The 56,163-nt window shown below is 66.8% G+C and carries 52 protein-coding genes and 1 other RNA gene (2 of these 53 running past the window's edge); 31 read left to right on the top strand and 22 right to left on the bottom strand.

Annotated features, from left to right (window positions below):
* Positions 1-234 carry the final stretch of a gamma-glutamyltransferase gene (gene ggt, locus AB839_RS01000; protein ID WP_061477961.1) on the top strand. Its footprint begins 1,497 nt before the window's first position, so only the last 234 of its 1,731 coding nucleotides appear in the window; its start codon lies off the left edge, out of view; it ends in the stop codon at positions 232-234.
* A gap of 117 nt (positions 235-351) precedes the next feature.
* Positions 352-1,239, top strand: a complete 888-nt coding sequence (locus AB839_RS00995; protein ID WP_061477960.1) for an MBL fold metallo-hydrolase — start codon at positions 352-354, stop codon at positions 1,237-1,239.
* A 41-nt stretch (positions 1,240-1,280) separates the two neighbouring features.
* On the opposite strand, the gene AB839_RS00990 is transcribed toward AB839_RS00995, so the two are convergent.
* Positions 1,281-1,574: a PsiF family protein gene (locus tag AB839_RS00990; protein WP_061477959.1), complete on the bottom strand. Its 294-nt coding sequence runs from the start codon at positions 1,572-1,574 to the stop codon at positions 1,281-1,283.
* 185 nt (positions 1,575-1,759) lie between these two features.
* A complete protein-coding gene (gene upp / locus AB839_RS00985) occupies positions 1,760-2,392 on the bottom strand; it encodes a uracil phosphoribosyltransferase (RefSeq protein WP_005416149.1) in 633 nt (210 codons plus the stop codon).
* Positions 2,393-2,561: 169 nt separating this feature from the next.
* Between upp and AB839_RS00980 the strand changes: the two genes are divergently transcribed.
* The 6 genes from AB839_RS00980 (at position 2,562) to AB839_RS00955 (ending at position 10,567) form a co-directional block, all read left to right on the top strand.
* Positions 2,562-5,123 carry a TonB-dependent receptor gene (locus AB839_RS00980; RefSeq protein ID WP_061477958.1) on the top strand — a complete coding sequence of 854 codons (2,562 nt, stop codon included), beginning with the start codon at positions 2,562-2,564 and terminating at the stop codon, positions 5,121-5,123.
* On the top strand, positions 5,123-6,238 hold the full coding sequence (locus AB839_RS00975) for a phytase (RefSeq protein WP_061477957.1): 1,116 nt from the start codon (positions 5,123-5,125) through the stop codon (positions 6,236-6,238). Before AB839_RS00980 ends, AB839_RS00975 begins: the two co-directional genes overlap by 1 nt.
* A gap of 14 nt (positions 6,239-6,252) precedes the next feature.
* On the top strand, positions 6,253-7,602 hold the full coding sequence (locus AB839_RS00970) for a metallophosphoesterase family protein (protein WP_241776731.1): 1,350 nt from the start codon (positions 6,253-6,255) through the stop codon (positions 7,600-7,602).
* 10 nt (positions 7,603-7,612) lie between these two features.
* Positions 7,613-8,227, top strand: coding sequence for an inorganic diphosphatase (locus AB839_RS00965; protein WP_061477955.1), 615 nt, complete (start codon positions 7,613-7,615; stop codon positions 8,225-8,227).
* 89 nt (positions 8,228-8,316) lie between these two features.
* On the top strand, positions 8,317-9,732 hold the full coding sequence (locus AB839_RS00960; protein WP_061477954.1) for a deoxyribodipyrimidine photo-lyase: 1,416 nt from the start codon (positions 8,317-8,319) through the stop codon (positions 9,730-9,732).
* Positions 9,733-9,871: 139 nt separating this feature from the next.
* Positions 9,872-10,567: an OmpA family lipoprotein gene (locus tag AB839_RS00955; protein ID WP_005416156.1), complete on the top strand. Its 696-nt coding sequence runs from the start codon at positions 9,872-9,874 to the stop codon at positions 10,565-10,567.
* 121 nt (positions 10,568-10,688) lie between these two features.
* On the opposite strand, the gene AB839_RS00950 is transcribed toward AB839_RS00955, so the two are convergent.
* Positions 10,689-11,720, bottom strand: a complete 1,032-nt coding sequence (locus AB839_RS00950) for a LysR family transcriptional regulator (RefSeq protein ID WP_061477953.1) — start codon at positions 11,718-11,720, stop codon at positions 10,689-10,691.
* 147 nt (positions 11,721-11,867) lie between these two features.
* Here AB839_RS00950 and AB839_RS00945 point away from each other — a divergent pair, with 147 nt between their 5' ends.
* The 6 genes from AB839_RS00945 (at position 11,868) to AB839_RS00920 (ending at position 19,691) form a co-directional block, all read left to right on the top strand.
* Positions 11,868-12,095, top strand: a complete 228-nt coding sequence (locus tag AB839_RS00945) for a hypothetical protein (RefSeq protein ID WP_049414419.1) — start codon at positions 11,868-11,870, stop codon at positions 12,093-12,095.
* Positions 12,092-12,862, top strand: coding sequence for an SDR family NAD(P)-dependent oxidoreductase (locus AB839_RS00940; protein WP_061477952.1), 771 nt, complete (start codon positions 12,092-12,094; stop codon positions 12,860-12,862). The genes AB839_RS00945 and AB839_RS00940 overlap by 4 nt, the downstream gene beginning before the upstream one ends.
* A 91-nt stretch (positions 12,863-12,953) precedes the next feature.
* A complete protein-coding gene (locus tag AB839_RS00935) occupies positions 12,954-14,177 on the top strand; it encodes an efflux RND transporter periplasmic adaptor subunit (protein WP_049414417.1) in 1,224 nt (407 codons plus the stop codon).
* 127 nt (positions 14,178-14,304) lie between these two features.
* Positions 14,305-17,475, top strand: a complete 3,171-nt coding sequence (locus AB839_RS00930) for a multidrug efflux RND transporter permease subunit (protein ID WP_061477951.1) — start codon at positions 14,305-14,307, stop codon at positions 17,473-17,475.
* 63 nt (positions 17,476-17,538) lie between these two features.
* Positions 17,539-18,276 (top strand): SDR family oxidoreductase, encoded by a 738-nt coding sequence (locus tag AB839_RS00925; RefSeq protein WP_049470334.1) that lies wholly within the window; start codon positions 17,539-17,541, stop codon positions 18,274-18,276.
* Complete coding sequence (locus AB839_RS00920) at positions 18,270-19,691, top strand: efflux transporter outer membrane subunit (protein WP_061477950.1); 1,422 nt, start codon at positions 18,270-18,272, stop codon at positions 19,689-19,691. The genes AB839_RS00925 and AB839_RS00920 overlap by 7 nt, the downstream gene beginning before the upstream one ends.
* Before the next feature lie 43 nt (positions 19,692-19,734).
* Here AB839_RS00920 and AB839_RS00915 read toward each other — a convergent pair whose 3' ends face one another.
* The gene (locus AB839_RS00915; protein ID WP_061477949.1) at positions 19,735-20,112 is read right to left on the bottom strand and encodes a VOC family protein; all 378 of its coding nucleotides are present in this window, start codon (positions 20,110-20,112) and stop codon (positions 19,735-19,737) included.
* Positions 20,113-20,254: 142 nt separating this feature from the next.
* Here AB839_RS00915 and AB839_RS00910 point away from each other — a divergent pair, with 142 nt between their 5' ends.
* Complete coding sequence (locus AB839_RS00910) at positions 20,255-20,518, top strand: hypothetical protein (RefSeq protein ID WP_032959134.1); 264 nt, start codon at positions 20,255-20,257, stop codon at positions 20,516-20,518.
* A gap of 19 nt (positions 20,519-20,537) precedes the next feature.
* Here AB839_RS00910 and AB839_RS00905 read toward each other — a convergent pair whose 3' ends face one another.
* The 3 genes from AB839_RS00905 to hchA all read right to left on the bottom strand — a co-directional run bounded on the left by AB839_RS00905 (position 20,538) and on the right by hchA (position 23,217).
* Positions 20,538-21,395 (bottom strand): endonuclease/exonuclease/phosphatase family protein, encoded by an 858-nt coding sequence (locus AB839_RS00905; RefSeq protein ID WP_061477948.1) that lies wholly within the window; start codon positions 21,393-21,395, stop codon positions 20,538-20,540.
* A gap of 240 nt (positions 21,396-21,635) precedes the next feature.
* Entirely contained in the window at positions 21,636-22,340 is a 705-nt protein-coding gene (locus AB839_RS00900; protein ID WP_061477947.1) for a PA1136 family autoinducer-binding transcriptional regulator, read from the bottom strand.
* Positions 22,341-22,344: 4 nt separating this feature from the next.
* Complete coding sequence (hchA, locus tag AB839_RS00895) at positions 22,345-23,217, bottom strand: glyoxalase III HchA (protein ID WP_061477946.1); 873 nt, start codon at positions 23,215-23,217, stop codon at positions 22,345-22,347.
* A gap of 379 nt (positions 23,218-23,596) precedes the next feature.
* Here hchA and AB839_RS00890 point away from each other — a divergent pair, with 379 nt between their 5' ends.
* Positions 23,597-24,820: a cytochrome P450 gene (locus tag AB839_RS00890; RefSeq protein WP_241776729.1), complete on the top strand. Its 1,224-nt coding sequence runs from the start codon at positions 23,597-23,599 to the stop codon at positions 24,818-24,820.
* 17 nt (positions 24,821-24,837) lie between these two features.
* On the opposite strand, the gene AB839_RS00885 is transcribed toward AB839_RS00890, so the two are convergent.
* Entirely contained in the window at positions 24,838-26,859 is a 2,022-nt protein-coding gene (locus AB839_RS00885; protein WP_061477944.1) for an alpha/beta fold hydrolase, read from the bottom strand.
* 146 nt (positions 26,860-27,005) lie between these two features.
* On the opposite strand from AB839_RS00885, the gene AB839_RS00880 reads away from it, so the two are divergent.
* Positions 27,006-27,467 carry an isoprenylcysteine carboxylmethyltransferase family protein gene (locus AB839_RS00880; RefSeq protein ID WP_061477972.1) on the top strand — a complete coding sequence of 154 codons (462 nt, stop codon included), beginning with the start codon at positions 27,006-27,008 and terminating at the stop codon, positions 27,465-27,467.
* Between the two features lie 14 nt (positions 27,468-27,481).
* On the opposite strand, the gene AB839_RS00875 is transcribed toward AB839_RS00880, so the two are convergent.
* Together AB839_RS00875 and ssrA are read right to left on the bottom strand one after the other, a co-directional pair.
* On the bottom strand, positions 27,482-27,964 hold the full coding sequence (locus AB839_RS00875) for a hypothetical protein (RefSeq protein WP_061477943.1): 483 nt from the start codon (positions 27,962-27,964) through the stop codon (positions 27,482-27,484).
* A gap of 158 nt (positions 27,965-28,122) precedes the next feature.
* Positions 28,123-28,476: a transfer-messenger RNA gene (ssrA, locus tag AB839_RS00870) on the bottom strand.
* Between the two features lie 220 nt (positions 28,477-28,696).
* Between ssrA and AB839_RS00865 the strand changes: the two genes are divergently transcribed.
* A complete protein-coding gene (locus tag AB839_RS00865; protein WP_061477942.1) occupies positions 28,697-29,269 on the top strand; it encodes a hypothetical protein in 573 nt (190 codons plus the stop codon).
* A 75-nt stretch (positions 29,270-29,344) separates the two neighbouring features.
* On the opposite strand, the gene smpB is transcribed toward AB839_RS00865, so the two are convergent.
* Positions 29,345-29,848: an SsrA-binding protein SmpB gene (smpB, locus tag AB839_RS00860; protein ID WP_005416174.1), complete on the bottom strand. Its 504-nt coding sequence runs from the start codon at positions 29,846-29,848 to the stop codon at positions 29,345-29,347.
* A 57-nt stretch (positions 29,849-29,905) separates the two neighbouring features.
* Between smpB and AB839_RS00855 the strand changes: the two genes are divergently transcribed.
* Positions 29,906-30,331: a type II toxin-antitoxin system RatA family toxin gene (locus AB839_RS00855; protein ID WP_061477941.1), complete on the top strand. Its 426-nt coding sequence runs from the start codon at positions 29,906-29,908 to the stop codon at positions 30,329-30,331.
* Positions 30,332-30,334: 3 nt separating this feature from the next.
* Positions 30,335-30,592 (top strand): RnfH family protein, encoded by a 258-nt coding sequence (locus tag AB839_RS00850; protein WP_061477940.1) that lies wholly within the window; start codon positions 30,335-30,337, stop codon positions 30,590-30,592.
* Between the two features lie 34 nt (positions 30,593-30,626).
* Here AB839_RS00850 and bamE read toward each other — a convergent pair whose 3' ends face one another.
* Positions 30,627-31,019 (bottom strand): outer membrane protein assembly factor BamE, encoded by a 393-nt coding sequence (bamE, locus tag AB839_RS00845; protein ID WP_005409234.1) that lies wholly within the window; start codon positions 31,017-31,019, stop codon positions 30,627-30,629.
* Between the two features lie 103 nt (positions 31,020-31,122).
* On the opposite strand from bamE, the gene fur reads away from it, so the two are divergent.
* On the top strand, positions 31,123-31,530 hold the full coding sequence (gene fur, locus AB839_RS00840; protein ID WP_005409235.1) for a ferric iron uptake transcriptional regulator: 408 nt from the start codon (positions 31,123-31,125) through the stop codon (positions 31,528-31,530).
* Positions 31,531-31,589: 59 nt separating this feature from the next.
* Here fur and AB839_RS00835 read toward each other — a convergent pair whose 3' ends face one another.
* Complete coding sequence (locus AB839_RS00835; RefSeq protein ID WP_061477939.1) at positions 31,590-32,834, bottom strand: SGNH/GDSL hydrolase family protein; 1,245 nt, start codon at positions 32,832-32,834, stop codon at positions 31,590-31,592.
* 97 nt (positions 32,835-32,931) lie between these two features.
* Between AB839_RS00835 and AB839_RS00830 the strand changes: the two genes are divergently transcribed.
* Positions 32,932-33,849: a LysR family transcriptional regulator gene (locus AB839_RS00830; RefSeq protein WP_061477938.1), complete on the top strand. Its 918-nt coding sequence runs from the start codon at positions 32,932-32,934 to the stop codon at positions 33,847-33,849.
* A gap of 122 nt (positions 33,850-33,971) precedes the next feature.
* Here AB839_RS00830 and recN read toward each other — a convergent pair whose 3' ends face one another.
* Positions 33,972-35,633, bottom strand: a complete 1,662-nt coding sequence (gene recN, locus AB839_RS00825) for a DNA repair protein RecN (RefSeq protein ID WP_061477937.1) — start codon at positions 35,631-35,633, stop codon at positions 33,972-33,974.
* Between the two features lie 115 nt (positions 35,634-35,748).
* On the opposite strand from recN, the gene hrcA reads away from it, so the two are divergent.
* From hrcA to dnaJ, 4 genes are all read left to right on the top strand, one after another.
* Complete coding sequence (gene hrcA / locus AB839_RS00820) at positions 35,749-36,813, top strand: heat-inducible transcriptional repressor HrcA (RefSeq protein ID WP_005416180.1); 1,065 nt, start codon at positions 35,749-35,751, stop codon at positions 36,811-36,813.
* Positions 36,814-36,876: 63 nt separating this feature from the next.
* Entirely contained in the window at positions 36,877-37,392 is a 516-nt protein-coding gene (gene grpE, locus AB839_RS00815) for a nucleotide exchange factor GrpE (protein WP_061477936.1), read from the top strand.
* A 181-nt stretch (positions 37,393-37,573) separates the two neighbouring features.
* Positions 37,574-39,496 (top strand): molecular chaperone DnaK, encoded by a 1,923-nt coding sequence (gene dnaK / locus AB839_RS00810; protein WP_005416183.1) that lies wholly within the window; start codon positions 37,574-37,576, stop codon positions 39,494-39,496.
* Between the two features lie 154 nt (positions 39,497-39,650).
* Positions 39,651-40,775 carry a molecular chaperone DnaJ gene (gene dnaJ / locus AB839_RS00805; RefSeq protein WP_061477935.1) on the top strand — a complete coding sequence of 375 codons (1,125 nt, stop codon included), beginning with the start codon at positions 39,651-39,653 and terminating at the stop codon, positions 40,773-40,775.
* A gap of 122 nt (positions 40,776-40,897) precedes the next feature.
* Here the strand turns inward: dnaJ and AB839_RS00800 are convergent, their stop codons facing one another.
* Positions 40,898-41,695: a helix-turn-helix transcriptional regulator gene (locus tag AB839_RS00800; RefSeq protein ID WP_061477934.1), complete on the bottom strand. Its 798-nt coding sequence runs from the start codon at positions 41,693-41,695 to the stop codon at positions 40,898-40,900.
* A gap of 72 nt (positions 41,696-41,767) precedes the next feature.
* Here AB839_RS00800 and AB839_RS00795 point away from each other — a divergent pair, with 72 nt between their 5' ends.
* The 3 genes from AB839_RS00795 to AB839_RS00785 all read left to right on the top strand — a co-directional run bounded on the left by AB839_RS00795 (position 41,768) and on the right by AB839_RS00785 (position 45,560).
* Positions 41,768-42,967 carry an MFS transporter gene (locus AB839_RS00795; RefSeq protein WP_061477933.1) on the top strand — a complete coding sequence of 400 codons (1,200 nt, stop codon included), beginning with the start codon at positions 41,768-41,770 and terminating at the stop codon, positions 42,965-42,967.
* Positions 42,968-43,530: 563 nt separating this feature from the next.
* Positions 43,531-44,439: a pyridoxal kinase gene (pdxY, locus tag AB839_RS00790; protein WP_061477932.1), complete on the top strand. Its 909-nt coding sequence runs from the start codon at positions 43,531-43,533 to the stop codon at positions 44,437-44,439.
* Positions 44,436-45,560, top strand: coding sequence for a prephenate dehydrogenase (locus AB839_RS00785; protein ID WP_061477931.1), 1,125 nt, complete (start codon positions 44,436-44,438; stop codon positions 45,558-45,560). Before pdxY ends, AB839_RS00785 begins: the two co-directional genes overlap by 4 nt.
* A 259-nt stretch (positions 45,561-45,819) precedes the next feature.
* Here the strand turns inward: AB839_RS00785 and AB839_RS00780 are convergent, their stop codons facing one another.
* The 5 genes from AB839_RS00780 to AB839_RS00760 form a co-directional block, all read right to left on the bottom strand.
* Positions 45,820-46,014 (bottom strand): hypothetical protein, encoded by a 195-nt coding sequence (locus AB839_RS00780; RefSeq protein WP_005416191.1) that lies wholly within the window; start codon positions 46,012-46,014, stop codon positions 45,820-45,822.
* A 70-nt stretch (positions 46,015-46,084) separates the two neighbouring features.
* The gene (locus AB839_RS00775; protein WP_061477930.1) at positions 46,085-47,857 is read right to left on the bottom strand and encodes an ABC transporter transmembrane domain-containing protein; all 1,773 of its coding nucleotides are present in this window, start codon (positions 47,855-47,857) and stop codon (positions 46,085-46,087) included.
* On the bottom strand, positions 47,850-48,446 hold the full coding sequence (locus tag AB839_RS00770) for a YigZ family protein (protein WP_061477929.1): 597 nt from the start codon (positions 48,444-48,446) through the stop codon (positions 47,850-47,852). The genes AB839_RS00775 and AB839_RS00770 overlap by 8 nt, the downstream gene beginning before the upstream one ends.
* Positions 48,447-48,486: 40 nt before the next feature.
* Entirely contained in the window at positions 48,487-49,482 is a 996-nt protein-coding gene (locus AB839_RS00765; protein ID WP_061477928.1) for a hypothetical protein, read from the bottom strand.
* Positions 49,479-49,997: an RNA polymerase sigma factor gene (locus tag AB839_RS00760; RefSeq protein WP_231352748.1), complete on the bottom strand. Its 519-nt coding sequence runs from the start codon at positions 49,995-49,997 to the stop codon at positions 49,479-49,481. Before AB839_RS00760 ends, AB839_RS00765 begins: the two co-directional genes overlap by 4 nt.
* A 247-nt stretch (positions 49,998-50,244) precedes the next feature.
* On the opposite strand from AB839_RS00760, the gene AB839_RS00755 reads away from it, so the two are divergent.
* Complete coding sequence (locus AB839_RS00755) at positions 50,245-53,085, top strand: EAL domain-containing protein (RefSeq protein WP_061477927.1); 2,841 nt, start codon at positions 50,245-50,247, stop codon at positions 53,083-53,085.
* A gap of 19 nt (positions 53,086-53,104) precedes the next feature.
* On the opposite strand, the gene AB839_RS00750 is transcribed toward AB839_RS00755, so the two are convergent.
* Positions 53,105-53,698, bottom strand: coding sequence for a TIGR00730 family Rossman fold protein (locus AB839_RS00750; protein ID WP_005416197.1), 594 nt, complete (start codon positions 53,696-53,698; stop codon positions 53,105-53,107).
* A 255-nt stretch (positions 53,699-53,953) separates the two neighbouring features.
* On the bottom strand, positions 53,954-55,450 hold the full coding sequence (locus AB839_RS00745) for an aminotransferase class III-fold pyridoxal phosphate-dependent enzyme (protein WP_061477926.1): 1,497 nt from the start codon (positions 55,448-55,450) through the stop codon (positions 53,954-53,956).
* Between the two features lie 210 nt (positions 55,451-55,660).
* Here AB839_RS00745 and queA point away from each other — a divergent pair, with 210 nt between their 5' ends.
* A protein-coding gene (gene queA / locus AB839_RS00740; RefSeq protein ID WP_061477925.1) for a tRNA preQ1(34) S-adenosylmethionine ribosyltransferase-isomerase QueA crosses the window boundary here: on the top strand, positions 55,661-56,163 show its beginning. Its footprint extends 565 nt past the window's final position; 503 of the gene's 1,068 nt are visible here — the first part of the coding sequence; the start codon lies at positions 55,661-55,663; its stop codon lies beyond the right edge, outside the window.

Below are 56,163 nucleotides of genomic sequence, written 5' to 3'. Positions count from 1 at the left end.
CCGGACCTGATCGAAGCCGAGGACGATGCGTTCGACGCGGCGACGGTGAAGCAGCTGCAGGCGATGGGCCACAGGATCGACCTGCCGGGCAGTGTCGCCGCCGGCGGTCGCGGTTCCAGCCACGTGTGGGGCAACCTGCAGACCGTGGAATGGGACCGCAAGGCGAACAAGCTGTTCGGTGGCAGCGACCCGCGCAATCCGGTGGGCAGTGCCCAGGTCGTGCCGGCCCACTGATGTGGTGGTGCCGGCCACTGGCCGGCAATCCGCAGATCACCAGGACCCCGCCAACCGGCGGGGTTTCCTGTTTCCTTTCTAGCGATTATTTAACGGTCCGGCGCCGATAATCGACGCATGAAACTCTGGTCTATTCGTGGAAACTCGCAGCGCCTGGACGGCGGCGCGATGTTCGGCAACGCGCCGCGTGCGTTGTGGGAAAAATGGGCGGCTCCGGACGAGCTCAATCGCATCGAGCTGGCCTGCCGTGCGCTGCTTGCCAGTCCGCTGGAAGGCAAGACGGTACTGTTTGAAACCGGTATCGGTGCGTTCTTCGACCCGCGCATGCGCGAGCGCTACGGCGTGCAGGAAAGCCAGCACGTGCTGATCGATTCACTGCGCGAAGCGGGTTTCGAGCACGAGGACATCGACGTGGTGGTGCTCAGCCACCTGCACTTCGATCATGCCGGTGGCCTGCTTGCCGCATGGAGCGAAGGGCGTGAGCCCGAGCTGCTGTTCCCCAACGCAACCTATGTGGTTGGTGCGCAGCATTGGCAGCGCGCCGTGCAGCCACACCCGCGCGATCGGGCCAGTTTCATTCCTGAGCTGCCCGGCCTGCTGCAGGCCAGTGGCCGCCTGGAAGTCGTGGATGGCGAGTACTCGAAGGCGCTCGGCCGCAGCGTGCGCTTCAGCTACAGCCATGGGCATACGCCGGGGCTGATGCTGGCCGAGATCGTTGGCCACGCGCATGCCGGGGAAGATCCGCACGGTGGCGTGGTGTTCTGTGCCGACCTCATCCCAGGTCGTTCATGGGTGCACGTGCCGATCACCATGGGCTATGACCGCAATGCCGAATTGCTGATCGACGAGAAACGGCAGTTCCTTGAAGACAAGCTGGCGCGCAACGTGCGGCTGTTCTTCACCCACGACCCGCAGGTGGCGCTGGCGCAGCTGGGCCGTGATGACAAGGGACGTTTCGTGACCCTGCACGAACAGGGCGAGCTGAAGGCGCGCGCCCTGGGGTAATGGCAGAGCCGAGCGTGGGCTCGGCTCTGCATCACTCGTCGTTACGACGCCTTCAGGCAGCTGCTCATGAAGGTCTTGCGCGCATCGCCTGCCAGTTTCTTCGCGCCCGCTTCAGCGTTGCACTTGCGCATGCGTTCCTGCTGCGTATTGACCGGCTTGGTTTCGGCGGCCTGGCCACTGAGGCAGGAGCTCTGCGCGGTCTTGTAGGCATCCCCCTTCAAGCCCTTGTTCTTGGCCGAGCATTCGGCCATGCGTTGCTGCTGAGGGGTGGTGGCGTTGGCAGCCAGGGGCAGGCCGGCCAGCAGGACGGCGGCCAGCAGGAATGAGGCCTTCATCGCGAGCTCCAAGGGTGGCGGGTGCGCGGAGCATTCGCCTCCGGCCGGCAAGGCCACGTGAAGAATCACGCGTCGGCCACACCCGCGTCCACGGGCGTTCACGTGCTGCGGCGAAGCGCGCCCGCGAACGGTTGTCGGGTCAGAGCCCTCTCCTGCGGAGAGGGATCCGACCCCGGTTCGCCGGATCAGCCGACGCGGGTGCCGAAGATGCGGTCACCCGCGTCGCCCAGTCCGGGCAGGATATAGCCCTTGTCGTTGAGCTGGGCATCGATGGCCGCAGTGTAGATTTCCACGTCCGGGTGCACGGCCTTCACTGCTTCGATGCCTTCGGGCGCGGCCACCAGGAAGATGCCCTTGATGCGACGGGCGCCGGCGCGCTTGAGCATGTCGATGGTGGCGATCAGCGTGCCGCCGGTGGCCAGCATCGGGTCGAGGATCAGTGCGTCGCGCTCTTCCAGCCGGCCGGTCAGGCGCTCGAAGTAGGGCACCGGCTGCAGGGTTTCTTCATCGCGCTGCAGGCCGACCACGCTGACACGGGCCGCCGGGATCAGCGACAGCACGCCGCTGAGCATGCCCAGGCCGGCACGCAGGATCGGCACCACGGTGATCTTGGCGCCGGCAATGCGCTGCACCGTCACCGGGCCGGCCCAGCCGGCCAGGGTGTGCGGCTCGGTATCCAGGTCGGCGGTGGCCTCGTAGGCCAGCAGCGTACCCAGCTCGTTGGCCAGTTCGCGGAAATCCTTGGTGCTGAGCGCAGCGTTGCGCATCAGGCCGATCTTGTGCTGCACCAGCGGGTGGCGCACTTCGACGATCTTCATGGTCGGGAAGGGGAATAGGGAGAGAGGCCGCCATTTTGCCGGATTGGCGTGTCGAAGCCCAAACCGGGCCCGGGGCCGCTGTACATGAAATGTGCAGGGGCATGTCACGGCCATGCAATCTTGCGGACATACCGTGCAGACCCATTCTTAACAGGAATGGGGATTCCCAGTGCATATCAAGACTCCGTTGGCCGTTGCCATCACGCTGACCCTGGCAATGGGGGCCGCAGCACCGCTGCAGGCCGCCGGGCAGCAGGCGGTAGCCGCCACCGGCGCCGTGGCGGCCGACGCGGTCGACCTTGACCGTATCGAGGTGCGCGCCCAGCTCGAATCGCAGATCCGCGCGGTCGACCTCAAGCGCAGCAGCGACGCCATCGAAGACGCGGTGTCCTCCGATGCGCTGGGCCAGTACCCGGACAAGAACGTGGCCGAGTCGCTGCAGCGGCTGCCGGGCATCAGCGTCACCCGCGACCAGGGCGAGGGCCGCTTCGTGGTGATCCGTGGCCTGGATGCCAATCTCAACAGCGTCAGCGTGGATGGCATCGCCGTGGGCACGCCGGAAGATTCCAGCCGAGCCGCGCCGCTGGACGTGATCCCGTCCGACTCCACCGAACGCCTGCGCGTGGTCAAGTCGCCGACCCCGGACATGCCCGGTGATGCGATCGGCGGTGCCGTGCTGGTGGAATCGGCCTCGGCCTTCGACCGCGACGGTCGCAGCCTGCGTGGCAAGATCGAGGGCAGTCACCAGCAGCTGTCCGGCGAGACCAGCCCGAAGGCGGCCTTCAACTACAGCGAAGTGTTCAACGACACCTTCGGCGTGGCGCTGGGCGTGAACTACCAGAAGCGCAGGTTCGAGTCGGACAACACCGAAGTGGAGTACGACGGCGAGGACGATGCCGCCCCCGGTGACGTGACCGCGATCAACCTGCAGCACCGCAAGTACGAGATCGAGCGCAAGCGCATCGGCGCCAACCTCAACCTCGACTGGCGGCCGGACGAAGACAGCCGGTACTACCTGCGCACGCTGTACAGCCAGTTCGACGATGCGGAGACCCGCCAGCGCGTGATCTTCAACTTCGACGACGCGAAGATGGTCAAGACCGGCACCGACCAGTACCGCCTGGATGGCATGCCGAAGGATTCGATCGACAAGCGCATGCGCTACCGCACCAAGAAGGAAAACACCTTCGCGGCCAGCCTGGGCGGCGAGAACAAGTTGACCAACGCCGTGGTCGATTACCGGATCGGCTACACCCGTTCCGAAGAGCGCGTGAATGACGAGATGGAGGCGCGCTTCAAGCTCAACGGCAAGGCGTTCAACGGCAGCCTGGACCAGAGCAGCCGACTGCCGAGCTACAGCTTCGACAACCCGCAGTGGCTGGACAACAGCAACTACGCGTTCGACCGCTTCGTGCTTTCGCCCAAGCAGGTGAACGACAAGGAGCACAGCGCGCAGGTCAACGTGCGCTTCGACGGCGACAGCAGCAGCATCAAGTTCGGTCTGCTGGGCCGCTGGCGCGACCGCGACGTGAATGTGGATGAGCGCGAACTGCGCGTCGGCCCGAAGGTGGCGCTGGCGGGCTGGACCACCTCCTCGCCCGAACATCGCCACGGCAACTTCGGCGACGGCATGGATTCGGCTGCGATGCGTGCCTTCTGGGCGGCCAATGGCAGCCAGTACAGCGCCCGCCCGCAGGACGTCGGCGGCAATGCGATGACGTCCCTGGAAGAGGATTACGTGGCCAGCGAGGACATCTTCGCCAGCTACGCCATGGGTACCTGGGACGTGGGTGCGCTGCGCATCATCGGTGGCGTGCGCGTGGAGAACACCCGCTTCAAGGCGATCGGCAACCAGGTGGACGTGGCCGCCAACGGCCGCAGCTTCACCGTCACCCCGCGCGTGGCCAACAGCAGCTACACCAACGTGCTGCCGGGCCTGCACCTGCGCTATGACGCGGCTGATGACTGGGTGCTGCGCGCCTCGGCCAACAAGACCGTATCGCGCCCGTCCTTCGGCGACGTCTCGCCGCGCGTGGGTTACAGCCGCGGTGACGAGGAAGTGCGCCTGGGCAACCCGGAACTGGATCCGTACGAGTCGAAGAACATCGACCTGTCGGTGGAGAAGTACATCGGCAGCAGCGGCATCGTTTCGCTGGGGCTGTTCCACAAGTCGATCGATGGCTACATTGTCGAAACCGTGCGCACCAATGATCCGGCCTACGGTGGATTCGATGTGACGCAGCCGATCAATGGTCGCAAGGCCACCGTGCGTGGTGCGGAGTTCAACTGGCAGCAGCAGCTGGCCTTCCTGCCGGACGGCCTGGATGGCCTGCTGGTCGGTGCCAGTGGCACCTGGCTGGATACGAAGTTCGATGCCGGCATCAAGGACCGTGCGGGCGAGGACTTCACCCTGCCACGCGCCTCCAAGCACGTCTACAGCGCGCACATCGGCTATGAGAAGTACGGCTTGAGCACGCGCCTGGCGGCCGTGTACCGCAGCGAGTACCTGGACAGCATCGGCAAGGGCCGCGCGTTCGATATCTACGTTGCGCCGAATACCCAGCTCGATTTCTCGCTTGACTACAGGTTCACCGCGCGCGTGAGCGTCTACTTCGAAGCGCAGAACCTGCTGGACAAGCCGCTGGAGCTGTACCAGGGCACCCGTTCGCGCACCCTGCAGATGGAAGAGTACGGCCGCACCTATGCGCTGGGCCTGAAGGTGGCGCTGTGATGGGGCGTGGCGTCACCGTCCTGGCCGCCGCGCTGGCAGCTACGCTGGTCGCCGGCTGCACGCCGGCCACCGGCAGCGATCCGGTTGCGGGAGCTGCCGCGCCGGCCGCCGGGGGCGAGCGCGTGGTGACCACCATCGCCGAAGCCTTCCTGTCACCGATGACCCCGGCCGACAACATCGACTCGCCGGCGGCCTGGCGCGCGCCGGACGGCGCACTGTGGCTGATCGCCACCGCCAAGGCTACCGACAAGCTGGTGGTCTACGACGGCAGCACCGGACAGCACCTGCGTGACGTCGGCAGCAGCGGCACCGCACCGGGGCAGTTCGACCGCCCAAATGGTATCGCGGTGATCGACGACCTGCTGTGGATCGTGGAGCGCGACAATCACCGCGTGCAGGTACTGCGCCTGCCGGACTTCACGCCGTTGGCGACGTTCGCTGCGGACGACCTGCGCAAGCCGTACGGACTGTGGGTCGACCGTCGTGCCGATGGCTACAGCGTCTACGTCACCGACTCCTGGGACAACGGCGAGGATGCACAGGGGCGTGACATCCTGCCGCCGCTGGCCGAGCTGGACAAGCGCGTGCGCCAGTATCACGTGACCCGCAATGGTGAGAAGGTCGACGCGAAGCGGGTGGCCAGCATCGGCGATACCACCGAGGCGGGAGCGCTGCGCGTGGTCGAGTCGATCTGGGGCGATCCCGAGAACGACCGCCTGCTGATCGCCGAAGAGGACGAGAGCTACGCCAGCGAGTTCAAGGTCTACACCCTGGCGGGCCGCTTCACCGGCACCACCTTCGGCCGCGACGTGTTCAAGGCGCAGGCCGAAGGCGTGACCCTGCGCACCTGCGGCAAGGATGGCTGGTGGATCACCACCGAACAGGGCAAGCAGCGCAGCGTGTTCCATCTGTTCGACCGGCACACGCTGAAGCCGGTCGGCGCGTTCCAGGGCAATACCGTGGCCAACACCGACGGCATCTGGATGATGCAGCAAGCCAGCACGCGCTTCCCGCACGGCGCGCTGTATGCCGTACACGACGATCAGGGTGTGGTGGCGTTCGACTGGGAAAGCATCGCCAAGCAACTGGCGCTGCCGCTGGAGTGTGGTGCATGAGCCGGCAACGCGTGATGCGCACGCTGGCCCTGGGCCTGCTGCTGGCGCTGCCGTCGCTGTCGTTCGCGGCGGCCGAACCGAATACCCAGGTGCCGGCAGGCAGCCGCCACTACGCAGCGACGACGGTGCCGGACCGCATCGTCGCCTCGCCGGCGGTCGATCCCAGCCATGGATTCGCTGTCGCCTGGCGTACCGACGGCAGCGTGCAGGCACCGCTGCTGGAGATTGCCCTCGCCGGAGATTCGCCGGCCATCGAGGGCATCCGCCAGGTGCGCGCCACGACCCGTTCGCTACAGACCGAGAATGGTCTGTCGCATCATCATCGCGCCGACATCAGCGGCCTGCAGCCGGATACCCAGTACGTCTACCGCGTGCAGGGCAACGGCAGCTGGAGCGCCTGGAACCAGTTGCGCACACTGGCCGCGGCCGACCAGCCGCTGACCCTGCTGTACTTCGGTGATACCCAGAACAAGAACGTCAGCCATGTCAGCCGGGTAGTGCGCGCCGCGCAGAAGGCCGCACCGCAGGCGCGCATGAGCCTGTTTGCCGGCGACCTGGTCAGCGGCGGCGACAACATGGATGACAGTGAGTGGGGCGAGTGGTTTGCTGCGACCAGCTGGCTGGCGCAGGAAACCCTGGTGGCCCCGGCCATCGGCAACCACGAGTATTTCGAGGAGTTCGAGGACACCCCGCAGGAACGCCGCGTGCTGGGCAAGCATTGGCCGGTCACGTTCGCGTTGCCGGGCAATGGTGCCAGCGCTGCGCAGCAGAGCAGCTACTGGTTCGATGCGCAGGGCGTGCGCGTGGCCGTGGTAGACGGCACATCGGCACTTGACCTCGGCACGGCCAAGGCACAGGCACAATGGCTGGACAAGGTGCTGACCGGCAATCCGCAGCCGTGGACCATCGTGTTGCTGCACCAGCCGTTCTACTCGCCGCGCGAAGGGCGCGAGAACGCCGCGTTGCGTGACGCGCTGTTGCCGGTGGTACGCCGCCACAACGTCGATCTGGTGCTGCAGGGCCACGACCACACCTATGGCCGCCGTGGCGAGGGGCAGGCCGCAACGCCGCAGTACGTGGTGACCGTGGCGGGGCCGAAGCAGTACCGTCTCTCCGACGAGGCACGAAAGACGATGGATCCGGTGGCCGAAGACACCCAGTTGTTCCAGGTGTTGAACATCGACCCGCAGCGCCTGCGCTATGAAGCACGCACCGTGGCCGGCCGTCTCTACGATGCCTTCGAACTGCGCCGCGATGCCAAGGGGGGAAAACAGCGCGTGGAGCTGACCGAAGGCCGCATCGCACCGCGCGACTGCCCGCGTGCGCAGACCGCCAAGGGTCGCGCCGATCGCTGCTGGGAATGAGGACACGCCGATGACCACGCCCCGTCGCATCCTTCCTCTCGCTGCCATTGGCGCCGCTCTGCTGTTGCTGACCAGTGCGGTGACCGCTGCCGATACCGTGCTGCATCCGTTCCTGGTGGCCCAACCAAGGGAAGCCCCGCAGGAAGTGAATCTGGCGGTGGAGATTCCGGCCGGCAGCTTCACCAAGTACGAGATCAAGGAAGACGGCCTGGTGCATGTGGACCGCTTCCAGTCGATGCCGGTCGCCTATCCGGCCAACTACGGTTCGATGCCGCGCACGTTGGCTGGCGACAACGATCCGCTGGACGCGCTGGTGCTGACCCGTGAACCCCTGCATCCGGGCGTGATCGTACGCTTCCGGCCGATCGGCTACCTGAAGATGATCGACGGCGGCGAGCACGACGAGAAGATCATCGGCGTGCCGACCGACAAGGTTGACCCGACCTACGCCAACATCCGCGACCTGGCCGATCTGCCGGAGATCGAAAGACAGCGCATCGAAGCGTTCTTCCGGGTCTACAAGGACCTGCCGGCCGGGCGCAACCCGGTGCAGCTCAACGGTTGGGGCAACGCCGCCGAGGCGCGCGGGCTGATCAGTGAAGCGATGGAGCGATTCAAGCAGTAGACCCACGCCATGCCTGGATGGCCGGGCGCGCGCATCTCCTTCACCACCGCTGGCTATCATGTGCGCCTTCCACAACGAAGGCAGTGCCTGTGTCGGTAGCGTTGGTATGGTTCCGCCGTGATCTGCGGCTGCAGGACAATCCGGCCCTGCATGCCGCGCTGGATGCCGGTCACGACGTGGTGCCGGTCTACATCCATGCGCCGCACGAAGAAGGCGGGTGGGCACCGGGTGCCGCCTCCGATGCGTGGCGCCACCGTTCACTGGCCGCGCTGGATGCGGACCTGCGCACGCGGGGTTCCTCGCTGGTGCTGCGCAGTGGTGACAGCCTGCCGGCCCTGCAGTTGCTGATCGAGCAGACCGGCGCCGAGGCGGTCTACTGGAACCGCAAATACGAACCGGCCACCCAGCCACGCGACGCCACCATCAAGCGCATGCTGCGCGAGCAGGGCATCGACACGCAGAGCTGCAATGGCAGCCTGTTGTTCGAGCCTTGGGACATCGCCACCCAGCAGGGCCAGCCGTACAAGGTATTTACGCCGTACTGGCGCAACGTACTCAGTCATTGGCGCCTGCCGGCACTGCAGGCCGCACCGGAGGCACTGGCGACGCACGCGGTCGACAGCCTCGCACTGGATGATCTACAGCTTGCACCGACGCTGGATTGGGATACCGGCTTCTGGGAGCACTGGCAGCCGGGCGAAGCCGGTGCGCTGGAGGCGCTGTCGGTGTTCGAGGACGGCGCCTTGCGCGGTTACCGCGAGCAGCGAGACCTGCCCGATCGCGTGGGCACCTCGCGGATGTCGCCGCACCTGCATTTCGGTGAGATCGCACCGTGGCGCATCGCGCATGCGCTGGAAAGACTGCGCAGTGCCGGCACCGATGCCGACATCGACGGCTATCTGCGGCAACTGGGCTGGCGTGATTTCGCCTACCACCTGTTGCATCACTTTCCGAAGACGCCCACGGACAACCTCAATCCGCGTTTTGACCGCTTCCCCTGGGCGGCGCCGACTGCAGCGCAACTGCACGACTGGCAGCGCGGCAACACCGGCGTGCCGATCGTTGATGCCGGACTGCGCGAGCTGTGGCACACCGGCTACATGCATAACCGGGTTCGGATGATCGTGGCCAGCTACCTGTGCAAGCACCTTCGCGCGCACTGGCTGCATGGCGCGCGCTGGTTCTGGGACACCTTGGTCGATGCCGATCTGGCCAACAACACGATGGGCTGGCAGTGGGTGGCCGGGACCGGCGCCGATGCCGCGCCGTACTTCCGGGTGTTCAACCCGGTCACCCAGGCCGAGAAGTTCGATCCGCAGGCCCGCTACATCAGCCGCTGGGTGCCCGAGCTGGCGGCGCTGCCGGTGAAGGCGCGGTTTGCGCCGTGGCAGCATCCCCTGCTCCTGGCCGCACACGCGCCTGACTATCCACGCACGCCGATGGTGGACCTGGCTGAGGGCCGCCATGCTGCGCTGGCGGCATACCGCCAGTCGGGGGCGGGGTAAAGGGTGACCCGAGCGATCCGGTCAGTTAGCTGAACGCGGCCCTGTCGGCGCACCGGATCATCATCCCGACATCGCATTCGGCTGTTTATCCTCTCTGCGCCCGCAAGCCGCCGGCCGACCGGAAACCAAGGAGAACCTCATGATCCGCAACACCACCCGCAACGTCGCACTGGCCCTGATGAGTGCGGCCGTCCTGTCGGCCTGCGCCACCGGCGGCTCCTATGTGCAGAGTGACCAGTACGGCAACCCGACCGAACAGCAGAACCGGACCGGCCGCAACGCGCTGATCGGTACCGCCATCGGCGTGGCGGCCGGCCTGCTGACCGGCGACAGTGCTACCGAGCGGCGCCAGCACGCGCTGATCGGTGCCGGTATCGGCGCACTCAGCGGTGCCGCCGTCGGCCAGTACCAGGATCGCCAGGAACGCGCACTGCGCGAGCGCACCGCCAACACCGGCATCGATGTGCAGCGCCAGGGCGACAACATCATGCTGAACCTCCCGGACGGCATTACCTTTGACTTCGGCAAGGCGACCCTGAAGCCGCAGTTCTATGGCTCGCTCAACGGCGTGGCCGGTACGCTGCGTGAGTACAACCAGACCATGATCGAGGTGGTTGGCCACACCGACAGCATCGGCAGCGACGCGGTCAACAACCGCCTGTCGAAGGAACGCGCCGACTCGGTCGCGCAGTACCTGATCGGCCAGGGCGTGCAGAGCGTGCGTATCGAAACGCTGGGCGCCGGCAAGGCGTACCCGATTGCCGACAACAGCACCGATGCCGGCCGCGCCAAGAACCGCCGCGTCGAGATTCGCGTGATTCCGCTCAAGCAATAACGCGTAGCGTTACTGCTTGAGCCGGTCCGGCCATCGGCCGGAGCGAAAATGCCGCCCTTGCAGGCGGCATTTTTGTAGGTGCCGAGCCTGCTCGGCACACCGATTGCGTATGTAGAGCCGGTCATGCCGCCGAAGCCGCCACCTTCTCCAGTATCCGCTTGCCACTGTTCTCCAGCGCGGCATCTTCCTGTGCCTTCTGCTGCTGCGCCAGCTTCGCGCCGGGGCACTGCGCCAGCATGTAGTTGGCATCGAAGTTGAGCTTCTCGACCAGGAAGTCGACAAACGCACGCACCTTCGGCGAGACCAGGCGGCCGCCGGCGAATACGGCATTGAAGTCCACTTCCGGGCCGGTCCAGCCGGCCAGCACGCGGCGCACCATGCCCGATTCGACGAACGGCTTGGCCATCACATCACCGGTCAGCAGCAGGCCTTCGCCACAGACCAATGCACCATTCAACGCAGACATGTCGTTGGCGGTCATCAGCGGGGTGACCGGGAAGTCGCGCAGTTCGCCCCCGTTCTCGCCCAGCTGCCAGGTGAAGCGCGGCGAGTTGCCGGTATGGTACGGCTTGCGCATCGCCAGGATGCGATGGAACTGCAGCTCTTCCGGATGCAGCGGTTCGCCATAGCGCTCAATGTAGGCCGGACTGGCGAACACCTGCGTGCGCAGGCTGCCCAGCTTGCGCGCGACCAGATTGGAATCGGGCAGGGCACCCACGCGCAGCGCCAGGTCCGCTTCACCGGCGATCAGGTCCAGCTTCTCGTTGCCCATGTGCATGTCCAGGCGGATCTCTGGATACTGCGCATGGAACTGGCCCAGCAGCGGCGCAATCCAGGTGATGCCGATCGAGTAGGGCACAGTGAAGCGCAGCCAGCCGCGCGGGCCGGACTGCAGCTGGCTCACCGCGCTCTCGGCTTCTTCCAGCTCGCGCGCGATGCGCTGGCAGTGCTCGTGATAGATCGAACCGGCTTCGGTCAGGCCGAGGCGGCGCGTGGTCCGGTGCAGCAGGCGCGCGCCCAGGCGCGTTTCCAACTCCTGCACTTTGCGGCTGACCGTGGTCTTGGGCAGGCCGAGCGATTTGGCAGCGGCAATGAAGCTGCCTTGCTCGACCACTTTGACGAAGATCAGCGTCTCGTTGAGATCGTGCGACATGGTCGGGGGTCCTGGACGTCGGGGATGGGACAATCGTGACAGAATGATTGGACCGGGTGCGGGATGATTATTCCCCTTAATCAGGACTAATCAAGTAAAGGTTTGAGGTCTATCGTGGCGCCATTCGTTAATTGGAGCCCGTCCGCCATGAGCCTGCGCAACATTCTTGCCCGACTCCGGAACGCCGGCCAGAACACCCTGGACCTGGCGATGACCGTCGAAGCCCGTCCGAGTTCCTTGGTACACAAGGACTTTCGTGAGTTTACCGCGCCCATGCGTCAGCAGCGTGGCGGTGCCATCCGCCTGGTCCCACACAAGGGCGACCGCCTGCGTCGAATCGGGACTATCCCGGATTTGGGAGGAAATGTCCCGTGAATGGGATACTGACGCCCGAAGTCCTGGTCCTTGGTGGTACCGGTGCCGTCGGCCAGGGCGTGGTCGGCGCGTTGCTGGAAGCCGGCAGCCCGGTGCTGGTGGTGGGCCGCGATCCGGGCCGGCTGGCCGCGCTGCAAGAGCAGTTCGCGGATGAGCCCGGACTGGAGACGCTGCTGGGTTCGCTCAGCGATGACGGCTCGGCACGCGCGCTGGCCGAACGCATCGCGCAGCGCCCGCGTCCGCTGGCCGCCGTGATCGCCGCAATGGGAGGTCCTTATCGTCGCGGCCGGGTGACCGACCGCAACGGCGATGAACTGCTGGGCGCGATGCAGGCCGACCTGATGCCGCACGTGCACGCGGTGCGTCACCTGCTCCCGCTGCTGCAGGACAACGTGCATGCGCGCCGCTATGTGATGATCGGCAGTCCGGCCAACGCCAAGCCATGGGCGGGCTACGGCGAGACCTCGATCACCACTGCCGCGCTGCGCATGTACGCGCAGGTGGTGCACCAGGAAGCACAGGCGCTGGGCGTGCGCGCGCAGATGCTGGAAGTCTGCAGCCCCGTCTGTACCCCGGCCAACGCGGCCAACGCCTGCATCGAGTGGCCCAGCTCGCTGCTGGTCGGTCGTCGTGTGGTCTCCCTGCTTGATGGGTGCCGCGACAACCGCGCCATCGTCCGCTGCGACAGCAGCGATGCCGAATTGCCGCGTGGCCTGCTGCACCTGGAAGTTCCTCCGCTGTGGCGCGACACCGCAGGCATCGCTTGACCTCGACCATGGTTGAGGTCGCAGTATTCGCCGCCGATTTTTGCAACACGTTCTCATATCGCTGTACCACCCCTCCGTACGGATGCATGCCATGACTTCCCCCAATACCACCCCACATCGTTTCGGCCATCGCATTGCGATGGCCGGCGTGTCGATCCTCGCCGCGGCCGTGCTTGCAGCCTGCAGCGGCGGCCATGCCGAAGAAGGCGGTGCACCGCCGCCGCCGCAGGTCAGCGCCGCGCCGGTGCTGGTCAAGCAGGTCAGCCAGTGGGACGAGTTCAGTGGCCGCGTCGAAGCGGTGCAGAGCGTTGAACTGCGTCCGCGCGTGTCCGGCTACATCGACAAGGTCAACTACGTCGAAGGCCAGGAAGTGAAGAAGGGCGAAGTGCTCTTCACCATCGACGCGCGCAGTTACCAGGCCGAGTACGATCGGGCAGCCGCCGAACTGGCCCGCGCCCGTACCCAGGCCACGCTGGCCCGCAGCGAGTCCGAGCGCGCCAAGCGGCTGTCCGAGCAGCAGGCGATCTCCACCGAGACCGCCGAGCAGCGCCGTGCGGCTGCCGACCAGTCCGGCGCCGCCGTGCAGGCCGCGCAGGCAGCATTGGATGCAGCCCGCCTCAATCTTGAGTTCACCAAGGTGCGGGCACCGATCGACGGCCGCGCCGGCCGCGCGATGGTCACCGCAGGCAACCTGGTCACCGCCGGCGACAGCGCCAGCGTGCTGACCACGCTGGTCTCGCTGGACACGGTGTTCGTCTACTTCGATGCCGACGAAAGCACCTTCCTGCGCTACGCCCAGATGGCACGCAAGGGCGAGCGCCCGAGCGAGCGTGACAGCGCGCTGCCGGTGAAGGTCGGCCTGTCCGGTGAAGAAGGCTACCCGCACACGGGCAAGGTCGACTTCCTCGACAACCAGGTCGCCCGCAGTACCGGGACCATCCGCGTCCGTGCGCTGCTGGACAACGCCGATCGCCAGTTCACGCCGGGCTTGTTCGCCCGCGTGCAGCTGCTTGGCAGCGGCCAGTTCCAGGCGCTGCTGATCGACGACAAGGCCGTGCTGACCGACCAGGACCGCAAGTACGTGTACGTGGTCGACAAGGATGGCAAGGCCCAGCGCCGTGACATCCAGCTCGGCCGCACCGCCGACGGCCTGCGTATCGTCGAGCACGGCCTGGCCGCCGGTGACAAGGTGATCATCGATGGCGTGCAGAAGGTCTTCATGCCGGGCATGCCGGTGCAGGCCAAGGCGGTGGCGATGCAGCCACAGCCGGCGCCGGCACCGGGCCGCGATGCCACCGCTGCCCTGAAGCACTGATCCGCCGTCTCCTGATCCGCGTTTCCGCTTAGCTGCCGGCGCCAGCGGCAGCCTTCCCTGCCTTCGTCATCCCGGCGAGGGGCGGGGTGGCTGTTGCCCGCCGAATGCCTTTCCCAGGAATTCCTCCATGGACTTTTCCCGCTTCTTCATCGACAGGCCGATCTTCGCGGCGGTGCTGTCGATCGTGATCTTCGCCGCAGGCCTGATCACGATTCCAATCCTGCCGATCAGTGAGTACCCCGAAGTGGTGCCGCCGTCGGTGGTCGTACGCACGGTGTATCCGGGCGCCAACCCCAAGGTCATTGCCGAGACCGTCGCCACGCCGCTTGAAGAGGCGATCAACGGCGTCGAAGGCATGATGTACCTGAAGTCGGTGGCCGGCTCGGACGGCGTGCTGCAGATGACCGTCACCTTCCGCCCGGGCACGGACCCGGACGCAGCGGCGGTGAAGGTGCAGAACCGCGTGGCGCAGGCGCAGGCGCGCCTGCCCGAGGACGTGCGCCGGCAGGGCGTGACCACGCAGAAGCAGTCGCCGACCTTCCTGATGGTGGTGCACCTGACCTCGCCGCAAGGCAAGTACGACACCCTGTACCTGCGCAACTACGCGCGCCTGCACGTCAAGGATGCGCTGGCGCGTATTCCGGGCGTGGGTGACGCGCAGATCTTCGGTGGCGGCGACTACGCCATGCGTGCCTGGCTGGACCCGGACAAGGTGGCCTCGCGCGGCCTGACCGCTAGCGACGTGGTGCGTGCCATGCGCGAGCAGAACGTGCAGGTTTCGGCCGGCCAGCTCGGCGCCGAACCGCTGCCGGACAGCAAGTTCCTGACCCTGATCAATGCCCAGGGCCGTCTGAAGACCGAAAAGGAATTCGGCGACATCGTGCTCAAGAGCGGCACCGATGGCGAGATCGTGCGCCTGGCCGACGTGGCCCGCCTGGAACTGGGTGCGGGCGACTACACCCTGCGCTCGCAGCTGGACGGCAAGAACGCGGTGGGTATCGGTATCTTCCAGTCGCCGGGTGCCAACGCGCTGGAAATCCGCGACCAGGTCATCTCGACGATGGACGAGATGCAGAAAACCATGCCGGCCGATGTGAAGTACGAAGCGGTGTATGACACCACCATCTTCGTGCGCGACTCGATCAAGGCCGTGGTCTCCACGCTGCTGGAAGCGATCGCCCTGGTGGTGCTGGTCGTGATCCTGTTCCTGCAGACCTGGCGTGCGTCGATCATTCCGTTGATCGCGGTGCCGGTGTCGGTGGTGGGTACGTTCGCCGCGCTGTACCTGCTGGGCTTCTCGATCAATACGCTGAGCCTGTTCGGCCTGGTGCTGGCGATCGGCATCGTGGTCGACGACGCGATCGTGGTGGTGGAGAACGTTGAACGCAACATCGAGGAAGGCCTGTCGCCTACTGCGGCTGCACACCAGGCCATGCGTGAAGTATCCGGCCCGATCGTGGCGATCGCGCTGGTGCTGTGTGCCGTGTTCGTGCCGATGGCCTTCCTGTCCGGTGTCACCGGCCAGTTCTACAAGCAGTTCGCGGTCACCATCGCCATTTCCACGGTGATCTCGGCGATCAATTCGTTGACCCTGTCGCCAGCCCTGGCCGCGCGCCTGCTGAAGGCCCATGGCGCTCCGAAGGACGGCCCGAGCCGCCTGATCGACCGCCTGTTCGGCTGTGTGTTCCGTCCGTTCAACCGCTTCTTCAAGTCCAGCTCGGAGAAGTACGAGCGTGGCGTGGCCCGCATCCTCGGCCGCCGCGGTGCGGTGTTCGTGGTCTACGCGATCCTGCTGGTCGGTACCGGCGTGATCTTCAAGCTGGTACCGCCGGGCTTCATTCCGACCCAGGACAAGCTGTACCTGATCGCCGGTGTGAAGCTGCCGGAAGGCTCGTCGATCGCACGCACCGATGAAATGCTGCGCAAGGTCGCCAAGATCGCCCAGGAAACCGATGGCGTCGCTCACACCATCTCGTTCCCCGGTCTGAACGCGCTGCAGTTCACCAATACGCCGAACACCGGTGTGGCGTTCATTCCGCTCAAGCCGTTCGCCGAGCGCCATGGCCGCACCGCCGCGCAGATCAATGCCGAGATCAACCAGAAGATCGCCGGCCTGCAGGAAGGCTTCGCGTTCGCGATGATGCCGCCGCCGATCCTTGGCCTGGGCAATGGCAATGGCTACCAGATGTTCATCGAGGACCGTGGCAATCTGGGTTACGGCGCGCTGCAGAATGCGGTGCAGGCCATGCAGGGCACCGTCGCGCAGACGCCGGGCATGGCCTTCCCGATTTCCAGCTACCAGGCCAACGTGCCGCAGCTCGATGCCGAGGTCGACCGCGTCAAGGCCAAGGCACAGGGCGTGCAGCTCACAGAGCTGTTCGACACGTTGCAGACCTACCTGGGTTCGGCCTACGTCAACGACTTCAACCAGTTCGGCCGCACCTGGCAGGTGATCGCCCAGGCAGATGGTCCGTACCGCGAGACGGTCGAGGACATCGGCAAGCTGCGTACCCGCAACGACCGCGGCGAGATGGTGCCGATCGGTTCGATGGTCACCATCAAGCAGACCTTCGGCCCGGACCCGGTGCTGCGCTTCAACGGCTATCCGGCAGCGGACCTGGCCGGTGAAGCCGACCCGCGCCTGCTGTCCTCGGCCGAAGCGATGACCAAGCTGACCGAGATCGCCGGCAAGGTGCTGCCGGTCGGCATGACCACCGAATGGACCGACCTGAGCTACCAGCAGGCAACCCAGGGCAAGGCCGCCTTCATCGTGTTCCCGGTGGCGATCATGCTGGCCTTCCTGGTGCTGGCCGCGCTGTACGAGAGCTGGTCGCTGCCGCTGGCGGTGATCCTGATCGTGCCGATGACCCTGCTGTCCGCGCTGTTCGGCGTGTGGCTGACCGGTGGTGACAACAACGTGTTCGTGCAGGTCGGCCTGGTGGTGCTGATGGGTCTGGCGTGCAAGAACGCGATCCTGATCGTCGAATTCGCCAGAGAGCTGGAGATGGGCGGCAAGGGCATCGTTGAAGCCGCGCTGGAAGCCTGCCGCCTGCGCCTGCGCCCGATCGTGATGACCTCCATCGCCTTCATCGCCGGCACGGTGCCGCTGGTGCTGTCTCACGGTGCAGGCGCCGAAGTGCGCTCGGTGACCGGCATCACCGTGTTCGCCGGCATGCTGGGTGTGACGCTGTTCGGCCTGTTCCTCACCCCCGTGTTCTACGTGGCCCTGCGCAAGTTCGTCACCCGCAACGGTGGTGGCCAGCTGGTGCAGCACGGCGAACCGACCATCCACCACTGATACGGAACTCCGCCGCCGGTCGTTGGCCGGCGGCCACTCTCCCCACAGACAAGGCATGCATCCATGAACACCCATCAGAACAAGATCGCGCTGGTGACCGGCGCTACCCGTGGCATCGGCCTGGAAACCGTGCGCCAGCTGGCAGAGGCCGGCGTGCACACGCTGCTGGCCGGTCGCAAGCGCGATACCGCGGTGGAGCTGGCACTGAAGCTGCAGGCTGAAGGCCTGCCGGTCGAAGCCCTGCAGCTGGACGTGACCGACGCGGCCAGCATCGCCGAAGCGGTCGAGCAGGTGCGCCAGCGCCACGGTCGCCTCGACATCCTGGTCAACAATGCCGGCATCATGATCGAGAACCCGGCGCAGGCGCCGTCGGAGCAGTCGCTGGACACCTGGAAGCGCACCTTCGACACCAACGTCTATGCGCTGGTCGCGGTAACCCAGGCATTCCTGCCGCTGGTCAAGCAGTCCAAGTCCGGACGCATCGTCAATGTGTCCAGCATGCTCGGCTCGCAGACCCTGCACGCGGATCCCTCGTCGGGCATCTACGACTTCAAGATTCCGGCCTACAACGCGTCCAAGGCCGCAGTGAACAGCTGGACCCTGAGCCTGGCCTACGAACTGCGCAATACCCCGATCAAGGTCAACACCGTGCATCCGGGTTACGTGAAGACCGACATGAACGGTGGCAACGGCGAAATCGAGATCAGCGAAGGTGCACGCTCCAGCGTGGAAATGGCGTTGATCGGTGAGTCCGGTGCCAGCGGCAGCTTCACCTACCTGGGCGAGGTGCTGCCATGGTGATCCGCACGTTGGCGATGGCCGTCTCCAGCCTGGTGCTGGCGGGCTGTGTCAGCGTCGGCCCGAACTACAAGGCCCCGGTGCAGGAACCGGTGGTCCTGCAGGGTGCACAGCAGCCGGTGTTCAGTACCGCTTCGCCGGTCGCCAGCTGGTGGGCGCAGTTCGATGATCCGGTGCTGGAACAGCTGGTGCACGGCGCACTGTCGGACAACCTGGACCTTCGCGTGGCCGTGGCCCGCGTCAGCCAGGCCCGCGCGGTGTTCGTGGAAAGCCGCCTCGACCAGGCTCCGCACGTCACCGCTGGCGGCAGCTACGACCGCCGCAAGCAACCCGATCCGCAGCTGGGTGGGCAGCGGGTGTTCAGTGAAAGCTACCAGCTCGGCTTCGACGCCGGCTGGGAGCTGGATCTGTTCGGCCGCAAGCGCCGTGCTGCTGAAGCCGCGCGCGCCGACCTCGGTGCCGAGCAGGCCAACCTGGCCGATGCGCAGGTCCTGGTCGCCGCTGAAGTGGCACGCAATTACTTCGAGTTGCGTGGTACGCAGAAGCGCATCGCGGTGGCCCAGCACACGCTGGAAAACCTGCGCGATACGCAGAGGCTGACCGAGGCGCGCTGGGAGCTGGGCGCAGGCAGCGAGCTGGATGTGCAGAGCAGCCGTGCCCGCCTGAAGGCGATCGAGGCTGACATCCCGTTGCTGGAAGTGGCCGAGGCGCAGTCGCGCAACCGGCTGGCCGTGCTGCTCGGCCAGCGCCCGGAAGTGCTGACTGACATGCTCGCGCCGCACGACGTACCGGCCTTCGCCAAGGCACTGCCGCTGGGCGATACCCGCGAACTGCTGCGCCAGCGTGCCGACGTGCGCGTGGCCGAGCGTCGCCTGGCGGCTGCGACCGCACGCGTGGGCGTCGCCACGGCGGACCTGTTCCCGCGGTTGTCGCTGTCCGGCTTCGTCGGGTTCCTCGGTGGCGATGCCAGCGGCCTGGTCAATGGCAACAACAAGGCCTGGTCGCTGACCCCGTCGCTGAGCTGGGCGGCATTCGACTTCGGTACCGTGCGTGCACGCCTGCGTGCCAGCAAGGCTGAAGCCGAAGGCGTGGCCGCGCAGTATGAGCAGGCGGTACTGCTGGCCCTGGAAGACACCGAGAACGCGCTGACCCGCTATTCCAAGCAGCAGGCACGGTTGGCGATCGTGGTCGAGCAGGCGCAGGCGGCACGGCGTGCCGAATCGCTGGCGCAGATCCGCTATCGCGAGGGCTCGGAGGACTTCCTGACCCTGCTGGATGCGCAGCGCACGCAGCTGGCAGCCGATGATGCGTTGGCGGCGGCCGAGTCCGAGGTCAACGTCAGCGTGGTGGGCGTGTACAAGGCGCTGGGCGGCTGGGGGCAATCACCGCAGCTACCGAGCGTGGCGCAGGTGCAATGACTCCAGGGGGGACGGAGGCCGTGGCTTCCGTCCCTTTGCTTTTTCAGGGCCACTGATTGGCCGGCACCTCGCGCTCGCGCATGCGCACGATACAGAAGCGATGGCCGGTCGGTGCTTCCATCACCCACCAGCGCTTGACGAAGCCTATCCGTCGCGCGCCGAGCTTCTCCAGGCGGTCGGCCTCGGCATCGATGTCGTCGCTCTCGATGTCCAGATGCACCCGTGACGGGTGATCGACCCGCTGGACCTCAACGTCCAGGCCCGCCGGTGCGCCCAGCAGGTCGGCATACTCGGCGCCCCCATCGGCACGCGCCGCCTGTGCCTGCAGGCCGAGCGCGGCGGCCCAGAAACGGGCGCCTTCGTCGGCGGGAAGGTCCTGGCAGTCGATGATGAATCCAGCCAGCCGGCTCTGGTGTGCCATGTGCTGCTCCGCAGTTCGAGGGGGACGCGGCAGGGTAGCGCGGTGCATTTCGCGTACGTCTTCACCTTGGTGACGCTTCTGACTCTGCCGGATTGCGGGCCCGCCGTGTAACTAGTGGGTCAGGCACTCGGGAGGACAGGTGATGGCGGACGGAAGGCGGGATACCCAACGGATGTTGTTCGGCGATCCGGGTCCACCGGGTGCGGGGCTGTCAGTGGCAGTCGTGGTGCTGCTGGTGCTGGCGACGATGGCCGCAGCGGTCGGTTTCCTGCGCCTGCAGGATTCGATGCTGGGACTGGGCCTGATCGGCGTGGCGGTGTTCCTGGCGATAGGGGCCCGCATCTGCCAGGCGCGCGATCAGCATCAGGCCCTGTATCGCCTGCTGTCGCGGCAGCCGCCGCCGTAGCTGCGGCGGCCGTGCGGGGTCAGTGCTGCGGCCAGTCCAGTTCGACCACCAGCGGGAAATGATCCGATGGCAGCACGCCATCGATGCGGCGGTCATCGGTCAGGAAGCTGCGCGCGTGGAAACCGCGCACAAGCACCCAGTCCAGCTGCGCGGTGGCCTTGCCAGTGAAGTCGTGGAAGGTCAGTCGCGGGCCCTGCGGTGTCTTCACCTGGGTACGGGTGTCGTGCAGTACGCGGGTGAATGCTTTGTAGGTGTCGCCGCCGGGTTCGCTGTTGAAGTCACCGGTCAGCACCACCGGCAGGTCGGCCGGCAGGCCGGCCACGCGCCTGCCGATCAGCTCGGCACCTTTCACCCGGCGTGGTTCGTCCTCGTCGCGGTAGGGCAGGTGGGTATCCATGAAATAGAAGCGGCGGCCGTCATCGATGCGGCGGAACAGCGCCCAGGTGACCATGCGTGGATACAGGTTGCCCCAGGTGATGCTGCCGGGCACATCGGGCGTATCAGACAGCCAGAAGTTGCCTGATTCCTCGATCGCCAGCACCTTGCTGTCGTAGAACACGCCCATGTGCTCGTCGCCGCTGCCGCCGCGGCGGCCCTCGCCGAACCAGCGGTAGCCGGGCAGGTGCTGGGCGAGGTAATCGGCCTGCTCCTGCACCAGCTCCTGGGTACCGATCACCGCCGGGTGCGCATCAAGGATGACCTTCACCATCGCATCGCGACGATCGGGCCAGCGCTTGCCGGGCTCGGTATCGGCCGGGGTGCGCACATTGAACGACATCACCTTCAACGGCGCAGGGGCTGCGGCCCAGGCGCTGGTCAGAGGCAGGGCAAGCGCCAGCAGCGCAGACAGCGCGGGGCGACGGAAACGCGACAACATCGTGGAATCCCTCCATTCCATGAAAACGGTTTCACAGAGCATGCCACGAATGCGCGGACAGCATTATGCAGGGATGGGTGGCTCGCGGATGCCGGGCGGGCGATGAACGTCCCACGCGGTGGACCGCGCACCGGCGATCATGGGTCGTAGCTCATCCCGTCGCCTTCCTTCTGCAATCGCGCAGATGCACAGCGCGTATGCAGCACGCTGATCAGGCAGCAGGAAGTGCCTCCATCCTGATCAGTCTTCAATCTCGCCACGGCGGCCTGCCGCGCGCACTGCCTGAGCGGTGGTGGCCACGCCAAGTCGTTGCCGTGCTCGCCGCAGGTGGTTCTCAACGGTGCGCGCAGACAGCCCCAGCGTGGCCGCTATCTCTGCCTGGCGCCGTCCAGCGGCGACCCAGCGCAGCACCTCGCGTTCGCGTGCGCTCAGCGCGCCCGCGGGGATATCCGCAGGCGCTTCGGCAAGCTGGCGCGCCGCACGGAAGGCTGACGTTCCGACTATTTCCAGCAGCAGGCGCGCGCTGGCGGATGCATCAATCGAAGTGCCGGCGAAACTGACCGCACCCTCCAGACCGGTCGGGCCGAACACCGGCACCTGCAACCCATGCAGGCCATCGCCGCGAGGCTGTTTCACCACCTGGTAGCGCTCGCCACGCACGCCGTGGCGCTTGCTCCAGAAGAACGGCGCATTGCTGTCCAGCACATGGCGGTTGACCGGACAGGCGTGCAGGTAGCGGGCGAGTCCGCTACCGCTGCCGTCGCCAAACCAGTCACCTTCAATCCAGTAAACACGTTGTGCGTCGCGCCCCAGCCCGGTTCCGGTGGCAAACACCAACAGGCGGTCGAAGCCCAAGGGCGAGGCGGCGGCGCGCAGCACGCCGCCTACCGCCGGCAATGACCGCGCCTGTTCCAGTTCCAGCAGCGCGGGCACCAGCGCAGGCATTGGCTCAGCGCCCCGCCAGCGCATCGAGCAGCGTACGTGCGGCCAGCTTGCCCAACGCGTTGCCGGCCAGCGGACTGTCGCCGGTCAGCAGCAGGCGATCCTGCAGCACGCTGCCATCGATGCCCTCATTGACGATCTGCACGTCCTGCTGGGCCAGTCGTTCGCCGAAGAACCAACGCAGCTGCCCCGGCATGTAGCCGATCTCCGGTGTCTGCCGGTCCATTGCGTCGGGGAAGGCACAGATGCGGTAGCCACGGAACAGCGAGGCACCCTCGGCTTCGTCGACGCCCGCCGCCAGCAGCGCCGCCGGGCCATGGCAGAGGGTGATGATGTGGCGCTGCTCGGCCATGGCCCATTGCAGCGCGGCCTTCACCGCCGCGCTCTCCGGCAGGCCGATCAACGCGCCGTGCCCACCGGGAATGAAGACAGCGGCGTAGTCCGAATCGGCGCCCAGGCCGGCCACCACCTGGTCCAGCTGCAACGGCTGGCGGAAGCGTGCCTGGTAGCGTTCGTACAGGGCGCCGATCTCGCTGTCCTTGTGTGGGAAGGCCCACCATTCGAACTTGACCGGGTTGCCGGACAGCGTCGCCACGTCGATGTCGAAGCCGGCCTTGTCCAGGTGGTACATCGGCAGCAGGGTTTCCACCGGATGGTTGCCGGTGGAGAAAAGGTGGCCATTGGCGGTCGGCAGATAGCGCTCGTCGGCGGCGATCATCAGCACCTTCCAGCGACCATCGCGGCGCGCATCCGGATAGTCGGCGCCGGACAGGTCGCTCTTGGGCGAGGTGAACTGCGACAGCGAATACGGCGACGGGAAGAAGGCATCGCGCTCGGCCGGATCGGGGCTGGGCTGGCGGCTGGGCTCTTGCGTGTTCATGCAGACCTCCGTTGGGGGAAAGTGAGCCCAGCATAGGAGGCCGGATGCGCAGGCGCGATGAGGGATTCCCCTCAATCGGCCGCAACCCGGATGCTGCAGCGCGCCACCCGGCCGGTTGGACAGTGGGATTATGTCGTGTTATCTAGCCGGTGCCGGGATAATCCCGGCATAACCACACAGCAAGCAAAGGAATGAAAATGAAAAGATTCGCCCGAGCATTGCGCGTCACTCTGAATATTCATCCGAACGAAAAGAGCAGCGTGTGGAATACCTGGCCTCTGTGGGTCGAATTCTGATCCTGCGGGCCAAACCCGCGATCGAGCGGTAGCAAGACGAAGGGACTCGTCTTTCGAGTCCCTTCCTGCCGGAGACGCACTGCATGCAAGGGATGTCGAATGAAGGCAGCGCCATTGCTGCCGAGCGCCTGGCTGCGCGCGTGGAGCGCGAAGGGCCGGTGCTGAAACTGGAAACCGGCGGTATCGGGGTTTTCTGCCCGGAACTGGCCGGCAAGGTCGACAAGGAGAATTCCGAGCACCTGTTCGTGGTCGAGTCGCTGGCCGACCTGTTCCGCCGGCACGAACGCGTGCGCTGGACCGAAGTGCGCAGCCTGATCGCCGCCTGCAGTGCTGAGCTCACCGGAGCACAGACCCTGGAGGCACTGCAGTCGCGCATGAGGCAGGCTCTGGATGGGGTATGCGGGCACGCGCTGGATGCCACGCCGGCGGTGTGGAAAGTGATGGCCCATCCCTTGATCCCGCTGGTGATCGACGGGCTCGATGCCCGCGGCACCGCAGCCATCGAACGCGCCCTGCATCTGCGCTACACCACCCAGGTCGAGCAGGTCATCCATCGGCGCCACCTGCTGCGCAACTTCCTCATCGGCCGTGCCGAATCACGGGCGATCGCCGCCGAACTCAAGCGCCGGGTCCGCAGTGGACGTTCGGCGCTGGACTACGCGCAGTCATTGCTGAGCCTGCGAGAGCGCATCGGCCTGGACAAGGTCACCTACCTGGTCACCGTGCAGCTGATCGCCATTTCCGGCGTGCCTGGCATGATGGCCGCCTGCCTGCTGCTGGCGATGCAGATGCATCCGCGCTGGCGCCAGCGCATCGAGGAGGAATTCGCACCGCTCTCGGATGCGGAAATCCATGCGCTGCCGATGGCCAGGATTCCCTGCACGATGCGCTTCCTGAAGGAAGTGATGCGACTGTATTCCACGCCCTTCAACAACCGCCGGGTGGCCGCCTGCGATCTGCAGGTGGAAGGGCAGGCCATCGCCGAAGGCACAGTGTTCGAGTTGAGTTCGTTCATCCAGCACCGCTCGGCGAAGTACTGGGATGACCCGCTGCAGTTCGATCCCGATCGCTGGTTGCCCGAACGGCGCAAGCGTACCGCCGGCATCTATGTGCCTTATGGCTTCCCCACGCGTTCCTGCGTGGGATCGGCGGTCGGCAATGCACAGCTGGTACTGCTGTGCGCGCTGCTGGCACGCGAGTTCCGCTTCACCCCCAGCGCCGACTATCGGCCCGAGGTGCGCATGGAGGGCTTTGCGATTCCGGCGGCGCTGCATGGCACGTTCTCGCGGCGTACGGCCGGTGCCTGATCTGTCGGGACGGCGGCTTACTTTCCCGTTCGCCCGTGTGCCTGCATGTCCTCATGCAGGATCCGCCGCAGCTCGACGATGGCCGGCGTAGCTTCCTGCACGCTGTGCCCGGACACGATCACCTTCTCCGAATCCGCGTGCGGCAGGTGCGAACTCCAGTAGGGCACCAGCCCGTCATCGGTCTTCTCAAGTGGGCCATCGGGCTTGGCGCGGGCGATGATCGAGTGGTAGTGCACCTTCGGTGACATCGGCAGGTCAGCCACGGCGCGGACGAACGGGTCGTCCTTGTCCAGGTTCTGGATGCTGTTCATCTGGTAGCCGTGCTTGCCGTCATTGCGGTCGATCTGGCCGTCGTTGGCAATGGTGGCGACGTCTTCCAGCACGGTCAGTGGCAACCGCACCAGCCGGCCGATCCACCGGCCGAGGCGGGTGCCCGCCACGTCGGTGCCGCGATGCGGCGTGGCGATGAACACCACGCGGGACACTTCCGGTTCCGGCAGGAAGGTCAGCACCGGTGCGCCTTTGGTGCGCAGCAGTTCGCGCTGGGCGGGCGTCATCTGCGCGGTGGCCAGCAGGGTGTCGACCAGGTGGTCGCCGGAGGAGGAGATCATCAACCGTGCGATCACCCCGCCCATGCTGTGCCCCACCAGCACCATGTCATGCGAGGCCTGCGCCTTGCCGCTGGGGTCGAAGTGCTTGAACACTTCAGCCAGCGTGTGGCGCATCGCATCGTGGCTCATCGCGATGGGCATGTTGGTCGGGTAATAGAACTGCCAGACCTGGAACTCCTGGCGGATCTCGTCGTCGCGCAGCAGTTCGTTGGCCACGTTGACCCAGGCTTCCGGACTGCTGGCCAGGCCATGGATCATCAGCAGCACGCGGCGGTTCGGGTCATAGGGCTGCATCATGTACAGATGCGGCGTGTCGATGCCGCCCTTGCCACCGAACAGCGTGCGCAGCGACTGTCGGCTGAAGTTGGAGCGGGCCAGCCACAGCGCATAGCCGGCAGTGAAGTTGGCTGCCAGTGGCACCTGCTGGCCGTGCAGGGTCACTTCCGAAACCTGGTAGGGATCGTGGATCTCCAGCTCCGGCTCGTCATCGTGCAGCACCTCCCACAGGTTTTTCCCCGAGAAGCGCAATAGCACCGTCATCGATGGCGAGGGCATCTCGCTCCAGCTCTGCGTGGCAGAACGTCTTGCCTGCGCCGCCTGCGCCGCTGCCGGAGGCGTGGTGGCCGTGCTGCCGGCCGGGTCATCCATCACTGCCACCAGTTCGGCACCGAAGCCATCGCGGCGATGCACGCTTCGCAGCGTGCCGGTGAACGACAGCGAGGCGGCGGGTACCAGCTCGCTGGGGGTACGCTGGTCCAGCGCCGATGCTTCGTCTGAAGGGGCCAGCACGAAGGTCCAGCGGCCCAGCTGGAAATGGCTGGCCTGGCCGTGCACGCGCCCGGTGGCATAGGCGTTGTAAAGCTGCACCGAGGCTTCCTGCACCGCCAGGTTGTAGTAGTCGCGCACCTGGGTCTGGCGGTCTTCGAAGCCGCGCTGGTTCGCCGTGCGCTCGGTGAAGAACAGATAGGCATAGGCCTGGCGCGCGACCTGCATCCACGCATCGAGGCGTGGCTGGAAGTCGGCATCCAGCTCGGTGACGGCGGTCTTGGCACGGCCGGATGCCGAGTACTCGCGCTTTGGCGCCGGCAGGGTCATCGCATACTGCAGCCACAACTCGGCCAGGCTGGAGCGCTTGTCTTCCTCGCGCACCACGATGCTGCTTTCCATGGCCTCGATGCAGGGCAGGCCGGGCTTGGCACAGACGCCCTCATCGAGCCCGGCCACGCGCAGGGTCTCAATGGTCGCCGCGCTGAGCTTGCCGGAGGTCAGGATGTCACCGCGCTTGAGCGCGATGTACTGGCCGGGCGTGACCGAGGCAACCTGCACCGACGGCCCGAACTGGCGCAGCGTCGCGCAGCCGCCCAGGGTGAGCAGCACGGTGATGATGAGGGTCGTGCGGCCGATGAAGCCCAAACCCGTGGTAGCCATGCGATCCTCCTGCGCGGTGGCGCCACTCTAGCGGTGGGCCTGTCAAAGCGGAATAGACCGGACGGTCGGTTTGGGCCTGGCCGCCTTGGGTGATTCAGCCATTCCCGTGTGACACTGCGGCCAATGGAAAGGACACGGTGATCGCGATGGTCTGGCTGGAAACCCGTATTCCCCCGCCCGTGGTAATGCTGCTGTTCGCCGCTATGGGCTTTGCAGCACGCTGGCTGTGGCCGGGTTTGCACCTTCGGGTGCCGGTGCCGGTTCTGCTGGCAGGGGTGACGGTGACGCTGGGTGTCGTGCTCAACTTGCTGCCCAAGATCTCTTTCCGACGCGCCGGTACCACCGTCAATCCTCTGCGACCTTCGGCGTCGAGCGCGCTGGTTACCAGCGGAATCTACCGCCGCACCCGAAATCCGATGTATCTCGGCCAGGCGCTGGTCCTGTTTGGTGCCATGGTGTACCTGCAGAACCTGATCGCGCTGCTGGTTGTGCCGCTGTTCCTGGCGTACATCACTTGGCTGCAGATCCTGCCGGAGGAGCGGGCACTGATGGCCCGCTTTCCCGAGGCGTACGCGCAGTACCGTCATCGCGTGCCACGCTGGCTGTAGCATCGGCTACGCCATCAGCGGCTGATCTGGCACTTCACCGCCGCCGAATAGCCCTCGTAGTCGTCACCCGCGATCACGTGCAGGGTGTGGCGCTTGTCGATGCGCTTCACGTAGGAAGGTTCCTCGGTATTGGCATGCTCGTTGACCTCGGTCACCGACCAAGCCCTGGCCAGGCGCTTGGGATCGACGCCGTTGAAGTACACGAAGAGGCCTTTCTCGCCTTCGGCCACATTCACATCGGCACTGCTGACCGTGCCGCCAAACAGCGCGACCGGCTTGTCCTCCGGCTCGAACGTGCCGCCCGGCTTCTTGGCCAGGCCGGCCGCCTGCAGCGCATCGATGGCGTCGGCCGCGCTGAAATCCGAGCCTGCCTTGCAGGCCAGCAGCGCCTCCAGCGTGGCGATGCCGGGCGGCGCGATGGCCGGGGCTGCGGCGTGCGTGGCTGGGGCGGCGGCGAGCGCGGTGAGGAGCAGGGACATCGCGAGGGGGGCTTTCATGGCAGATCCTTCTGGCGGTCGCGGATGAAGGGACTGCTGTGTTGGCGGTGTCATCCCGATTATGCGCCACACGTCCTGCGCGACGTGCAGGCACAAAAAAGCCGGAACCCCAGTTGACGGGAGATCCGGCTTCTTGCGGCCTCGACAGGCCTTACAGATGGTGGAGGTGGGCGGAATTGAACCGCCGTCCGAAGGCACTCCATCCCCAGCACTACATGCTTAGCTCACCGTTGGATCTCGTCCCCGAACAGCACGGTGCGCAAAGCGCATCCGGGAACCAGCCTGTTGTGTTCTAGTGCCGGACTGACAGGCAGCCGTCCAGCGCGATTCCATGATAGTGACTCTACACCGCGAGCATGGACACAAGCGGTTTCGAGGCTTAGGCCTTAAGCGGCCAGAGCGTAGTTGTCGTCGTTGGCAACTAGAGTTTTGCAGCTGGATTTACGAGGAAAGCTACCCCCTCGGCATGCGCCAGGCGACTTCACAACCCCCGTCGAAACCAATGCACCCCCGGTTTCTTCAAGTTCTGCAAGGTACAAGGCCTGTTTCGTGTCGCCACGGTCAGTGCCTGCCCAACAGTGGCAATGCTACGGCAAAACAGCTGAACAGTCACCTTGGCAATCCACAACAAGTTGTAGAGCCTCCGTCATAGCGGATTGGTAACGTCATGGGCACGAATTTGCGACACACTGGCGGCGACCATCCGGGCCAGGACAAACACGGAGACTGTGGGTGACCGAGGCAAGCCAACAACGCAGCCTACGACAGCTGGTCGGGCCCGTCGGGGCCGACTATCAGCGGCGCGCGCTGCCGCCCGGCTGGGTCTGGGCGGTACTGGCGGCGTTGCTTGCGGCCACCGCGCTGACCGAACTGCCGGCCACAGCGGCCGCAGCACTGGTCGCCAGTGCGGTGGTGGTGCATTGGTCGCAGCGCGGTCGCATCCATTGGCTGGGCTGGCGTCTGCCGGGCATGGCGGTGTTGGCGGCCCTGCTGTGGGGGCCGGAAGTGCTGTCGCAGTGGTTCGAGCACGGGCTGGCCGTGGTCCTGATGTCGCTGGCGAGCCTCAGCATCGGCGTGCATGTGTGGCAGTCGCGGCAGCTGGCGCGACAGCTGCAGGGCGCTGCCGATTCGCTGGATGACGCCCAGCTGCTGGCCCTGTTGCCGGCCGATGCGGCCCAGATGGCACAGCAGTGGCGCGCGGGCGATGACCGGCATGCCCCGGAACTGGCGGTCGTAATGCACCTGGCCGTGATGCACGCGGCACTGGCACCGCGCATGCGCGGGCAGGGCATGCTGGCGGGGTGACCCGCCTTTTGTAGAGCCGAGCCTGCGCTCGGCTGCCCTTCTTGCCGAAGCCGAGCATGGCTCGGCGCTACAGCCTTACGCGTCGCGGTTGCCGCGACGCATCACACGCTGCTTCTCGATCGCCCAGTCGCGGTCCTTGGCGGCATCGCGCTTGTCATGGGTCTGCTTGCCCTTGGCCAGCGCGACTTCGAGCTTGATCTTGTTCTTGCTCCAGTACATCGCAGTGGGCACGATCGTGTAGCCATCGCGCTCGACCTTGCCGATCAGCTTGTCGATCTCGTTCCGGTGCAGCAGCAGCTTGCGCTCGCGCCGGTCATTGGCCACCACGTGGGTGGAGGCCTGGATCAACGGGGTGATCTGTGCGCCGATCAGGTAGATCTCGCCGCGTTTCACATAGGCGTAGGCGTCGATGATGTTGCCGCGGCCTGCGCGGATCGACTTGACCTCCCAGCCCTGCAGGGCGAGGCCGGCCTCGAAGCGCTCTTCGATGTGGTACTCGTGGCGGGCACGCTTGTTCAACGCGATGGTTTTGTTGGCCGTCGCGCTCTTTGCTTTATCCTTGCCGCTGTTCTTGCTCATTTCCGTATTGTCTCCGATTCGGGCCCGCCCGGTCGATTGCCGAAACGTCCTGTATTCATGCCTACTATCCGCCGCAGCGCCCTGGTCGAACATTCGGCCGCGCGCATGTTCGACCTGGTCAATGATGTCCAGGCCTATCCGAGCCGTTTCCGCTGGTGCTCGGCTGCCCAGATCATGGAGCAGGGCGAGGACCGCCTGGTGGCGCGCCTGGACCTGGGCCTGGGTTCGTTCAGCACCTGGTTCCAGACCGAAAACACCCTGCGGCGACCGCACAGCATCGATATGCAGCTGCGCGATGGCCCGTTCAAGCAGCTGCACGGCCGCTGGGAATTCCATGCGCTGGCCGAGGATGCCTGCAAGGTCACCCTGACCCTGGAGTTCGAACCCAGCTCGCGCCTGCTCGGTCCGGCGCTGGCGATCGGCTTCCAGGGGCTGGCCGATCGCATGGTCAACGATTTCGTCCGCGTCGCCGACGAGGGCTGAGCGATGATCGAGGTCGAGGTGGTACTGGCCTGGCCGCAGCGGGTGCTGTCGTGCCGCCTGCAGCTGGAAGAGGGGGCCACCGTCGCCGATGCTGTCGCGGCGGCCGCACTGGAAGGCAGTGCCGATTGTCCCGCCGTCGCCGTGCATGGCGTACTGGCACGCCCGCACCAGGTTCTGCTGGACGGCGACCGCATCGAACTGCTGCGCCCGCTGCTGGCAGATCCGAAGGATAACCGCCGGCGTCGCGCGCTCGGCGGTTGATTCCAGCAGCCGTACCTGCGGACGGGCAGGGGGCTCAGCGGCCCTTCTTCTTCTTGTCCTTCGGCAGATTGCGGCCGAACTGGCGCACGGTCTGCTGGGCCAGGGCCTTGTCGTTGCCCGGGAAGTAATCGCCTTCCCAGCGGGTCACGGTGTCATTCTCGAAGAACACCACGAAGTTCTTCACTTCGGTACGGCCCAGGCGGTTCACGCGCTGGCTGGAGGTGTAGTCCCAGCGCTGGGCGTGGAACGGGTCGGGAATGGACGGGGTGCCCAGCAGCGCGGTGACCTGCTGCTTGCTCTGCCCGACCTGCAGCTTGGCCACGGCATCTTCCCGGATCAGGTTGCCCTGATAGATGGGTTGCTTGTAGATGATGCCGCACCCGGTGGTGGACAGGGCGACGGCGGCGACCAACAGGAGATTGCGCATCGGGACTGGCGGTTGGGGAAATCAAACCGATGATACACTCCCGGCGTGCCACCGCGACCCAATCCGAGGCAGCTGGCGCTAAATCGCCAATGAACGGAGACCTATGGAAACCCACGACCTGCGTAAAGTCGGCCTGAAGGTGACCCATCCGCGGATGCGGATCCTGGCGCTGCTCGAGCAGCGCAATGCCCAGCACCACATGACCGCCGAAGACATCTACCGCCAGCTGCTGGAGCATGGCGACGAGATCGGCCTGGCCACGGTGTACCGGGTGCTGACCCAGTTCGAGGCCGCCGGCCTCGTGCTCAAGCACAATTTCGAGGGCGGCCAGGCCGTTTACGAGCTGGACCGTGGCGGCCACCACGACCACATGGTCGACGTGGACAGTGGCAAGATCATCGAGTTCGAAAGCCACGAGATCGAGGAGCTGCAGCGCAAGATCGCCGCAGACCATGGCTACGAGCTGGAAGAGCACTCGCTGGTGCTGTACGTGCGCAAGAAGCGCAAGTAAGCCGTTCCGGCCAGCTGGATGCGACGAAACCCCGGGCCTGCCCGGGGTTTTTTCGTTGCTTACGGTAGATCCACGCCATGCGTGGATGGCCCCATGAGCACCTCAAGATCGACCGCCTCAGCCATGGCCCGGTTGCCGGCATCACCCGGGTGGAGGTGGTCGCCGGAGTCGTAGGCGGCGGCCATCCGTGAGGGATCGGCCGGGTCGCGCAGCGCCGCGTCCAGGTCGATCACTGCGTCGAACGGGCTGTCCGTGCGCAGCCAGGCATTGATCCGCTGGCGCAGGCCATCCTTGTCCGGGTGGTAGTAGTCGTCCAGTGGCGTGCCGGGCAGGGCGTCGGCAAACGGCGGCAGGGTGGCGCCAATGATCCGCACGCCACGGTGGCGGGCCTGTTCTGCCAGCGTGCGATACCCCGCCTGCAGTTCGGCCAGCGTGGGCCGGGCCTGGTTCCGGGCGAATGCGGTACCTGGCCAGCTGATGTCATTGATGCCGATCAGCACGATCACACTGGATACCGCAGGCTGGTCCAGCGCGTCGCGCCGGAAGCGGACCAGGGCGGATTCACCCATGCCGTCGCGCAGCAGCCGCCCCCCGGAAATGCCGGCGTTCACCACGGCTATGCCCCGCGCTGCCAGGCGCGCGGCCAGATGATCGGTCCAGCGCTGGTCCTGGTCGAGGCTGGCGGTGGCACCGTCGGTGATCGAATCCCCGATCACCACCACGCTGCGCGCGTCGGCGCCGGCCTCGACGTCAATTCCGGTCAGCAGCAGGCGGGCGGTGGTGCTGCTGGCTGCGCTCAGGGCCTGGGCCCGGCTCTGGTCGCCGGGGGCGATCCAACTGGTCTGGCGGCCTTCCCAATGGAACGTCTGAACGGTTGCCGGCCCCGGCACAAAGACGCTGACCTGCACTGCCTGGCGGTCATCCGTGGCCAGCGGGAGCGGATCGCTCAGCTGTTCCTGACCGGGCCCGATCAACACCCCGGGCTGGCCGCCGAAGCTGAGCGGTTGCGGGATGGCGCCCGCGCGTGCGGCCACGCTGGCTGCTCCGATCCGCAGCGGCTGGGTGCCGTAGGCATTGCTCAGCCGCACCCGCAGCCGCGGGCCGCCCAGGCTGATGCGCGCCGTCTGGCGGAAGGTCTGGTCCTGCAGTGTGGCCGGGACCAGGGTCGGGAACAGGAAATCCGCGTTCCAGACCGGCTGCGGGCTGGCCTGCCAGCTGGCGACCCAGTGCGGGGCGGATGCGGCACTGGCGGCGCCGGACACGGCGAGCAGGGCGGTGGCGGTGAGCTGGCTCAAGCGGTTCATCGGGCAGTCCCGAGTGGAGGGACCGCCATGGTGATTCCATGCTTATCTGTGAACTAGACTGCGCATGGACAATCATCTGTGAACTGGATTCATTGCCATGGCGCGACCTGACATCAACCGATCTGGCGAACTGGAAGTGTTCGTGCGCGTGATCGAGACCGGTGGCTTCTCCGCCGCCGCCCGAACGCTGGACATGACCCCGTCGGCGGTCAGCAAGCTGGTGGCCCGGCTGGAGCAACGGCTGGGCACGCGCCTGCTGCAACGCTCCACCCGCCAGCTGCAGCTGACCCCGGAAGGCTGCGCGTTCTACGAGCGTGGCCTGCGCGTGCTGGCCGACCTGGAGGAGGCCGAGCGTTGTGCCAGCGCCCATGCCGAGCCGCGCGGGCGGCTGCGGGTCAACTCCAACGTGCCGTTTGGCCGCCATTTCCTGTTGCCGCTGCTGCCGGCGTTCCTTGAGCGTAACCCGCAGGTGGGCGTGGACCTGACCCTCAACGACGAGGTGATCGACCTGCTGGAGCAGCGCACCGACGTGGCAGTGCGGGCCGGGCCGCTGAAGAGCTCCAGTCTGGTGGCGCGACGGCTGGGCGCGACGCGGATGATGATCGTGGCTGCACCGGCCTACGCGCAGCGGCACGGGCTGCCACGCACTGCCGAGGAGCTGCAGTCGCACAACCGGCTGGACATCGGCCACGCGCGTGCGATGCAGGGGTGGCCGTTGCTGCAGGAGGGGCGCGAGCGGATGCTGCTGCCCAGTGGCAATGCCCGCGCCAGCAACGGCGATGCGCTGCGCCAGCTGGTGCTGGGCGGGCTGGGCATGGCGCGGCTGGCGGCATTCCAGGTGCAGGAGGACATTGCTGTCGGGCGCTTGCTGCCGGTGCTGGAAGAGGCCAATCCCGGCGACCTGGAAGAGGTGCACGCGGTGTTCCTGGGGCAGGGCGGTTACCTGCCGCTGCGGGTGCGCGCGTTCCTCGATTTCCTGGTGGAGAACGTCGACCTGACGCAGCCACGGGGGTAATGCCGGCCGCTGGGGTGAGCTGTGCCACGCTGGTGCGCGGAAGCCGAGCATGGGCTCGGCGCTACACGTCGGTTCGTTCGGGAAATCCTGTAGAGCCGAGCCCGCGCTCGGCTCCGCCGGCCTCAGGCCTGCAGCAGCTTGCGGGCGGCGGCGCGCGCTTCCTTGCTCACTTCCACGCCGCCGAGCATGCGCGCCAGCTCTTCCTCGCGCGCCTTGTTGTCCAGCTTTTCCACTGCGCTCTGGGTCATGCCTTCCACTGGGGCCTTGCTGACCCGGTAATGGGCATGGCCCTTGGAAGCGACCTGCGGCAGGTGGGTCACGCACAGTACCTGGCGCTTCTCGCCGAGCGCGCGCAGCTTCTGGCCGACGATGTCAGCCACCGCGCCGCCGATGCCGGAGTCGACCTCGTCAAACACCATGGTTGGCACTGCATCCAGGTCCAGCGCGGCCACTTCAATGGCCAGCGAGATGCGTGACAGTTCACCGCCCGAGGCCACCTTGCGCAGGGCGCGCGGCGGCTGGCCGGCGTTGGCCGCCACCAGGAACTCGACGCGCTCGGCACCCTGCGGGTCGGGCTTGCCGCTGTCCTGTGGCTCCAGTTCGATCAGGAACTGGCCGCCGCCCATGCCGAGCTCGGCGATGATGCCGGTGGTGGTGGCCGACAGTTCGGCAGCGGCGCTGCGGCGGCTGGCGGTCAGCACTTCAGCCCGCACGCGCCAAGCGGCGGCGGCCTTGTCGATCTCGCCGGCCAGGCGCTGCAGGCGCTCGTCGGCGCCACGCAGCTGCTCCACTTCGGCATGCATGCGCTCGCGCTGCGCGCCCAGTTCGTCCATCGGCACGCGGTGCTTGCGGGCCAGGTCGTGCAGGCGGCCGAGGCGGCGCTCGTTCTCCTCGAACTGTTCCGGGTCGGCATCCAGATCGTCGTGCACGCGATCAAGCAGCGACAGGGCTTCGTGCAGCTGGATCGAGGCGTTCTCGATCAGGCCGTCCACTTCGCCCAGGCGCGGGTCGTGCTCGACCAGCCGCGACAGCTCGTGGCGCACCTGCTGCAGCAGGTCCAGCGCAGAGCTGCCGTCATCGCCGTTGAGCTGGTTGCTGGCCGCCTGGCAGGCGCTCAGCAGGGCGCTGGCGTGGGCCTGGCGACGGTGGCTGGCGCCAAGCGCGGCAATCGATTCCGGTTCCAGGTCCTCGCGGTCCAGTTCGCGCAGCTGGTGCTCCAGGAAGCCGATCCGGTCACTGACGTCGCCCTGTTGCGACAACGCCAGCGATTCATCGACCAGTGCCTGCCAGGCCGCGGCGGCGTGGCGCACCTGGCGGCGCTCGTTCTCGTTGCCGGCATAGGCATCCAGCAGGGCCAGCTGCGACGGGCGCGCCAGCAGCGCCTGCTGTTCATGCTGGCCGTGGATCTCCACCAGCAGCGAGGCCAGGTCGCCCAGCTGTGCCAGCGTCACCGGGCGGCCATTGATCCAGGCCCGCGAGCCGCCGTCGGCGCGGATCACGCGGCGCAGCTGGCATTGGTCCTCGTCGTCCAGCTCGTTGTCGGCCAGCCACTGGCGGGCGGCCTGCAGCTGCTCCAGCGCGAACTCGGCGGAAAGCTCGGCGCGTGCGGCGCCATGGCGGACCACGCCGCTGTCGGCGCGCAGGCCGGACAGGAAGCCCAGTGCGTCGACCATCAGTGACTTGCCGGCGCCAGTCTCGCCTGAAACCACGGTCATGCCCGGCCCGAACTCCAGTTCGGTGGCGCGGACGACGGCGAAATCCTTGATCGAAAGATGTCTGAGCATGGGTAAGGGGGTGTCAGCAGCCGCGCAACGCTAGCACGCGGGCGCGGGAGGTCCAATGACTTGCCAAGGCGATGCGCCGCCATTATCTAGTGTCCGTGTCTCACAGGTTGATTCCATGCACGGTTCTCCCGACCAGCTTGCCCCGCGTGCGCGCCACCTGCTGCGCACGCTGATCGCGCGATACATCCAGGACGGCGAGCCGGTCGGCTCGCAGACGCTGGCGCGCGTGGCCGGCCTGGAGGTCAGCCCGGCCACCATCCGCAACATCCTGGGCGACCTGGAGGATCTGGGCCTGCTGGCCTCGCCACATACCTCGGCCGGCCGCGTCCCGACCGCGCATGGCTATCGGGTGTTCGTCGACAGCCTGCTGCAGATGCAGCCGCCGGGCGAGGGCGAGCTGGCCCGGTTGCGCCAGGAGCTGGCCGGCGGCGGCAGTACCCAGGCCCTGCTCGGCAGCGCCTCGGAGCTGCTGTCGGCGATGAGCCACTTCGTCGGCGTGGTCAGCGCACCGCGGCGCGAGCAGTTCGCCTTCCGCCAGATCGATTTCGTGGCGCTGGACGGGCGCCGGGTGCTGGCGATCCTGGTATTTGCCGACAACGAGGTGCAGAACCGGGTGATCGAGACCCGGCAGGAGTTTGCGCCGGGGCAGCTGGAGCAGGTCGCCAACTACCTCAATGCGCATTTCGCCGGCCTGCCGATGGCCGAGATCCGTACCCGCCTGCTGCTGGAGCTGCGCGACGCCCGGTCCGAACTGGAGCAGTTGCTGGCCCACAGCATCGAACTGGCCGAGCAGGCCCTGCAGCCGGCGGCCGACGACATGCTGGTGGCCGGGCAGACCCGCTTGATGGGCGTGCAGGACCTGTCCGACCTGGAGCGCCTGCGCGAACTGTTCGAGCTGTTCTCCAGCAAGCGCGAGATCCTGCAGCTGCTGGAGCGGACCATCCAGGCGCCGGGGGTGCGCATCTTCATCGGCGAAGAGACCGGAATGATGCCGCTGCAGGGCGTCTCGCTGGTCACCGCCCCGTATACCGCCAATGGCCAGGTGCTGGGCGTGCTGGGCGTGATCGGTCCCAAGCGGATGGCCTACGACCGGGTGATCCCGCTGGTCCAGGCCACCGCCGATGTGCTTGGCGCGGCCTTTTCGCCGGCCGGACGCACGCCGGGAACATCCGACGCTTGAAACGCAGCATCCCGCCCACACTAGGGTGGGTGGAGGCGGAGAGTGACCGCCAGGGACCCAGACATGAACCACGAACATCCAGATATCGAATCCCAGCAGAGTGCCGCCGATGCGGCTGCCACCGCCGGCGTCAACGACGAAGTCGAGCGTCTGCGCGCCGAAGTCGAGCAGGTCAAGGCCGATGCGCTGCGTGAGCGCGCCGACCTGGAAAACCAGCGCAAGCGCGTTGCCCGTGACATCGAGCAGGCCCGCAAGTTCGCCAACGAGAAGCTGCTGGGCGAGCTGTTGCCGGTGTTCGACAGCCTGGATGCCGGCCTGAAGGCCGCCGGCGACGACCCGCACCCGCTGCGCGAAGGCCTGGAGCTGACCTACAAGCAGCTGCTGAAGGTCGCTGCCGACAACGGCCTGGTCCTGCTGGACCCGATCGGCCAGCCGTTCAACCCGGAGCACCACCAGGCCATCAGCCAGGCGCCGACCCCGGGCGCTGCCCCGGGCAGCGTGGTGACCGTGTTCCAGAAGGGCTACCTGCTCAACGAGCGCCTGCTGCGGCCGGCGCTGGTGGTGGTGGCCGCCGACTGACCCTGCCGGGCCGGGCGGCGGGAATGACCTGCGACCCGGCCCGACGCTGAACGCGCCGGGCGACCGGAAACACAGCGTTCGGGAGGTGGCTTGAATGTTCCACGGGCCTCCCCCACATCGTATTCATCCACCGGCCGAACGGCCGGACTGACCCCAACAAGCATCCTCAGGAGTCTCCCCCATGGGCAAGATCATTGGTATCGACCTCGGCACCACCAACTCGTGCGTGGCGATCATGGACGGCGGCAAGGCCCGCGTCATCGAGAATTCGGAAGGCGATCGCACCACCCCGTCGATCGTCGCCTACACCAAGGACGGCGAAGTCCTGGTCGGTGCCTCGGCCAAGCGCCAGGCCGTGACCAACCCGAAGAACACCTTCTACGCGGTGAAGCGCCTGATCGGCCGCAAGTTCACCGACGGTGAGGTGCAGAAGGACATTGCCCACGTCCCGTACAGCATCCTCGCCCATGACAATGGCGATGCCTGGGTCGCCACCAGCGACGGCAAGAAGATGGCCCCGCAGGAAATCTCGGCCAAGGTGCTGGAGAAGATGAAGAAGACCGCCGAGGACTTCCTCGGTGAGAAGGTCACCGAAGCGGTCATCACCGTGCCGGCCTACTTCAACGACAGCCAGCGCCAGGCGACCAAGGACGCCGGTCGCATCGCCGGCCTGGACGTCAAGCGCATCATCAACGAGCCGACCGCGGCTGCGCTGGCCTACGGCCTGGACAAGGGCGATAACAAGGATCGCAAGATCGTGGTGTACGACCTGGGCGGCGGCACCTTCGACGTCTCGGTGATCGAGATCGCCAATGTCGACGGCGAGAAGCAGTTCGAAGTGCTGGCCACCAACGGCGACACCTTCCTGGGTGGCGAAGACTTCGACAACCGCGTCATCGAGTACCTGGTTGAAGAATTCAACAAGGACCAGGGCATCGACCTGCGCAAGGATCCGCTGGCCCTGCAGCGCCTGAAGGATGCTGCCGAGCGCGCCAAGATCGAGCTGTCCAGCGCCCAGCAGACCGAAGTGAACCTGCCGTACGTCACCGCTGACGCGTCGGGTCCGAAGCACCTGAACATCAAGCTGACCCGCGCCAAGCTGGAAGCACTGGTGGACGACCTGATCAAGAAGTCGATCGAGCCGTGCCGCGTCGCCCTGAACGATGCCGGCCTGCGTTCGAGCGACATCAGCGAAGTGATCCTGGTCGGCGGCCAGACCCGCATGCCGAAGGTGCAGCAGGCGGTGACCGAGTTCTTCGGCAAGGAACCGCGCAAGGACGTCAACCCGGACGAAGCCGTGGCACTGGGTGCGGCGATCCAGGGCGGCGTGCTGGGCGGCGACGTCAAGGACGTGCTGCTGCTGGACGTGACCCCGCTGTCGCTGGGTATCGAAACCATGGGTGGCGTGTTCACCAAGATCATCGAGAAGAACACCACCATCCCGACCAAGGCCTCGCAGGTGTTCTCCACCGCCGAGGACAACCAGTCGGCCGTGACCGTGCACGTGCTGCAGGGTGAGCGCGAACAGGCCCGCTTCAACAAGTCGCTGGCCAAGTTCGACCTGTCCGGCATCGAGCCGGCCCCGCGCGGTCTGCCGCAGGTTGAAGTGTCCTTCGACATCGACGCCAACGGCATCCTGCACGTGTCGGCCAAGGACAAGAAGACCAACAAGGAACAGAAGGTCGAGATCAAGGCCGGTTCGGGCCTGTCCGAGGAGGAGATCGCGCGCATGGTCGCCGACGCGGAAGCCAACCGCGAAGAAGACAAGAAGTTCCAGGAACTGGTGCAGGCCCGCAACCAGGCCGACGCCCTGATCCACGGCACCCGCAGCGCCATCACCGAGCACGGCAGCAAGGTCGGCGGCGATGTCATCGGCAAGGTCGAGGCGGCGCTGGCCGACCTGGAAACCGCGATGAAGGGCGACGACAAGGCACAGATCGAAGCCAAGTCGAAGGCACTGGAAGAAGCTGGCCAGTCGCTGTTCGCCGCTGCTTCGGCCGACCAGGGCGGTGCCCCGGGGGCCGACGCCGGCAATGCCGGCAAGGCGCAGGATGACGTGGTCGACGCTGAGTTCACCGAAGTCAAGGACGACAAGAAGTCCTGATCCGGACCGACGCGGGACGCTGGCCACCAGCGTCCCGTTGTCGCATCAGGGTCCTGACCGCCCACCGGCGTGTCGGGGCGCCCGACGCAAGAGCGGACCTGGTTCCGCTCTTCCGCTTTGACGAATCCCGACTTTCCGGAACCCGATTCACGATATGAGCAAGCGCGATTACTACGAAGTGCTGGGCGTTGCCCGCACCGCCACCGACGACGAGCTGAAGAAGGCGTACCGTCGCTGCGCGATGAAGTTCCACCCGGACCGCAACCCGGGTGATGCAGCGGCCGAGGCCTCCTTCAAGGAGTGCAAGGAAGCCTACGAAGTGCTGTCCGACGGCAACAAGCGCCGCATGTACGACAGCCACGGCCACGCCGCGTTCGAGCACGGCATGGGCGGCGGCGGTCCGGGTGGTCCGGACATGAACGATATCTTCGGCGATATCTTCGGCAACATCTTTGGCGGCGGCGGCGGTGGCCCGCGCCAGGCCCGTCGCGGCGCCGATATCGGCTACGTGATGGAGCTGGACCTGGAAGAAGCCGTGCGCGGCGTCGAGCGCCGCATCGAGATTCCGACCCTGGCCGAGTGCAGCGACTGCGATGGCAGTGGCTCCGAGGACGGCAAGGTCGAGACCTGCAATGTGTGCCATGGCCGCGGCCAGGTGCGCATCCAGCGCGGCATCTTCGCCATGCAGCAGGCCTGCCACAACTGCGGCGGCCGAGGCCAGATCATCGCCAAGCCCTGCAAGACCTGCCACGGCAACGGCCGCGTCGAGGAAGACAAGGTGCTGTCGGTGAAGGTGCCGGCGGGCGTCGATACCGGTGACCGCATCCGCCTGCAGGGCGAGGGTGAAGCCGGGCCGGCCGGTACGCCGCCGGGCGACCTGTACGTGGAAGTGCGCGTGCGCGAGCATGCGATCTTCCAGCGCGATGGCGACGACCTGCACTGCGAAGTGCCGATCCGCATCTCGCAGGCGGCACTGGGTGACACCGTGCGCGTGGCTACCCTCGGCGGCGAAGCGGAGATCCGCATTCCGGCCGAGACCCAGACTGGCAAGCTGTTCCGCCTGCGCGGCAAGGGTGTGCGTTCGGTGCGCAGCCGCAGCGAAGGCGACCTGTATTGCCGCGTGGTGGTGGAGACGCCGGTCAACCTCACCACCGAACAGCGCAAGCTGCTGGAGCAGTTCGAAGCCACCTTCGTCGGCGAGGAAGCGCGCAAGCATTCGCCGAAGTCGGCCACCTTCATCGACGGCGTGAAAGGCTTCTGGGACCGGATGACGTCCTGAGTTTTTCAACCGGAGCGTTGAGCGGAAGCGCCGGGCCATGCCCGGCGTTCTCGTTTGCGATCCGCGATGGTTTCCGCCGGGCATGCGCCGCGATGGTGGATCCACGCCATGCGTGGATGTCGTTACCGGAAAAACGCCGCAGGTGTCTGCCCCAGCTGGCGCTTGAACATGCTGGTGAACGCGCTGGGGCTGTCGTAGCCCGTCGCCAGCGCGACATCGATGACCTTGTCGCCGACCGCCAGCCGTTCCATCGCGGCCAGCAGCCGTGCCTGCTGCCGCCACTGGCCGAAGGTCATGCCCAGCTCGTTGGCGAAATGCCGCTGGATGGTTTTCACGTCCACCTCCAGCGCCTGCGCCCAGTCCTGCAGCGTGGCGTCATCGCCCGGGTGCTTCTGCAGGTGCAGGCAGATCCGCTGCAGGCGCGGGTCGGTTGGCGCGGGCAGGTGCAACGGCAGCACGTCCATGCGGTGCAGCTCATCCAGCAGCAGGCGGACCACGCGGCCATCGCGGCTGTCCTCGATGTGCTCGCCCTTGACCAACGTGGCGGCCTGCAGCAGCTCGCGCAGCAGGGGCGAGACCTGCACCGCGAACGGTTCGGCGGGCAACTGCGGGGCGAACGACGGGTCGATGTACAGGCTGCGCATGTGCACGGCGGCGATGCAGTCCACCGCATGCACCATCCCGGCCGGCATCCAGATCGCGCGGTTCGAGGGCACCACCCAGCGGCCGACTTCCGAGCGCACCACCATCAGGCCGGAGATGGCGTAGACCAGCTGGTGGCGCTGGTGCTTGTGCCCCGGAATGTGGGTACCTACCGGGTACTGGGTAACCCGATAGGTGACCGGGCGATGCAGTGGAACCTCCCGCCAGGGCGCGGCCGGATCGACGTCACTGGCAATGTCCTTTTTGCGATAGGGCATGACCTGAACGCGGCAGAAGGGAGGGAAGGGCAACCGTAGCATGCGGGGCTCGCCCCCAACCTGACTGCGTCCATGTCGACCCTGGCTTCTCCCGCAACGACCTCACGCCCGGCGGCCCCCGGCGTGCTGGCCGCCATTTCCACCTCGCACGTCGTCAACGACATGATGCAGTCGCTGATCCTGGCCATCTATCCGGTGATCAAGGGCGGCTTCAATCTCAGCTTCACCCAGATCGGCCTGATCACGTTGACCTACCAGCTCACTGCGTCGATCTTCCAGCCGTTGATCGGTGTCGCCACCGACCGCCGCCCGGCACCGTATTCGCTGCCGATCGGCATGGCTTCGACCCTGTGCGGGATGCTGTTGCTCGGCTTCGCACCGAACTACGCGATGGTGCTGCTGGCAGCGGCAATGGTCGGCATCGGCTCAGCGATCTTCCATCCGGAGGCCTCGCGCATCGCGCGGCTCGCCTCGGGCGGCCGTCATGGCTTCGCGCAGTCGGTGTTCCAGGTGGGGGGCAATTTCGGTACCGCGTTGGGCCCCCTGATTGCGGCCGCAGTGATTGTGCCGTATGGCCAGCACGCCGCGTCGTGGTTCGCAGGCGCGGCCCTGATCGGCATCGCATTGCTGACCTATGTTGGCCGCTGGTACGCGTTGCATCTGGGCGCGCCGCGCCCAGCCAGTACCGCCTCGATGGCGCCGCGCCATCCACCACGCACGGTGGCCAAGGTGCTGGCGATCCTGCTGGTGCTGATCTTCAGCAAGTACTTCTACATGGCCAGCATCGGCAGCTACTTCACCTTCTACCTGATCCACCATTTCGGCATTCCGGTGGCGCAGGCGCAGCTGCACCTGTTCGCGTTCCTGGTGGCGTCCGCCGCTGGCGGCTTCCTCGGCGGCCCGTTGGGTGACCGGATCGGCCGCAAGCCGATCATCTGGACCTCGATCCTCGGCGTGGCGCCGTTCGCGCTGATGCTGCCGCATGCCGACCTGTTGTGGACGACGGTGCTCGCGGTGCTGATCGGCTTCGTGCTGTCTTCGGCGTTCTCGGCGATCGTGGTCTATGCGCAGGAGATGATGCCGCACCGCATCGGCATGGTGTCCGGCCTGTTCTTCGGTTTCGCGTTCGGTATGGGCGGGCTGGGTGCTGCCGTGCTCGGCCTGCTGGCGGACAAGACCAGCATTGAGTACGTCTACCAGCTGACCGCGTTCCTGCCGCTACTTGGCATCGTGGCGGCGTGGCTGCCGCCGTCGCGGCCTGCTGCTCACTGAGGGGGTTTGGTTTGCAGTGCTTGCAGCCCTGCACCCGCAGAGGCAACGGCAACCGCCGAAGCGCGCTATCCGTGGATTGGCGGGGTGGGTCCGGTTGCGGGGGACGCCGTGAATACGTCCCTGTAGGCTGGGTCGCGCCATCCATGGCGCTCACGCCCCCGCAACCGGACCCACCCCGCCTTCGACAGTTTCCTGCGATTTGTCGGAACGGTGTACTGCTCTGGTAGGTGTCGAGCTTGGTCGACACGGTAGACCCATGCCATGCGTGGATGAATTCATTCGATATCTGACAGATGTGTCGACCAAGGTCGACACCCACCAACAGCCGCAGTTACCAACAGCCGCGTGAACCTGTCGAAGGTGGGGCGGTGTCGGAGTGCGGGGTGTCAGCCGCATGGATGCGGCTGCCAAGCCTACAGGGACGTACTTGCGGCGTCCCCGCATTCCGACACCGCCCCGCCACCCCACGGATAGCTCGCTTTTGCCGTTGCCGTTGCTTGCAGCTTCGGCAGGTGCAGGGCTGCAAGCCCTGCTGAAAACCCCCTTGGGCGTAGAATGCGACCATGAGCGAATCCCTTGATAACCACCTGGTCCACGGCCGCCGCCAGCGGCCCGACGGCCCGTCGCCGATCGATGTCATCTCGGTCCAGTCGCAACTTGTCTACGGCCACGCCGGCAACAGCGCTGCCGTACCGCCGATGCGCGCGCTTGGCGTGCGTGTGGCAAGCATTCCGACGGTGCTTCTCAGCAACGCGCCGTTCTACGACACCACGCGTGGCCGCGTGCTGCCGGCCGACTGGTTCGCCGACCTGCTGCTGGGCACCCACGAACGCGGCCTGCCGCAGCGGGCGAAGATGCTGGTCTCCGGCTACTTCGGCAGCACCGCCAACGGTGCCGCCTTCGCAGACTGGCTGGACGACATCCTGCCGGGCTGCCCGCAGCTGCGCTATTGCCTGGACCCGGTGATTGGCGACACGCACACCGGCCCCTACGTGGAACCCGGGCTGGAAGCGATCTTCGCCGAGCGCCTGCTGCCGCATGCCTGGCTGGTGACGCCGAACGCTTTCGAACTGAATCGCCTGACCGGCATGCCGGCGCTGGCCGAGGCCGATGCCCTCGCCGCCGCGCGCACGCTGCTGGATCGCGGCCCGCATTGGGTGATCGCGCACAGCGTGGGCGGCACCCCGGGTGAACTGGTGACCCTGGCCGTCGGCCGCGAGGAAACCTGGCGCTGGACCTCGCCGCTGCTGCCGGTGGACGTGGCGGGTACCGGCGATGTGCTGATGTCGCTGGTGGTGTCGTTCCTGCTGCGCGGCGAATCGATGCAGCAGGCGATTTCGCGTGCGATTGCCGGCACCCATGCGGCGCTGGAGGCGACCCTGGACAACGGCTTCGAGGAATTCGACGTGGTCGCCGCCGCGCCGGCGGCGCTGGCCGAAGGAATGCGCTTCCGCGCCGAACGCGTGGCATGAGCGGCCTGGACCCACGCACGCCGCGCACGGTCGGCATCGTCGGCAGCGCTGGCGCCTACGGGCGCTGGCTGACCCGCTTCTTCCAGCAGCACCTGCAGCTGCAGGTGATCGGCCACGATCCGGCCGACCCAGGTTCGCACACGCCGGAACACCTGCTGGCGCAGGCCGATGTGCTGGTGTTCTCGGCACCGATCCGGCACACCCCGGCGTTGATCGCCGAGTACGTGCGGCAATCGGCGGGCCGCGAGCAGGGCAGGCTGTGGCTGGATGTGACCTCGGTAAAGGAGGCGCCGGTGCAGGCGATGCTGGCGTCGCAGGCCGAAGTGGTCGGCCTGCACCCGATGACCGCGCCACCCAAGGCGCCGACCCTGAAGGGGCGGGTGATGGTGGTCTGCGAAGCGCGGCTGCAGCTCTGGCAGGCGTGGGTCGATACGCTGTGCGCCGCGCTGCAGGCCGAGTGCGTGCGGGCCACGCCGCAGCACCACGACCAGATGATGGCGCTGGTGCAGGCGATGGTGCATGCCACCCATCTGGCCCAGGCCGGCGTGTTGCGCCAGTACCAGCCGCAGCTGGGCGATCTGGCTGCGATGATGCCGTACCGTTCGGCATCGTTCGAGCTGGATACGGCGATCATTTCGCGCATCCTGTCGCTCAACCCGGCGATCTACGAAGACATCCAGTTCGGCAACCCGTATGTGGCGCCGATGCTGGAGCGGCTGGTGGGCCAGCTGCAGGCCCTGCAGGCGCAGGTCGGGCAGGGCGACGACCGTGCACGTGGTGCCTTCCGCGAGCAGCTCCTGTCGGCCAATCGCAGCGCTTTCGGTGAGCAGGCGCTGGCGGACGGCAACTATACGTTCGAACGCGTGGGCTATCTGCTGGCTGACCTGACCGAGCGCAATGCGCTGTCGGTGCACCTGCCGGAAGACCGGCCCGGGTCGCTGCGTGAGCTGCTGAATGTATTCGAGCAGCATCGCATCAGCCTGGCCTCGATCCATTCCTCACGTACGCCCGGCGGCGAAGTGCACTTCCGCATCGGGTTCATCGCCGGCAGTGATCCGGCCGCGATCACCCGGGCGGCCGCGGAAGTGGATGCCAGCGGCATCGGGCGGGTGCTCGGCTGACCACATTCATCCACAGGTGGTGTGGATGGATCCTGAGCAAATGTGTGGATAACCTCGCTCAGCCCTTGCTGGCAAAGGCTGTCAAGATACCTGGCGAAAAATTGGCCACGCTTCTTTGTAGGGTCGAGCCATGCTCGACTGCTTTTGGCGACAAGCGTGTCGACCCAGGTCGACACCTACCAGAGCGGAGGATGGAGATCCGGTAGCGCGAGCGCGGAGCAGTACGAATGCGGTAGCGCCGGGCCATGCCCGGCGAACCTCAAATCGTCAACCGCAGTTCACCACCACTGGTGGTGAACTCGCGTCCATTGCGCACCAGCTGGCGCCCGTCATCCAGCTCATAGCGCGGCGTGGCTTCGGAGTGGTGCCCGCTGCCGTTCGCCTCGGGCTTGAATTCGATGATGATGTGGCTTTCGCCATTACTGTCGACGGCGGGGAACTGACGGAACGACATCGCGTACCTCCTTCAGCGGATGCTGCGGGTGCGCGGCCAGCTTGGTCTTGCCGATGTTAGCCGGCCGTCATCAATCGATGAACTGCAGTCGTGCCAGTTCAGCGTACAGTCCGCCTTCGGCCAGCAGCTGCGCATGGGTACCTTCGGCGACGATACGGCCCTGGTCCATCACCACGATGCGGTCGGCCTTGAGCACGGTGGCCAGGCGGTGGGCGATGACCAGCGTGGTGCGACCGGCCATCAGCCGCTCAAGTGCCTGCTGCACGCCATGCTCGCTCTGCGCATCCAGCGCGCTGGTGGCTTCGTCCAGCAGCAGGATCGGCGCATTCTTCAGCAACGCACGGGCGATCGCCACGCGCTGTTGCTGGCCACCGGACAGGCGCGCACCGCGTTCGCCCAGCTCACTGTCGTAGCCTTGCGGCAATGCCCGCAGGAAGCCATCGGCCTCTGCTGCACGTGCGGCGTCCTCGACCTCGGCGTCGCTGGCCTGCAGCCTGCCGTAGCGGATGTTGTCGCGTGCACTGGCTGCGAACAGCGTCGGCTGCTGCGGTACCAGTGCCAGCTGCGCGCGCAGCTCGGCCGGATCGACCTGGCGCACGTCGATGCCATCCACGCAGATGCGGCCGCTGGCCGGATCGTGGAAGCGCAGCAGCATCGACAGCACCGTGCTCTTGCCTGCGCCCGATGGGCCGACCAGGGCCACGGTCTCACCCGGACGCACATGCAGATTGAAGTGGTCCAGCGCGGCCTGATCCGGGCGCTGCGGGTAGTGGAACACCACGTCGTCGAACTGGATTTCGCCGCGTAGCGGTTGTGGCAGTGCGTGCGGCTGCGCCGGCGCACGGATCTCGATGTCTTCCTGCAGCAGCTCGCCGATACGGCCCATGCCACCGGCCGCACGCTGCAGCTCGTTCCACACTTCGGCCAGGGCGCCCACCGAGCCGCCGCCGATCAGCGCGTACAACACGAACTGGCCCAGCGTGCCGGCACTGAGGCGGCCGTCGATGACATCGTGCGCGCCCAGCCACAGCACGCCAACGATGGCGCCAAATACCAGCAGGATGGCGCTGGCGGTAACCAGCGATTGCGCACCGATGCGCCGGCGTGCGGCACTGATGGCATCGCCCAGCGCCTTGTCAAAGCGCCCGCGCTCATAGGGCTCGCGCGCATGCGCCTGCACCGTGCGCACGGCGCCCAGCGTCTCGCTGGCCAGGCTGTTGGCATCGGCGATGCGGTCCTGGCTGCTGCGCGCAACCGTGCGCAGCTTGCGCGCGCCGATGATGATCGGCAGCACCGCCAGCGGGATGCCGAGCAGTGACCACGCGGCCAGCCGCGGGCTGGTGACGAACAGCATCGCCAGGCTGCCGACCACGGTGACGCTGCTGCGCAGGGCGACTGACATGGTCGAGCCGACCACGCTGCGCAGCAGTTCGCTGTCGGCGGTCAGGCGCGAGACCAGTTCGCCGCTGCGGCTGCGGTCGTGGAAACCGGCGCCGAGCTGGATCAGGTGTGCGTACAGGCGGCTGCGCAGGTCGGCGACGACCTTCTCGCCCAGCAGCGACACGAAGAAGAACCGTGCGGCCGTCGCCAGCGCCAGCACCACCGCCACCAGCATCAGCAGGGCGAAGGCACGGTTGATCTGGCCACCGCTGGTGAAGCCGTGGTCGATCATCTGCTTCACGGCGGGGGGCAGGCTCAGCGTGGCGGCCGAAGAGACCGCCAGGGCCAGCAGCCAGGCGGTGAACAACCCGCTATGGCGGCGCACGAACGGCCACAACGTCCGCAGGCTGCCGAGGCGGCGCAGCGGCGGGGTCGAGGCAGGGGCGTCGTCCTTGTCAGTCATCCTGGGTGTCGTCTTGTATGCGGATACGGTCACGGGTGGCGTCGCGCAGGCGGATTTTCAATGCATCGACCTGATCGGCCGGCAATTCGGCCCGCAGGCACACGCCGTTGGCATCGAACCGTTCATCGAGCTTCCCGGCGCCGAAGGCGGGCAGGGTGGCGTGCAGGGTGCCCAGGTCCTCGAAGCCGGCCAGCAGCTGCAGCCGGGCCATCGCCACCAGGGGCAGGCGGGGGGCGGTGCGCAGGCACTCGGCGGCAGCGCCACCGTAGGCGCGCACCAGTCCACCGGCGCCCAGCTTGATGCCGCCGAACCAGCGCGTCACCACCACCATCACGCGGTCGAACCCCTGGCCATCGATCGCCGCCAGGATCGGTCGTCCGGCCGTTCCGGCGGGCTCGCCGTCGTCGCTGGAGCGGTAGTCCTGGCCGTACCGGTAGGCCCAGCAGTTGTGGGTGGCATCGGCCACCGCGACCTGCTGCAGGAACGCCATGGCCGCTGCGGCGCCTTCGATCGGCGCGGCATGGGCGATGAAACGGCTGTGTTTGACTTCCAGCGTGTGGCTGACCGGCTGGGCGAGAGTATCGAGCATTCCCGCCATTCTACGGGGTTGCCGGGTATTCCCGTCCGCTTCAGTCGTCCAGCAGTGGGCGCAGGTCGCGCGGCAGGCGGGCTTCCGGATACTGCTGCACGTAGCGCTCCAGGCTGGCGCGGGCCACATCGCGCTGGCCGTCGTCGCGTCGCGCGCGGATTTTCTGCAGCCACTGCCGGCGCGGCAGTCGCGCGTCGGCGTCCACCTCGGCCTGCACGGCATCCGCGCTCAGGCCCGCATCGCTGCCGCGGCGCATGATGCCCGGTGCGGAACGGCTGGGCGCCTCACGCTTCATCGAGGTGATCTCCACCCGATCCAGCGCCTGCGCCCGCTCGGCCGAGGCCTCGGCGGCATTGGCTGCCGAGGCCTCGGCCGTGCGTGCTTTCATTGCCCCGGACGCTGCAGGCGCGAATGCCGGTGCGGGTGCCGAGTAGGCGGTCGGTGCAGGTGGCGCTGGCGGTGCTGCAGCCGGAGCGGGCGGGAGCGTCGCAAAGGAGGTGTCGGCGGCCGCATCCGCAGCCTTGGATCGTGCGGCCTGGGCTGGCACTTCAGCGGTCTTGGCCGGCGCAGGCTTGTGCGCACGCGCGATGGCCGGTGCCGGGGCAGCGGAAACAGGGGCGGACTCGGGTGCTGCCGGCGCAGCGGCTGGTTCCGCAACCGCCACTGCGCTGTGGGCCGAACCACTTCCAGCGGCCTGATCGGCAGCCGCGACGTCTTCTGCCGCAGCCGGTGCTGCGGCAACAGCAGTCTCGCCCGCCGGAACCGGCGGCGGTTCAGGACGCAGCTGCCAGGCGATGCCGATGGCGAACACCATCGAAGCGGCGATGCCGAACACCGCTGGCCAACGCGGGCCTGTGCGCTGCTTGCGCGGCGCCTCGGGAGAGGCGGCAACATCGGTACCCGGAACGTCCACGGCGGCACGCGCCGCAGCCAGGATGGCGGCGTCCAGTGCGGCCGGTGGTGCCTGCTCGGCGCGACGGCCGAGCAGCCGGGCCAGCTCGCGTTCTTCCGGCGTCAGCGGTTCGTCTCGGTTCATGCGTTCAATCCCGCACGCAGCTTGTCCATCGCATAGCGCAGCCGCGATTTCACGGTTTCCCGGCCTACGCCGGTGATCTGGCCGATCTCCTCCAGGCTCAGTTCCTGATCCAGCCGCAGTTGCAGCACTTCGCGCTGCTCCGGCGGCAATTGCTCCATCGCCAGCTGGATGTGGCGACGTTGTTCGAATTCGGAAAGTTCGGCTTCCGGGGTCTGCCCGTCCTCGATCGCGGCCAGGCGCAGGTCGGCGTCGGCCGGCGCGGCAGGGCGATGGCGGGCGGCGCGCCAATGGTCGTTCAGGCGGTTGTGGGCGATGCGGAACAGCCAGGTGCTGAACGCCGCTTCGGGCTGCCACCCGGCACGGGCGCTGATCACCCGCTGCCAGACGTCCTGGAAGATCTCCTCGGCCAGCGCGTTGTCGCGCAGTTGGCGCAGCAGGAAGCCGAACAGTCGTTTGCGATGGCGCGCATACAGGCTTTCGAACGCGTGCAGGTCGCCGCCGGCCCAGGCCAGCATCAAGGCTTCATCGGTTGGCAGTGCGCTGGCTTCCACGGCGTACAGGGTAAGGCCTGCAGGCGATGGCGCATAGCCGGTGGCAGGGGCGGGCAGGGCGAGGGTCATGGCTCGGAAGGGGCTGCGGACGGCAGGAAAAACGTACGGGCGCACGATTCGGGGTTTACGGGCTTCCATTGCCCCCCGGGTGGCGCGCTATGCTCGTCGGCTCAGGGGAGGCGACGCATAGACGGCGCCAAGAGATTGTCATTTGTCCACGCATGCTGAACCGGCGGAAGAGCCACCACACGAGGCCGTGCTGAGCACGGCGCTGGTGCGCGCGTTGCATGCGCTTTTGCCGGAAACGGCTGTGGTCCGCGTCGGCTGGGACGACCCGCAGCTCGGGCGTGGTCAGGACGGGTGGCCGGCCGACGGGGCGGCAGGCGCGTTCACTGCGCCGGGCATCGGCGACGGCTGCCATGGCTGGAAACATGACGGTGCACGCCTGCAGCTGTCGGTGGAAGGCGCCGTGCCTTCCGCGGCGTGGTGGGGGCTGGCCCGTCAGGCCATGGAGCTGGCACTGCAGCGTGGCCGCCAGGCCGGGCAGATCAAGGCGCTGGAAGAGGCTGAACGGTTGCAGCAGGCGCTGTTCCAGATCGCCGATCTGGCCGGCGCCGATCTGGAGATGTCGGAGATGCTGCGTCACGTGCACGGCGTGCTCGGCACGCTGATGTATGCGGAGAACTGCTACATCGTTGAATACGATGATGTGCGTGACCAGATCCGCTTCCTGTACTTCGCCGACCAGGTCGACGATTTCGTCGCCGACCCGTCGCAGAGCCATGACGCCGCCGAGATGCCGCGCAGCCTGACCGTCGCGCTGCTGCGCCACGGCAAGCCGCTCAGCGGACCCTCGCGCGAACTTCTGGCACGCGTGGTCGAGCAGGAGCACGACCCGCAGCGTGGCCCCGAGAGCCTGGACTGGCTGGGTGTGCCGATGCTGCGCGATGGCCGGGTATGCGGCGCAATCGTGGTGCAGAGCTATGAGCTGGCGGCCCGTTATGGCGAGGCCGAGCGGGCGTTGCTGGGCTTTGTCGCGCAGCACGTGCAGACTGCGATGGACCGGCGCCAGGCGCAGGTCCGGCTGGAGCAACAGGTGGAGCGGCGCACGCTGGAACTGCAGCGTGCCAACCGCAGCCTGCAGGATGAAGTGGCGGAGCGCCGGCGCGCCGAGCAACTGCAGACCGCGCTGTACAACATTGCCGAAATGGCGATGTCGGCCGACAGCCTGGCCCAGTTCTACGGGCAGGTGCATGGCGTGGTCGGGCGCCTGCTCGATGCGCGCAACTTCTATATCGCGCTGGTGAACGGAAGCGGCAACGGCCTGGACTTCGTCTATTCGGTGGACGAGCACAATGCCAGCCGTGCACCTCGTCCGTTCAGTCGCGGCCTGACCGAATACGTGGTGCGCAACCGGCGGCCCCTACTGGCCTCACGCGCCCAGATCGATGCGCTGCTGGCCAGTGGCGAGGTGCGTGAATCCGGCGCGCGCTCGCATTGCTGGCTGGGCGTGCCGCTGCTGCGCGATGACGAGGTGGTCGGTGCGATCGTGGTGCAGAGTTACAGCGAGAACAGTACGTTCAGCGTGCACGATCAGCGGCTGCTGACGTTCGTTGCGCAGAACATCGGAACCGGCTTGGCGCGCCAGCGCGACCAGCAACGGCTGCGTTTGGCGCATGCCGAACTGGAAAAGCGCGTGGAGGAACGCACGCGTGAGCTGGCCGAGGTCAACGAGAAGCTGCTCGGCCAGATCGGCGAGCGCCTGCGGGCCGAGCAACGCCTGACCCATCAGGCCATGCACGATGCGCTGACCGGCCTGCCCAACCGGCTGCACCTGCTCGATCGCCTGCAGGATGCGCTGGCGCTGGCCAAGCGCGAGGGTGGGCCGGTGTTCGCCGTGCTGTTCCTCGACCTGGATCGCTTCAAGCTGGTCAACGACAGTATCGGCCACGCCGCGGGTGACCGCATGCTGGTGGAGGTGGCCAAGCGCATCGTATCGATGGCCGGTGCCGATGATGTGGTGGCACGGCTGGGTGGTGATGAATTCGCGGTACTGCTGCAATGCCCGCAGGGCCTGGCACAGGCGCTGGATTTCGGCCAGCGCTTGTTGCTGGCATTGCAGGAATCGATATGGATCGCCGGCCGCGAGTTGTTCCCGTCCGGCAGCCTGGGCATCGCGTTGTGGAATCCGCGCTACCGTACCGGCGAGGAACTGCTGCGTGATGCGGATGCGGCGATGTACCGGGCCAAGGCACAGGGCCATGACCGCTGCGCGATCTTCGACGAGGACATGCGTGAACAGGCCATGCGCAGCCTCGACCTGGAAGCCGATCTGCGCCGCGCGATCAACAACCGTGATTTCGTTCCGTTCTTCCAGCCGATCGTGCGCCTGTCCGATGGCGAAGTGGTGGGACATGAGGCATTGCTCCGCTGGCAGCACGAGCGTCGTGGCCTGCTGTTGCCCGGCGCGTTCCTGGAGCTCGGAGAGGAAAGCGGCCTGATCGAACAGGTCGACTGGCTGATCTACGAGCAGGTCATCGCGCGCCTGGCCGAAGGTGGGCAGAGCTATGTCTCGGTGAACGTTTCGCCGCGCCATTTCCGCTCGGCCGAGTTCAGCGGCCGCCTGTTCGGCCTGCTCGACGCGTGTGGCGCCGATCCGCGCCGGCTGCGGCTGGAGATTACCGAGGTCGCGCTGCTGGACGATGCGCCGCACACGCTGCGCATCCTGCAGGGCCTGCGCGAGCGTGGCATCCAGGTGCAGCTGGACGACTTTGGTACCGGCTTCTCTGCGCTGTCCTACCTGCACCGATTCCCGATCAGTACATTGAAGATCGACCAGAGTTTCATCGCCGGCCTGCACGGGCCGGAAGTGCAGAGCACGCGCGCGCTGGTCGAAGGCGTGCTGTCACTGGCCCGCACCCTGGGCATCGAAACCATTGGCGAAGGCATCGAGACCGAGGCGCAGCGGCAGACACTGCGCGAACTCGGTTGCGACTATGGCCAGGGCTACCTGCTGGGCCGTCCCGCACCGTGGGCGCGGACGCTGGCGTGAGCCACCGCGACGGTTCACTTCAGCGCAGAGCCGAGCGACGTTTCTCGTCGATCCACTTCGAGGCCTGCGCCGGCTGGTAGTTCTGCATCCACACCAGCATTTCCTCGATGTCTGAGCCGTACCAGAGGTCCTGGCGCTGGTCCGGATGCAGGAAACGCTCTTCCACCATGCGGTCGATCATGCCGATCAGCGGCGCGTAGAAACCTTCCACATCCAGGAACGCGCACGGCTTGTTGCCGATGCCCAGCTGGCGCCAGGTCAGCATCTCGAAGATCTCTTCCATGGTGCCGAAGCCACCGGGCAGGGCAACGAAGCCATCGGCGAGGTCGAACATGCGCGACTTGCGCTCATGCATCGAGCCGACGATCTCCAGTTCGGTCAGGCCGCGGTGGGCCACTTCCCAGTCGGCCAGCTGGCGCGGGATCACGCCTGTCACCTCGCCGCCAGCGGCGAGCACGGCGTTGGCCACGGTGCCCATCAGGCCAACGTTGCCGCCGCCATACACCAGGCGCAGGCCATCGCGGGCGATGCGATCACCCAGGGCAATGGCGCGTTCGGTGTAGGCCGGCTTGCTGCCAGCGTTGGAACCACAGTACACACAGATCGATTTCATGGATCTTCTGTCTCTTGACCGGAAACGAAAACGCCCCGTCACCGACCGCAAGGCGGTCAGAGACGGGGTGTCCTTGGATTATGAGCCCTTCTGTAGAGCCGGGCCATGCTCGGCTGCTCTTCGTTCAGATCGCGGCAAAGGCCAGCCGAGAATGGGCCATGCCGGTCGTCCTGACCGGCACCCTTCGGGCCGTCGCCAGCGACGTTGGCAGCGGCTCCTGCCGCTGCCTTCGGCTCTACGTACGTAAGCGGCGGATTACGCCGCCGCGGCCTGCTCGCGGCGCGGGCCTTCACGCAGGGCACGTCCCACCATGCCGACCAGCAGGTCCAGCTCCTGGCTGTCCATGCCGAAGTGCGGGGTGAAGCGCAGCGAGTTCTCACCACCGTGAATCACGTTGATGCCGTGCTGGCGCAGCCATTCCTCGGTGGAGTTGGCGCCGTAACACTTGAACTGCGGCGCCAGCTCGCACGAGAACAGCAGCCCGGTGCCCTGCACCTTGGTGATCAGGCCACCCAGCTCGCTCTTGAGCTGTTCCAGTTTGCGCACGGCCTCGGCGCCACGTTCGGCGATGTTGGCGCGTACCTGTGGGGTCAGCTGGGCCAGGGTGGCGCAGGCCACGTCCAGCGCACGCGGATTGCTGGTCATGGTGTTGCCGTAGATGCCCTTGCGGTACAGCTGCGCGGCATGCTCGGTCACCGCCAGCACCGACAGCGGGTACTGCGCGGCGTTGAGCGCCTTGGAATAGGTCTCCATGTCCGGCGGGTCAAGGCCTTCAAAGCCCGGGTAATCGACCACCGACAGCACGCCATGCGCGCGCAGGCCTGCCTGGATCGAGTCGAGCAGCAGCAGGCTGCCGTGTGCACGGGTCAGCTCACGGGCAACGGCATAGAACGACGGCGGCACCGAACGGCCCGGGTCGCCCTCGCCCATCACCGGCTCCAGGAATACGGCTTCGATGAACCACTGGTTGCGCGCGGCATCCTCGAACACCTTGCGCAGGCCGGCCTCGTCGTAAGGCGCCACGGTGATCACCGAGTCCTCGCCGCGGTAGCTGGCCAGGTGCTGCATGTAGCTCTTGCGACTGGAATCCGAATAGAGGGCAGGGCGGTCGGTACGGCCATGGAAGCTGCCCTTGACCACCACGCGCTTGATCGCAGCGCCGGCGTGACGTGCGCCAGGATCGGTCTGCAGCTTGGCGTTGACGTCGGCGATGCGCGCGGCCAGGCCGACGGCTTCGGAGCCGGAATTCAGGCACATGAAACGGGCGAATGGGCAGCCGCCACGGCGGTGGCCGATCTCGGCACGCAGGGCGGTGATGAAGCGCTGCTGCGACAGGCTGGGGGTCATGATGTTGGCCATCACCTTTGGGCGCGCCATGGCTTCCAGCACGGCGTCCGGGGTGTGCCCGAAGCCGAGCATGCCGTAGCCGCCGGCATCGTACAGCACGGCGCCCTTCAGGGTGACCACCCATGGGCCGCGCGCGGCCAGCGCCACGTAGGGGGTTACCGCGTCATCGGCATAGAAATTGACGAATCCGTCCTGCATCGCGTCGATCTGTGCCTGTTCGTCCTGCGCCAGCAGCGGCCCCAAGTCGGCCTGCACGCGCGCGAATTCCTCGGCGGCGGCGTCCACGGCGGCGATCAGCTGCGGGTGGTTGGCGGACAGGGCGGTCAGGGTGGCATCGTCCAGGCCGGTGGTGAGGCGGGTGCCGGGCTGGTTGCGCAGGGGGGCGAGGCGTTCGATGAAGCTCATTGCAGATCTCCTGAAACAATGGGTCGCACGGGCCATCAAAAGCAAAACGCGCGTCATCACGCGCGCTTGGGGCAGGCTCGTGCAGCGGACTTCCGGTTCGATGCTAGCACTTGTTTTTTTGCGCGATAACCCCGTAGAAACCTGCTGCATAGCAGCATTTTGCGCGACGTTCGCCGCGAAGTGCGCCGGCTCGCAGACGCTGGACGTACAATGCGCGCCATTGTCGACCTGTTGCCGCCCACCGCCTTGAAGAAGTCCGATTTCCATTACGACCTGCCGGCTGAACTGATCGCGCAGGCTCCCCTGGCCGAACGTTCCGCCAGCCGCCTGCTGCTGGTACCACCGGCGCCGGGTGCCTTCACCGACCTGCAGGTGCGCGACCTGCCGTCGCTGCTGCAGCCGGGCGACCTGCTGGTGTTCAACGACACCCGGGTGATTCCGGCGCGCCTGTTCGGGCAGAAGGCCAGCGGCGGCCGCGTGGAGATCCTGATCGAGCGCCTGCTCGGCGCTCAGCAGGCGCGTGCGCAGGTCGGCGCCAGCAAGTCGCCGAAGGCCGGCAGCCGCATCGCGCTGGATGCCGGTGGCGAAGCCGAGGTGCTGGGCCGCGATGGCGAGTTCTACGTGCTGCAGTTCCATGTGCCGGAATCGCTGGAACAGTGGCTGCTGCATGCCGGCCGCCTGCCGTTGCCGCCCTACATCCAGCGCGAGCCGGG

It is taken from the genome of Stenotrophomonas sp. DDT-1, from assembly GCF_001580555.1.
In the GTDB taxonomy this organism is placed as follows: Bacteria; Pseudomonadota; Gammaproteobacteria; order Xanthomonadales; family Xanthomonadaceae; genus Stenotrophomonas; species Stenotrophomonas sepilia.
The sequence above is the reverse complement of the archived record's forward strand: the minus strand, read 5'-3'. Positions and strand labels throughout refer to the sequence as shown.

Excerpts from the sequence above, each read along its gene's own strand:
- AB839_RS00995 (WP_061477960.1), top strand. The coding sequence starts at position 352 with ATGAAACTCTGGTCTATTCGTGGAAACTCGCAGCGCCTGGACGGCGGC.
- AB839_RS00990 (WP_061477959.1), bottom strand. The coding sequence starts at position 1,574 with ATGAAGGCCTCATTCCTGCTGGCCGCCGTCCTGCTGGCCGGCCTGCCC.
- upp (WP_005416149.1), bottom strand. The coding sequence starts at position 2,392 with ATGAAGATCGTCGAAGTGCGCCACCCGCTGGTGCAGCACAAGATCGGC.
- AB839_RS00975 (WP_061477957.1), top strand. The coding sequence starts at position 5,123 with ATGGGGCGTGGCGTCACCGTCCTGGCCGCCGCGCTGGCAGCTACGCTG.
- AB839_RS00970 (WP_241776731.1), top strand. The coding sequence starts at position 6,253 with ATGCGCACGCTGGCCCTGGGCCTGCTGCTGGCGCTGCCGTCGCTGTCG.
- AB839_RS00965 (WP_061477955.1), top strand. The coding sequence starts at position 7,613 with ATGACCACGCCCCGTCGCATCCTTCCTCTCGCTGCCATTGGCGCCGCT.
- AB839_RS00955 (WP_005416156.1), top strand. The coding sequence starts at position 9,872 with ATGATCCGCAACACCACCCGCAACGTCGCACTGGCCCTGATGAGTGCG.
- AB839_RS00950 (WP_061477953.1), bottom strand. The coding sequence starts at position 11,720 with ATGTCGCACGATCTCAACGAGACGCTGATCTTCGTCAAAGTGGTCGAG.
- AB839_RS00945 (WP_049414419.1), top strand. The coding sequence starts at position 11,868 with ATGAGCCTGCGCAACATTCTTGCCCGACTCCGGAACGCCGGCCAGAAC.
- AB839_RS00935 (WP_049414417.1), top strand. The coding sequence starts at position 12,954 with ATGACTTCCCCCAATACCACCCCACATCGTTTCGGCCATCGCATTGCG.
- AB839_RS00930 (WP_061477951.1), top strand. The coding sequence starts at position 14,305 with ATGGACTTTTCCCGCTTCTTCATCGACAGGCCGATCTTCGCGGCGGTG.
- AB839_RS00925 (WP_049470334.1), top strand. The coding sequence starts at position 17,539 with ATGAACACCCATCAGAACAAGATCGCGCTGGTGACCGGCGCTACCCGT.
- AB839_RS00920 (WP_061477950.1), top strand. The coding sequence starts at position 18,270 with ATGGTGATCCGCACGTTGGCGATGGCCGTCTCCAGCCTGGTGCTGGCG.
- AB839_RS00915 (WP_061477949.1), bottom strand. The coding sequence starts at position 20,112 with ATGGCACACCAGAGCCGGCTGGCTGGATTCATCATCGACTGCCAGGAC.
- AB839_RS00910 (WP_032959134.1), top strand. The coding sequence starts at position 20,255 with ATGGCGGACGGAAGGCGGGATACCCAACGGATGTTGTTCGGCGATCCG.
- AB839_RS00905 (WP_061477948.1), bottom strand. The coding sequence starts at position 21,395 with ATGTTGTCGCGTTTCCGTCGCCCCGCGCTGTCTGCGCTGCTGGCGCTT.
- AB839_RS00900 (WP_061477947.1), bottom strand. The coding sequence starts at position 22,340 with ATGCCTGCGCTGGTGCCCGCGCTGCTGGAACTGGAACAGGCGCGGTCA.
- hchA (WP_061477946.1), bottom strand. The coding sequence starts at position 23,217 with ATGAACACGCAAGAGCCCAGCCGCCAGCCCAGCCCCGATCCGGCCGAG.
- AB839_RS00890 (WP_241776729.1), top strand. The coding sequence starts at position 23,597 with ATGCAAGGGATGTCGAATGAAGGCAGCGCCATTGCTGCCGAGCGCCTG.
- AB839_RS00885 (WP_061477944.1), bottom strand. The coding sequence starts at position 26,859 with ATGGCTACCACGGGTTTGGGCTTCATCGGCCGCACGACCCTCATCATC.
- AB839_RS00880 (WP_061477972.1), top strand. The coding sequence starts at position 27,006 with ATGGTCTGGCTGGAAACCCGTATTCCCCCGCCCGTGGTAATGCTGCTG.
- AB839_RS00875 (WP_061477943.1), bottom strand. The coding sequence starts at position 27,964 with ATGAAAGCCCCCCTCGCGATGTCCCTGCTCCTCACCGCGCTCGCCGCC.
- smpB (WP_005416174.1), bottom strand. The coding sequence starts at position 29,848 with ATGAGCAAGAACAGCGGCAAGGATAAAGCAAAGAGCGCGACGGCCAAC.
- AB839_RS00855 (WP_061477941.1), top strand. The coding sequence starts at position 29,906 with ATGCCTACTATCCGCCGCAGCGCCCTGGTCGAACATTCGGCCGCGCGC.
- AB839_RS00850 (WP_061477940.1), top strand. The coding sequence starts at position 30,335 with ATGATCGAGGTCGAGGTGGTACTGGCCTGGCCGCAGCGGGTGCTGTCG.
- bamE (WP_005409234.1), bottom strand. The coding sequence starts at position 31,019 with ATGCGCAATCTCCTGTTGGTCGCCGCCGTCGCCCTGTCCACCACCGGG.
- fur (WP_005409235.1), top strand. The coding sequence starts at position 31,123 with ATGGAAACCCACGACCTGCGTAAAGTCGGCCTGAAGGTGACCCATCCG.
- AB839_RS00835 (WP_061477939.1), bottom strand. The coding sequence starts at position 32,834 with ATGAACCGCTTGAGCCAGCTCACCGCCACCGCCCTGCTCGCCGTGTCC.
- AB839_RS00830 (WP_061477938.1), top strand. The coding sequence starts at position 32,932 with ATGGCGCGACCTGACATCAACCGATCTGGCGAACTGGAAGTGTTCGTG.
- recN (WP_061477937.1), bottom strand. The coding sequence starts at position 35,633 with ATGCTCAGACATCTTTCGATCAAGGATTTCGCCGTCGTCCGCGCCACC.
- hrcA (WP_005416180.1), top strand. The coding sequence starts at position 35,749 with ATGCACGGTTCTCCCGACCAGCTTGCCCCGCGTGCGCGCCACCTGCTG.
- grpE (WP_061477936.1), top strand. The coding sequence starts at position 36,877 with ATGAACCACGAACATCCAGATATCGAATCCCAGCAGAGTGCCGCCGAT.
- dnaK (WP_005416183.1), top strand. The coding sequence starts at position 37,574 with ATGGGCAAGATCATTGGTATCGACCTCGGCACCACCAACTCGTGCGTG.
- dnaJ (WP_061477935.1), top strand. The coding sequence starts at position 39,651 with ATGAGCAAGCGCGATTACTACGAAGTGCTGGGCGTTGCCCGCACCGCC.
- AB839_RS00800 (WP_061477934.1), bottom strand. The coding sequence starts at position 41,695 with ATGCCCTATCGCAAAAAGGACATTGCCAGTGACGTCGATCCGGCCGCG.
- AB839_RS00795 (WP_061477933.1), top strand. The coding sequence starts at position 41,768 with ATGTCGACCCTGGCTTCTCCCGCAACGACCTCACGCCCGGCGGCCCCC.
- pdxY (WP_061477932.1), top strand. The coding sequence starts at position 43,531 with ATGAGCGAATCCCTTGATAACCACCTGGTCCACGGCCGCCGCCAGCGG.
- AB839_RS00785 (WP_061477931.1), top strand. The coding sequence starts at position 44,436 with ATGAGCGGCCTGGACCCACGCACGCCGCGCACGGTCGGCATCGTCGGC.
- AB839_RS00780 (WP_005416191.1), bottom strand. The coding sequence starts at position 46,014 with ATGTCGTTCCGTCAGTTCCCCGCCGTCGACAGTAATGGCGAAAGCCAC.
- AB839_RS00775 (WP_061477930.1), bottom strand. The coding sequence starts at position 47,857 with ATGACTGACAAGGACGACGCCCCTGCCTCGACCCCGCCGCTGCGCCGC.
- AB839_RS00770 (WP_061477929.1), bottom strand. The coding sequence starts at position 48,446 with ATGCTCGATACTCTCGCCCAGCCGGTCAGCCACACGCTGGAAGTCAAA.
- AB839_RS00765 (WP_061477928.1), bottom strand. The coding sequence starts at position 49,482 with ATGAACCGAGACGAACCGCTGACGCCGGAAGAACGCGAGCTGGCCCGG.
- AB839_RS00760 (WP_231352748.1), bottom strand. The coding sequence starts at position 49,997 with ATGCTGGCCTGGGCCGGCGGCGACCTGCACGCGTTCGAAAGCCTGTAT.
- AB839_RS00750 (WP_005416197.1), bottom strand. The coding sequence starts at position 53,698 with ATGAAATCGATCTGTGTGTACTGTGGTTCCAACGCTGGCAGCAAGCCG.
- AB839_RS00745 (WP_061477926.1), bottom strand. The coding sequence starts at position 55,450 with ATGAGCTTCATCGAACGCCTCGCCCCCCTGCGCAACCAGCCCGGCACC.